General features: G+C 69.2%; 46 protein-coding genes (2 of these 46 running past the window's edge). 32 read left to right on the top strand and 14 right to left on the bottom strand.

What is annotated here, in order from left to right:
• Positions 1 to 3720, top strand: the final stretch of a protein-coding gene (locus QNA09_RS02520; protein ID WP_119699400.1) for a non-ribosomal peptide synthetase. Its footprint begins 4017 nt before the window's first position; only the last 3720 of its 7737 coding nucleotides appear in the window; the start codon falls outside the window, past its left edge; its stop codon occupies positions 3718 to 3720.
• A gap of 252 nt (positions 3721 to 3972) precedes the next feature.
• On the opposite strand, the gene QNA09_RS02525 is transcribed toward QNA09_RS02520, so the two are convergent.
• The 3 genes from QNA09_RS02525 to QNA09_RS02535 all read right to left on the bottom strand — a co-directional run bounded on the left by QNA09_RS02525 (position 3973) and on the right by QNA09_RS02535 (position 6315).
• Positions 3973 to 4437, bottom strand: a complete 465-nt coding sequence (locus QNA09_RS02525) for a GNAT family N-acetyltransferase (RefSeq protein ID WP_010593771.1) — start codon at positions 4435 to 4437, stop codon at positions 3973 to 3975.
• Between the two features lie 165 nt (positions 4438 to 4602).
• Positions 4603 to 5487 (bottom strand): dihydrodipicolinate synthase family protein, encoded by an 885-nt coding sequence (locus tag QNA09_RS02530; RefSeq protein WP_010593772.1) that lies wholly within the window; start codon positions 5485 to 5487, stop codon positions 4603 to 4605.
• A gap of 39 nt (positions 5488 to 5526) precedes the next feature.
• Positions 5527 to 6315 carry an aldolase gene (locus QNA09_RS02535; RefSeq protein ID WP_010593773.1) on the bottom strand — a complete coding sequence of 263 codons (789 nt, stop codon included), beginning with the start codon at positions 6313 to 6315 and terminating at the stop codon, positions 5527 to 5529.
• 157 nt (positions 6316 to 6472) lie between these two features.
• Between QNA09_RS02535 and QNA09_RS02540 the strand changes: the two genes are divergently transcribed.
• Positions 6473 to 7081 carry a helix-turn-helix domain-containing protein gene (locus QNA09_RS02540; RefSeq protein ID WP_048772684.1) on the top strand — a complete coding sequence of 203 codons (609 nt, stop codon included), beginning with the start codon at positions 6473 to 6475 and terminating at the stop codon, positions 7079 to 7081.
• A 336-nt stretch (positions 7082 to 7417) separates the two neighbouring features.
• Here QNA09_RS02540 and QNA09_RS02545 read toward each other — a convergent pair whose 3' ends face one another.
• On the bottom strand, positions 7418 to 8038 hold the full coding sequence (locus QNA09_RS02545) for a LysE family translocator (RefSeq protein WP_172603549.1): 621 nt from the start codon (positions 8036 to 8038) through the stop codon (positions 7418 to 7420).
• 370 nt (positions 8039 to 8408) lie between these two features.
• On the opposite strand from QNA09_RS02545, the gene QNA09_RS02550 reads away from it, so the two are divergent.
• The 11 genes from QNA09_RS02550 (at position 8409) to QNA09_RS02600 (ending at position 25461) form a co-directional block, all read left to right on the top strand.
• On the top strand, positions 8409 to 9425 hold the full coding sequence (locus tag QNA09_RS02550) for an ABC transporter substrate-binding protein (protein ID WP_010593776.1): 1017 nt from the start codon (positions 8409 to 8411) through the stop codon (positions 9423 to 9425).
• A gap of 76 nt (positions 9426 to 9501) precedes the next feature.
• Positions 9502 to 18888, top strand: a complete 9387-nt coding sequence (locus QNA09_RS02555; RefSeq protein WP_308072279.1) for a non-ribosomal peptide synthetase — start codon at positions 9502 to 9504, stop codon at positions 18886 to 18888.
• A 4-nt stretch (positions 18889 to 18892) separates the two neighbouring features.
• The gene (locus tag QNA09_RS02560) at positions 18893 to 19132 is read left to right on the top strand and encodes a phosphopantetheine-binding protein (protein WP_119699402.1); all 240 of its coding nucleotides are present in this window, start codon (positions 18893 to 18895) and stop codon (positions 19130 to 19132) included.
• A 7-nt stretch (positions 19133 to 19139) separates the two neighbouring features.
• On the top strand, positions 19140 to 20390 hold the full coding sequence (entS, locus tag QNA09_RS02565; protein ID WP_119699403.1) for an enterobactin transporter EntS: 1251 nt from the start codon (positions 19140 to 19142) through the stop codon (positions 20388 to 20390).
• 106 nt (positions 20391 to 20496) lie between these two features.
• Positions 20497 to 21060 carry a dihydrofolate reductase family protein gene (locus QNA09_RS02570; RefSeq protein WP_003936746.1) on the top strand — a complete coding sequence of 188 codons (564 nt, stop codon included), beginning with the start codon at positions 20497 to 20499 and terminating at the stop codon, positions 21058 to 21060.
• Between the two features lie 69 nt (positions 21061 to 21129).
• Positions 21130 to 21339 carry a hypothetical protein gene (locus QNA09_RS02575; protein WP_003936745.1) on the top strand — a complete coding sequence of 70 codons (210 nt, stop codon included), beginning with the start codon at positions 21130 to 21132 and terminating at the stop codon, positions 21337 to 21339.
• A complete protein-coding gene (locus tag QNA09_RS02580) occupies positions 21336 to 21989 on the top strand; it encodes a class I SAM-dependent methyltransferase (RefSeq protein WP_119699404.1) in 654 nt (217 codons plus the stop codon). Before QNA09_RS02575 ends, QNA09_RS02580 begins: the two co-directional genes overlap by 4 nt.
• A gap of 112 nt (positions 21990 to 22101) precedes the next feature.
• Positions 22102 to 22533, top strand: a complete 432-nt coding sequence (locus tag QNA09_RS02585) for an SRPBCC family protein (RefSeq protein WP_119699405.1) — start codon at positions 22102 to 22104, stop codon at positions 22531 to 22533.
• Positions 22530 to 22856 (top strand): helix-turn-helix transcriptional regulator, encoded by a 327-nt coding sequence (locus tag QNA09_RS02590; RefSeq protein WP_003936742.1) that lies wholly within the window; start codon positions 22530 to 22532, stop codon positions 22854 to 22856. The genes QNA09_RS02585 and QNA09_RS02590 overlap by 4 nt, the downstream gene beginning before the upstream one ends.
• 150 nt (positions 22857 to 23006) lie before the next feature.
• Positions 23007 to 24572, top strand: coding sequence for an alpha/beta hydrolase (locus QNA09_RS02595; protein WP_119699406.1), 1566 nt, complete (start codon positions 23007 to 23009; stop codon positions 24570 to 24572).
• Between the two features lie 184 nt (positions 24573 to 24756).
• Entirely contained in the window at positions 24757 to 25461 is a 705-nt protein-coding gene (locus QNA09_RS02600) for a GTP pyrophosphokinase family protein (protein ID WP_372471612.1), read from the top strand.
• Between the two features lie 564 nt (positions 25462 to 26025).
• Here the strand turns inward: QNA09_RS02600 and QNA09_RS02605 are convergent.
• The 4 genes from QNA09_RS02605 to QNA09_RS02620 are packed head-to-tail and all read right to left on the bottom strand — an operon-like array spanning position 26026 to position 31231.
• Entirely contained in the window at positions 26026 to 27471 is a 1446-nt protein-coding gene (locus tag QNA09_RS02605) for an aldehyde dehydrogenase (protein WP_119699407.1), read from the bottom strand.
• Positions 27472 to 27507: 36 nt separating this feature from the next.
• The gene (locus QNA09_RS02610) at positions 27508 to 28614 is read right to left on the bottom strand and encodes an NAD(P)-dependent alcohol dehydrogenase (RefSeq protein ID WP_119700269.1); all 1107 of its coding nucleotides are present in this window, start codon (positions 28612 to 28614) and stop codon (positions 27508 to 27510) included.
• Positions 28615 to 28674: 60 nt separating this feature from the next.
• On the bottom strand, positions 28675 to 29904 hold the full coding sequence (locus QNA09_RS02615; RefSeq protein WP_102031077.1) for an NAD(P)/FAD-dependent oxidoreductase: 1230 nt from the start codon (positions 29902 to 29904) through the stop codon (positions 28675 to 28677).
• 4 nt (positions 29905 to 29908) lie between these two features.
• A complete protein-coding gene (locus QNA09_RS02620; protein WP_102031076.1) occupies positions 29909 to 31231 on the bottom strand; it encodes a cytochrome P450 in 1323 nt (440 codons plus the stop codon).
• A gap of 351 nt (positions 31232 to 31582) precedes the next feature.
• On the opposite strand from QNA09_RS02620, the gene QNA09_RS02625 reads away from it, so the two are divergent.
• Positions 31583 to 31903, top strand: coding sequence for a 2Fe-2S iron-sulfur cluster-binding protein (locus tag QNA09_RS02625; RefSeq protein WP_102031075.1), 321 nt, complete (start codon positions 31583 to 31585; stop codon positions 31901 to 31903).
• Between the two features lie 72 nt (positions 31904 to 31975).
• On the opposite strand, the gene QNA09_RS02630 is transcribed toward QNA09_RS02625, so the two are convergent.
• The gene (locus QNA09_RS02630) at positions 31976 to 32923 is read right to left on the bottom strand and encodes a helix-turn-helix transcriptional regulator (protein WP_102031074.1); all 948 of its coding nucleotides are present in this window, start codon (positions 32921 to 32923) and stop codon (positions 31976 to 31978) included.
• Between the two features lie 28 nt (positions 32924 to 32951).
• A complete protein-coding gene (locus QNA09_RS02635; protein WP_102031073.1) occupies positions 32952 to 34082 on the bottom strand; it encodes a LuxR C-terminal-related transcriptional regulator in 1131 nt (376 codons plus the stop codon).
• A gap of 246 nt (positions 34083 to 34328) precedes the next feature.
• Between QNA09_RS02635 and QNA09_RS02640 the strand changes: the two genes are divergently transcribed.
• Both QNA09_RS02640 and QNA09_RS02645 read left to right on the top strand, forming a co-directional pair.
• Positions 34329 to 35108, top strand: a complete 780-nt coding sequence (locus tag QNA09_RS02640; RefSeq protein WP_102031072.1) for an enoyl-CoA hydratase/isomerase family protein — start codon at positions 34329 to 34331, stop codon at positions 35106 to 35108.
• 376 nt (positions 35109 to 35484) lie between these two features.
• Positions 35485 to 37188: an AMP-binding protein gene (locus tag QNA09_RS02645; RefSeq protein WP_119699408.1), complete on the top strand. Its 1704-nt coding sequence runs from the start codon at positions 35485 to 35487 to the stop codon at positions 37186 to 37188.
• Positions 37189 to 38205: 1017 nt separating this feature from the next.
• On the opposite strand, the gene QNA09_RS02650 is transcribed toward QNA09_RS02645, so the two are convergent.
• Positions 38206 to 38622, bottom strand: coding sequence for a MaoC family dehydratase (locus QNA09_RS02650; protein WP_102031069.1), 417 nt, complete (start codon positions 38620 to 38622; stop codon positions 38206 to 38208).
• On the bottom strand, positions 38619 to 39071 hold the full coding sequence (locus QNA09_RS02655; RefSeq protein ID WP_102031068.1) for a MaoC family dehydratase N-terminal domain-containing protein: 453 nt from the start codon (positions 39069 to 39071) through the stop codon (positions 38619 to 38621). Before QNA09_RS02655 ends, QNA09_RS02650 begins: the two co-directional genes overlap by 4 nt.
• A 65-nt stretch (positions 39072 to 39136) precedes the next feature.
• On the opposite strand from QNA09_RS02655, the gene QNA09_RS02660 reads away from it, so the two are divergent.
• Both QNA09_RS02660 and QNA09_RS02665 read left to right on the top strand, forming a co-directional pair.
• On the top strand, positions 39137 to 40312 hold the full coding sequence (locus QNA09_RS02660) for an acyl-CoA dehydrogenase family protein (protein ID WP_119699409.1): 1176 nt from the start codon (positions 39137 to 39139) through the stop codon (positions 40310 to 40312).
• 2 nt (positions 40313 to 40314) lie between these two features.
• On the top strand, positions 40315 to 42273 hold the full coding sequence (locus tag QNA09_RS02665) for an AMP-binding protein (protein WP_119699410.1): 1959 nt from the start codon (positions 40315 to 40317) through the stop codon (positions 42271 to 42273).
• A gap of 94 nt (positions 42274 to 42367) precedes the next feature.
• On the opposite strand, the gene QNA09_RS02670 is transcribed toward QNA09_RS02665, so the two are convergent.
• Positions 42368 to 43087: a FadR/GntR family transcriptional regulator gene (locus QNA09_RS02670; RefSeq protein ID WP_119699411.1), complete on the bottom strand. Its 720-nt coding sequence runs from the start codon at positions 43085 to 43087 to the stop codon at positions 42368 to 42370.
• 164 nt (positions 43088 to 43251) lie between these two features.
• Between QNA09_RS02670 and QNA09_RS02675 the strand changes: the two genes are divergently transcribed.
• The 14 genes from QNA09_RS02675 (at position 43252) to QNA09_RS02740 (ending at position 57412) form a co-directional block, all read left to right on the top strand.
• Positions 43252 to 44328 carry an acyl-CoA dehydrogenase family protein gene (locus QNA09_RS02675; protein WP_119699412.1) on the top strand — a complete coding sequence of 359 codons (1077 nt, stop codon included), beginning with the start codon at positions 43252 to 43254 and terminating at the stop codon, positions 44326 to 44328.
• A 73-nt stretch (positions 44329 to 44401) separates the two neighbouring features.
• Positions 44402 to 45568 (top strand): acyl-CoA dehydrogenase family protein, encoded by a 1167-nt coding sequence (locus QNA09_RS02680; protein ID WP_119699413.1) that lies wholly within the window; start codon positions 44402 to 44404, stop codon positions 45566 to 45568.
• Positions 45568 to 46317, top strand: coding sequence for an SDR family NAD(P)-dependent oxidoreductase (locus tag QNA09_RS02685; protein ID WP_119699414.1), 750 nt, complete (start codon positions 45568 to 45570; stop codon positions 46315 to 46317). Before QNA09_RS02680 ends, QNA09_RS02685 begins: the two co-directional genes overlap by 1 nt.
• Entirely contained in the window at positions 46317 to 47510 is a 1194-nt protein-coding gene (locus QNA09_RS02690) for a thiolase family protein (RefSeq protein WP_119699415.1), read from the top strand. Before QNA09_RS02685 ends, QNA09_RS02690 begins: the two co-directional genes overlap by 1 nt.
• Complete coding sequence (locus tag QNA09_RS02695; RefSeq protein ID WP_119699416.1) at positions 47510 to 48748, top strand: acetyl-CoA hydrolase/transferase family protein; 1239 nt, start codon at positions 47510 to 47512, stop codon at positions 48746 to 48748. The genes QNA09_RS02690 and QNA09_RS02695 overlap by 1 nt, the downstream gene beginning before the upstream one ends.
• Positions 48749 to 48778: 30 nt before the next feature.
• Positions 48779 to 49702: a hydroxymethylglutaryl-CoA lyase gene (locus QNA09_RS02700; protein ID WP_119699417.1), complete on the top strand. Its 924-nt coding sequence runs from the start codon at positions 48779 to 48781 to the stop codon at positions 49700 to 49702.
• Between the two features lie 55 nt (positions 49703 to 49757).
• Positions 49758 to 50516: an SDR family NAD(P)-dependent oxidoreductase gene (locus QNA09_RS02705; RefSeq protein WP_119699418.1), complete on the top strand. Its 759-nt coding sequence runs from the start codon at positions 49758 to 49760 to the stop codon at positions 50514 to 50516.
• Between the two features lie 111 nt (positions 50517 to 50627).
• Positions 50628 to 51485 carry a 1,4-dihydroxy-2-naphthoyl-CoA synthase gene (gene menB / locus QNA09_RS02710; RefSeq protein WP_119699419.1) on the top strand — a complete coding sequence of 286 codons (858 nt, stop codon included), beginning with the start codon at positions 50628 to 50630 and terminating at the stop codon, positions 51483 to 51485.
• 65 nt (positions 51486 to 51550) lie between these two features.
• Entirely contained in the window at positions 51551 to 52336 is a 786-nt protein-coding gene (locus QNA09_RS02715) for an enoyl-CoA hydratase/isomerase family protein (protein ID WP_119700270.1), read from the top strand.
• Between the two features lie 5 nt (positions 52337 to 52341).
• Positions 52342 to 53292, top strand: a complete 951-nt coding sequence (locus tag QNA09_RS02720; protein WP_119699420.1) for an EamA family transporter — start codon at positions 52342 to 52344, stop codon at positions 53290 to 53292.
• A gap of 86 nt (positions 53293 to 53378) precedes the next feature.
• Positions 53379 to 54569, top strand: coding sequence for a CaiB/BaiF CoA-transferase family protein (locus QNA09_RS02725; protein ID WP_119699421.1), 1191 nt, complete (start codon positions 53379 to 53381; stop codon positions 54567 to 54569).
• Positions 54570 to 54629: 60 nt separating this feature from the next.
• Complete coding sequence (locus QNA09_RS02730; protein ID WP_119699422.1) at positions 54630 to 55439, top strand: enoyl-CoA hydratase/isomerase family protein; 810 nt, start codon at positions 54630 to 54632, stop codon at positions 55437 to 55439.
• 5 nt (positions 55440 to 55444) lie between these two features.
• Positions 55445 to 56296, top strand: a complete 852-nt coding sequence (locus QNA09_RS02735; RefSeq protein WP_119700271.1) for an enoyl-CoA hydratase/isomerase family protein — start codon at positions 55445 to 55447, stop codon at positions 56294 to 56296.
• An 81-nt stretch (positions 56297 to 56377) separates the two neighbouring features.
• Positions 56378 to 57412, top strand: a complete 1035-nt coding sequence (locus tag QNA09_RS02740; protein ID WP_102031053.1) for a phosphotransferase family protein — start codon at positions 56378 to 56380, stop codon at positions 57410 to 57412.
• Positions 57413 to 57462: 50 nt separating this feature from the next.
• Here QNA09_RS02740 and QNA09_RS02745 read toward each other — a convergent pair whose 3' ends face one another.
• Positions 57463 to 57671, bottom strand: partial view of a PaaX family transcriptional regulator C-terminal domain-containing protein gene (locus QNA09_RS02745; RefSeq protein ID WP_102031052.1) — the final stretch only. 637 nt of this gene lie beyond the right edge of the window; 209 of the gene's 846 nt are visible here — the last part of the coding sequence; the start codon falls outside the window, past its right edge; its stop codon occupies positions 57463 to 57465.

Below are 57671 nucleotides of genomic sequence, written 5' to 3' on the forward strand. Positions count from 1 at the left end.
GAGCTGGACGGCCTCGTCGGGTTCTTCGTCAACATGGTGGTGCTGCGGACGGACCTGTCGGGTGACCCCACGCTCGCCGACCTGCTCGCCCGGGTCCGCAGCACCGATCTCGACGCCTACGCGCATCAGGACCTGCCGTTCGACCGTCTCGTCGAGGCCCTCGAGCCGGCTCGCAGCGCCGGCCGGCATCCGCTGTTCCAGGTGCTCGTGCAGCATCGCACCCCGCCCGTCGTCGACGCCTTCGCCGGTCTGGAACCGCGCGTGTCCACCGTCGACACCGGCGCCGCCCTGTTCGACCTGACCTTCGACGTGATCGAGGACGTGGACGGTGGCCTACGGGTGCGGGTGGAGTACGCGCGGGACCTGTTCGACCCGACCACGGCCGACGCGCTGGCGGGGCGCGTGGTGCGCGCCTTCGACGCCCTCGGGACGGATCCGCAGACCCGCCTGTCCGCGCTCGACCTGCTCTCCGACGACGAACGCGACCGCCTCCGCTCCGGCAGCCCGTACGTATGTATGGACGAGGTCGAGGACGTCGGGGCGGGCACCCTCGGCGACCTGTTCACCCGCCAGGCGCAGCGCACCCCGGAGGCGACCGCGCTCGTCACCGGCACCGAGACGCTGACCTTCGGGCAAGTGCACGCCCGCGCCGGCCGTCTGGCCCGCTACCTGATCGGCCGCGGCGTGGGACCGGAGACCGTGGTCGCGCTGATGCTGCCGCGCGGCACGGACGCGATCGTCGCGGCCCTCGCGGTGTGGCAGGCCGGCGGCGCCTACGTGCCGGTCGATCCCGGGTACCCGGTCGAGCGCGTCGAGCACATGCTCGCCGACTCCCGGCCCGTGCTCGTCTTCGACGAGGCCGCGCTCGCCGCGGTGGACCCCGCGCTGCCGGACACCCCGCTCGAGCCGGGCGAGCGTCTCGGCGCGGTCTCCGGCGACGGCGCCGCGTACATCGTCTACACCTCCGGTTCGACCGACCTCCCCAAGGGCGTCGTGGTGCCGCACCGGGGTGTGGTGAACCTGGTCGCGACGCAGCGCCGCCGGACCGTCGGCCGCGCGGAGGATCGGCCGCTGCGGGTGCTGCTCACCTACGCGCTGTCCTTCGATTCCTCGATCGATCCGTTGCTGTCCATGCTGGCCGGGCACACGCTGTACCTGCCGGACGCCGATCTGCTCGCCGACGCCGCCGCCACCGTGGACTACGTGCGCACCCACCGCATCGACGCCGTCGACTGCGTACCGTTGCTCATGACCGAACTGCTCGCCGCCGGGCTGTGCGAGCCTGCGGCGCCACACCGCCCGCGCCTGCTCGCGGTCGGCGGCGAGGCCGTGTCCGCGGACCTGTGGTCGACGCTCGGGTCGATCGACGGGGTGCGGGCGCTGAACATGTACGGCCCCACCGAATGCACGGTCGACGCCACCATTGCCGAGATCCGCGGAGTGCGCCCGCACATCGGGACGCCGATCGACGGTGCCCGGGTGTACGTGCTCGACGACCGCCTGTGCCTCGTGCCGACGGGCGTGGCCGGGGAGCTGTACGTCGGCGGGCCCGGCGTGACCCGCGGCTACCTGAACCGGCCCGGCCACAGCTCCACCCGGTACGTGGCCGATCCGTTCGGTGCCTCCGGAACCCGGCTCTACCGCACCGGCGATCGGGTGCGGTGGCTCGACGCGGGCGGCGACCGTCCGGTCCTCGAATATCTCGGCCGCAGCGACGATCAGGTCAAGATCCGCGGGTTCCGTATCGAGCTCGGCGAGATCGAGACCGTGCTGTCGGCGCATCCGTCGGTCGCGGGCTGTGTGGTCGTGGCACGCGAGGACGAACCGGGCCGGCGCCGGCTCGTCGGCTACGTCGTCGGCGATGCGACCGACCCGGAGGTGTTGCGGCAGCATATGTCCCGTCGCCTGCCCGAGCACATGGTGCCGGCCGCGGTCGTGGTGCTCGACGAGTTCCCGACCACCCCGAACGGCAAGGTCGATCGGCGGGCGCTGCCCGCTCCGGTCTTCGCGCCCGCCGGTGCGCCGCGCGCCCCGGCGAACGACCTCGAGCGGCGCCTGTGCGTGGTGGTGGCGGAGGTGCTGCACCTGGACGTGGTCGGGCCGGACGACGACTTCTTTTCCCTCGGCGGCGATTCCATCGTCTCGATCCAGCTCGTGTCGCGTGCTCGCGCGGCGGGACTGCGGTTCGCCGCGCGCGACGTCTTCGAACACCGCACCCCGGCGGGCCTGGCCCGGATCGTGCAGGTCGATCCGGTATCGGAGGCGACGGATCGGACCGCGGCCCTGGGTCTCGTCCCCGCGACCCCGATCGTGCACGACCTCCTCGACCGTGGCGGCCCCTACCGGAGATTCGCCCAGTCCCGGCTGCTGATCGCACCCCCCGGCCTCGACCTCGCCACCCTGGCCGGCGCGGTGGGCCGGGTGCTCGCGGGGCACGACGCGCTGCGTGCCGTCTTCGATCCGGTCGCACGGACCTTCGACGTCCGTGCCGCGGACGTCGTAGATCCGGCCGCGCTTGTCAGACGGGTGGACGTCCGGGGACTCGACGAGCGGGCGCGCTCGTCGGTGCTGTCCGAGGAGACCGACGTCGCGTGCGCCGCCCTCGATCCCGAGGCCGGCGCGATGATGCGGCTGGTCTTCTTCGACACCGGGCCGGACCGCCCGGGCCGGGTCCTGGTGGTGATACACCACCTGGTGGTCGACGGGGTCTCGTGGCGGATCCTGGTCCCGGACCTGGCCGCCGCGTGCGAGGGCGTCGAACCGGACGGCGGGGGAACACCGCTGCGGGCATGGGCGCGGGGACTGCTGGAGCAGGTCCCCGCGCGGCGCGGCGAACTGGCGTTGTGGCGCCGCGTCCTCGAACCCGCCGGGTGCGTGCGAATTGCCGGGCGGGACGTGGACCCGGTGCGTGACACGCTGGCCACGGTCGCGCGGGTGCAGGTGGAGGTCCCGGCGTCGGTGACCGAGGCGCTGCTGACCACCGTGCCGGAGCGGTTCCGCGCGGGTGTCGACGACGTGCTGCTGACCGCGTTGGCGCTGACCGTGCGCCGGGCGTGCGGCGGCGGGCCGGTCCCGGTGGACCGGGAGGGGCACGGACGTGAGGAGCAGGTGGTGCCCGGCGCCGACCTGTCCCGCACCGTCGGCTGGTTCACCACCCTGTATCCGGTCCGTCTCGACGTGTCGGCGGTGGACCTCGCCGAGGCCTTCGCCGGTGGGGCCGCCGCCGGTGCGGCGCTCAAGCTCGTCAAGGAGCAACTGCGGGAGATCCCGGACAGCGGAATCGGATTCGGCATGCTCCGTCACCTCGACCCCGACTCCGCGGCCGAGCTCGGGGCCGGACCGGCACCGGAGATCGGGTTCAACTACCTCGGCCGGCTGACCCTCGGCGACGGGACCGGCGCGCCGTGGACGGCGGCTCCGGAAGCCGGCGTGCTCGGTGGCGCCACCGACGAGGCGATGCCGGTGAGCCACGCGATCGAGGTCGGTGCCGTCACCGAGGAGACGCCGGCCGGGCCGGTGCTCCGCGCGACGTGGGGGTACGCCACCGGCGTCGTCACGGCGACCGTCGTCGCCGAGCTGGCACACGGCTGGGTCGCGGCGCTGCGTGCGCTCGCCGACCACGCCGCGCGCGACGACGCGGGCGGCTTCACGCCCTCCGATCTGACGCTGAGTGGTCTGGACCAGTCCGAGATCGACGAGTTCGCCCTGGAGTTCGGGTGAGTGTCTGTGCGCTGGGCCGGCAGGCGCGCCCGCAGGCCACCCCTGGCCGGCCCTGCGCACCTGTTCCTCACGATGCTGCGGTCGACCGACCCCGACACAGCCGGGCAGGACCGACCCCTACGCCGTCGTGCGCGAACTGCGACGCGCACTCGACCGTCGGGTCGGTACCTGCCCGGCCGGCCATCACTGCATCCTGACCGGACGAAGTCCTACCGCAGGACTCCTGGAAGGAACACGCTCATGGTGCAGTGATCACCTCGCCGAGGGCTCGGCTTCGTAGGTGACCCAGTTCGTTCGTGTGGCGAGGGTGTTGTAGAGCGCCTGGGCTCGATGGTTGTCCTCGGCGGTCACCCACTGCACCACGGCGCGGCCCTCGGCGGCGGCCATCTCGGTGAGACGCTCGATCAGTGCACGTCCGACCCCCCGGCCCCGGGCCGCGGGGTCGGTGAACAGATCGTCGAGGAAGAGACCGGTGGTACCGGTGTAGGGCGAGGAGAAACGACGGTGGTGTGCGAACCCGAGGATCTCGCCGTGCGCCTCCGCGACGAGCGCCTTGCATTCGTGTCGGGGATCCATGAACCATCCCCATGCACGGGAGACGATGTCCTCGGACTCGGGCAGCTTGTAGAACGTGCGGTACTCACGGAAGAGGACGCGCCAGCGGGTCTCGTCGGTGGGGGCGAGCGGTCGGACCGTCGGAGTGGTGGTCGTTGTCAATTCGGTTGCTCCTGTGGGTTTTCGAAGGTCTCGGGTGGAGCGGTGCCAGTGCGTAGTGTCCGCGGGCTCTGCGTCTGCGAAGTTCGATGCGGGATGCGCTGCGCTCGGCAGGCGGCAGCGTTCGGCCAGTGCTGCGTGTGAAATACGAGCGGTGGTGGTGTTCCGTCACCGGCAGGCGGCGATGAGCTCCTCGAGTCGGGCGGTTTCGGGTTCATCGAGGGGAAGCAGGGGCCGGCGCGGGGTTCCCGCCTCGACGCCGACGCTGCGCAGGCCCGCCTTGATCGTGGCCGGAAGCCCGCGGCTGACGATCATGTCGAGGAGCGGACGGAGCCGATCGAAGAGTTCGGCCGCCTCGTCCTCCCGGCCCGTGGTGATCGCGCGGTGGAACTCGACGATCCGGTGCGGGATCAGGCACGGCGCCGCGGTGCACCAGCCTGCGGCACCCGCCTGAAAGGCCCTCTGCGCCAGCGGGTTGCTGCCGTTGAAGAACGCAAGTGTGTTGCCGCTGAGTTCGTTCAGGCGGTGCATGCGCGCAATGTCACCGGTGGATTCCTTGACCATCGTGATGTTCTCGACCGTGGCGACGAGGTCGAACAGGAACTCCGCCGTCATGTCGATGCCGGTGGTAGCTGGGTTGTTGTAGACCATCACCGGGATTCCGATCGATTCGGCGAGGGTGGTGAAGTGCAACCGGACCTCTTCCTCGGTGAGGCGCCAGTACGAGGTGGGCAGCGCCATCACCGCCGTGGCGCCGAGGCGCTCGGCGATCTGCGCGCGACGGATCGTGCCGGCAGTGGTCAGGTCCGAGACTCCGACGACCGTCGGCACCCGGCCGTCGGTGTGCTCGATGGTTTCGGTTGCGACGGTGATCCACTCGTTGTGGTCGAGGTAGGCGCTCTCCCCGGTGCTGCCGAGGGGGGCGATCGCATCGACGCCTGCATCGATCATGCGGTCCAGCAGCAGGTGCAGGATGTCCACGTCGATCGTCTCGGGGTCTCGGCTGTCGAACGGTGTGACGGGGTATGCAACGATTCCGCTGATTGTGGTCAAGGTGCACTCCAAGAGAATTCGGATGGTGGGTGGCCGGGGTCAGTGGCAGTCGATCGCGTCCGGGTGGGAGCGCAGGGCCTTGCGTGCGTAGTAGCCGAAGTTGGCTTCGCTGCGGCGTGGGGTGAGGGTCCAGTCGTGGGCCTCACGCGCCAGCCGTGGGGGAAGAGGCTTGATCTCGCCGGCCGCCATCGCGAGCAGTTGCAGGCGGGCCGCCCGTTCGATCAGGTGCGCCAGCGAGCACGCCTCTTCGATGGTCGATCCGACGACGAGTTGCCCGTGGTGGGCGAGCAGGATCGCGCGCTTGTCACCGAGCGCGGCAGAGATGATCTCGCCCTCCTCGTTGCCGACGGGAACTCCCGGCCAGTCCGGCAGGAACGCACAGTCGTCGTAGAGCGGGGCGACGTCCATCTGCGAGACCTGCAGGGGGATCTCGAGCATGGACAATGCCGCCGCGTGCAGCGGATGCGTGTGGACGATGCAGTTCACATCCGGCCGTGCCCGGTAGATCCAGCTGTGGAACCTGTTGGCCGGGTTCGCCATGCCGCTGCCTTCGAGAACCTGAAGGTCCTCGTCGACGAGGAGCAGGTTGCTTTCGGTGATCTCGTCGAAGCCGAGACCGAGCCGCTGCGTGAGGAAGGTTCCCGGTGCCGTGCCGCGCGCGGAGATCTGGCCCGCCAGACCGGAGTCGTGTCCGGCATCGAACAGGGCCCGGCAGGTCAGGGCGATCTTCTGGCGGTCCGTCCACTCGGCCGCCGCGACCTCGGTGAGCATGGTCTTCTTGGCGGTCTCCATCAACTCGGCTTTGCCGAGATTCATCGTTGTCGCCATCCTCGGGGCTCCTTTCACCACGGACAAGTCGATGACACGTAGAGCACTATAGGACACAAAGTGTCCTATAGTGCAACCGGGTGACGTGGTCGGTAGGGTGGGCGTGTGCGGGGACGCCTGTCTTCGCGGGCGCAACCGAGAGGGAGGTGTGGACACGATGGCGGCGCTACTGCGGTCGCATCGACGCCGGGCGGGGTTGACCTTGGAGGCCCTCGCCGAGGGCACCGGGCTGACCAAGAGCTACCTGTCGAAGGTCGAGCGAGGGATCAGTACACCGTCGATCGCGGTGGCGCTGAAGATCGCGCGGGCCCTGGACGCCGATGTCAGTCAGCTGTTCTCCGACAGCCCCGACAACAGCATGATGACGGTCGAGCGGCGAGGTGAGCGCGCGCAGGTCGACGAGCGCGACGGGAGTGCGGTCTACGACGCCGTCGCCACCCGCATGATCGGTAAATCCATGCAGCCGTTCATTGTTCACCCGACGACGCAACCCGGATCCGACTACATGGAGCACCCGGGTGAAGAGTTCATCCTTGTCAAGGAGGGGACTGTCGAGGTGAGCATCCCCGATCAGGTGATCACCCTGGACGAGGGGGACAGCCTCTACTTCGACGCGAATACCCCCCATCGCGTCCGATCGGTGTCGCCGTCACGGGCCGTGCTGATTGTGGTCGTCCACGACCGGGACGGCGACAGTGCCGACGCCGGGCCGGCGTCGAAGTCCGCGCAGCGCTGCGCGCCCACAGCGCCGACGTCCAGCAGCTGAACGCCGCCTCTCCCGAGGGTGCCCCGACCCGAACCGTAGGCATACCGGCCCTCTGACTTCCGCCGATGTCCCCCGTCCTGGGCGGTGAGCCCCTCCGACAGGCCGGAGAACCCGCGCACAGCAGGGTCGTTCAAGCAGCCAACGGGTGACGTGATCCTCTCGGCCTCGTCGAAATGAGGGGTCGCGGGAATCTGGGGATACGCGCCCTGCGGTGAGCCCGTCGCGCAGATGCGGTTGCACGGGAGCAGTGCGCGAAGGTCGTGGGCGTGGCACCCTCCGATTGCTCGGGTGGAGGGGGTGGCCGGGCCGGTGCGCCCGACTCGAGGTCGCCCGGGGTCAGGCGAGTAGTTCTGTTGTGCCCGACCACAGCACGACCCCGGCGAGAATCGTCAGGACCGCGGAGGTGGTGCGGGCGAACGCGCGGGCATGGGACCGCAGCCAGTGGTCGACGACTTTCGCGGATGCGAACCAGGCGAGGGCACCGAACCACGCGGCTTCGGAGGCGATCAGCAACACCGCCACGGTGAGTTTGTCTGCTCCGGAGGCGTGCTGCGGTATCAGTGTGGCGAACACGGCCATGAAGAACACCACCGCTTTCGGGTTGGTGATGTTGGTGGCGACACCGAGCGCGAAGGACGTCGACGGGGATTGCGGCGATGCGCCCGTTGCGGTGTCGGTGAGGGGCCGCGCCCGGAGGGTCGCCACGGCCAGGTACAGCAGCAGCGCCGCCCCGAGGATCTGGACGGCGGCGAGCACCTTCGGTGGTCCGGCCGCCACACCCAGCATCGCTACGGTGACCCAGACCGCGATTCCGGTGGCGATCCCGAGGGCTGTGGCGATCCCGAGGCGGCGGGACCCCAGGACCGACTGTCGCAGCACCACAACAGCATCCGGTCCGGGGGAGACGACCCCGGCCAGCCAGACGCCCATCAGGGCCAGATAGCTACCGATGCTCACCGCGCCATCGTGCCATTTCTCCAGGATCGGGGCGGTGTCGCCCACCCGTCGGGTGCCGCACGGCGTCCACCTCGGGCCGCGCCGGCGCGAGGAGCATCTTCAGGAGGCGAGGGTGTCCACCGAGGCGGTGTTGCCTGCCTCGCCGAGGTCGGGGTTGCGGCAGGGTCGGCCTCCGCACCGGAGGGGCGGTGCGTGTGCGGCTGCGGTGGTGGCGACGCGGTGGCGGGGGAGCCGGCGGCTCGGACCGGCGCGACGCGTGAGGGGACGCCGTGGTCCGGAGACGTAGCGCTTGGCGCGCAGAGTAGGTTCGGTTAGCCTAACCAACTGAGTTCGGGCAGGTGCCCGGCGAACAGACATGTGGGAGTGAGCGATGCGGGTTGAGGGACTGGGCCGGGTGCGCCGCGCGGCGGCGATCGGCGCGGCGGCGATGCTGGCGATCGGCCTCGCGGGATGCGGCAGCGACAGCGGCACCGGTGAGGAGTCCGGCGCGAGCACCACGCGCACGTTCGAGGCGCAGAACGGGTCGATCGAGATCCCGGCCGATCCGCAGCGCATCGTCGCCTGCGGCTACGCGGTCCTGCCGCTGCTCCAGGCCGAGGCGAACCTGGCTGCGGCCTGCGAGTGGACCCGCGAGCTCGACAACATGGACGCCGAGACCGAGGCCGCGTACGAGGCCCTGCCCAAGGTGGCGCCGGACGGAGCCGTGAGCGAACTCGACTACGAGGCCGTGGCCGCCGCCGCACCCGACCTGATCATCATGGGCGTGCCCGCGCGCGTGCAGTCGCAGCTCGACACGGCCAAGCTCGAGGCGCTCGCTCCGGTGGTCTTCCTCGGCCTGACCGACCCCGGTGACTGGCGCATGCTCGGCGAGCAGTACGCCGACGCCGCCGGCGTCTCCGAGGAGTACGGCGAGTACAAGGAACAGTACGAGGCGCGTGCCGCCGAGATCGCCGACAAGTACCGCGGCACCCTCGGGAACCTGACCTTCGCCGGGGTCTGCAATGTGTGCGGCACCGAGCCGGGTGAGTTCTACCGCGAGTACGCCTCCTCGTACACCACCAACCTCTTCCAGGACCTCGACCTGCAATTCCCCGGTCAGCCCGCCGATCCCGAGGCCGTGCACGGCGAGTACCTCTCCGTCGAGGAGATCGGCCGGAACCTCGGGGACGTCGACGTCATCGTCTACGGCGTCGAGGGCGACGGGTCCGTCTCGCCCGAGCTGCAGGAGCTGATGGCCTCCCCGCTGTGGCAGGCCCTGCCCGCCGTGCAGGCTGGAAACCTGGTCCCGGTCCGGCACTCCCACGCCGCGACCTACGAGACCGCGCTGCTCGCACTCGATTCCATCGATCAGGCGCTCGCCGCGCTGCCCGCGAACCAGCAGCAGTAGCCCTCCCGGCACCCACGGCCCCCGCGTCCGGCGACCGGGGGCCGTGCTCGTCGCACACCCGCTCCGATAGGCAGCCATGACCCGCACCTCCGCGCTCGAAGACATCGTTCCCCTCTCGCCGCTGCAGCAGGGCCTGCTCTACCTCAGCACCGTCGCCGCGCCCGACGACGCCGCCCGTGCCGCCGGAGCCGTCGAACCGGACGCCTACACCGTGCAGTCCGTGCTGCGCCTGACCGGGCGGGTGGACGAGGACACCCTGCGAGCCTCCGCGCAGGCGCTGCTGGACCGGCACCCTGCCCTGCGCACGTGTTTCCGTCCCCGCAAGGACGGCCGCACCGCCGGGCTCGTCGTGCGCGGTGTCGAGGCGCTTTGGCGCAGTGTCGATCTCACCGGTTTCGCGGTCGACGAGTCCGAGCGACGTCTCGCGGATCTGCTCGACGAGGATCTGCGCGACTGGTTCGACCTCGCGCGGCCACCGCTGATCCGCTGGCTGTTCGTGCGATTCGGGCCCGACGACGTGCGGTTGGTGCTCACCGCCCACCACATCGTCGTCGACGGCTGGTCCACCCCGATCCTGGTGCGCGAACTCCTCGAGATCTACGCCGCCGGCGGCACCGCCGCCGGGCTGGCCCCGGTGCGGCCCTTCCGCGACTACCTCAGCTGGCTCGACCGGCAGGACCACGACGCCGCTCGCGCGCTGTGGCGCGAATCCCTCGACGGGCTCACCGAACCGAGCCTCGTCGCCCCGCCCGGCGCCACCCGCGCCACCACACCCACCGTCGCACTCGCCGTCGACGTGCCGGTCGAGCTGAACGACCGGCTCACCGGCCTCGCCCGCGACGCCGGCGTCACCCTCAACACCGTCCTGCAGACCGGCTGGGCGCTGCTGCTGTCCGGACTCCTCGGCCGCGACGACATCGTCTTCGGCGCCACCGTCTCCGGGCGACCGCCGGAACTGACCGGCGTCGAATCCATGGTCGGGCTGTTCATCAACACCGTGCCCGTGCGGGTGCGCCTGGATCCCCGCGCCACCGTCACCGAGTTGCTGCGACAGGTGCAGCTGGCGCAGTCCCGCACCGTCGACCATCAGTACCTCGGCCTCGCCGAGGTCCAGCGGGAGACCGGGCTCGGGGAGCTGTTCGACACCCTCACCGTCTTCGAGAGCTACCCCGTGGACCGGGACGCGCTCGACCGCGCCGAGCGCGCGGGCGGGGTCACGATCGCCGCCGTCGAGGGCCGCGACGCCACCAACTATCCGCTCGTGCTCACCGCGGGTGTCGCCGAGACCCTCGTCATGACCCTCGACTACCGGCCCGGTGTGTTCACCGCGGACGACGCCGCCGCCCTCGCCGACCGCCTCGTCCACATCCTCGACACTCTCGCCGCCGCGCCGGACCGCCCGGCCGCCGGGCTGGACCTGCTCACCGGCGCCGAGCGCGGTCGCGTCCTCGGCACGTGGTCCGTCGCACCGGCCGCTCCCGCGGATGGCACCGTCGCGGCGCTGCCCGCCCCGGGGGAGCCCGGCACCCTCGCGGTGGTGTGCGGCGCCGAGGAGCGCACCTTCGCGGAACTGGGAGCGAACTCGGCGCGGCTCGCGCGGCTGCTGATCGAGCTCGGTGTCGGACCCGACGTGCTCGTGGGCCTGGCCCTGCCGCGCTCCGCCGCGACCGTCGAGGCCATCCTCGCGGTGCTCGCCGCAGGCGGTGCCTACCTTCCGCTCGACCCGTCGTACCCGGCGGACCGGCTCGCCCACATGGTCGCCGACGCCCGTCCCGGCGTCGTGCTCACCACCGGCGCCGTCGCCGCGGAACTCGGAGCGACCCTCCCCGGCGGTGGTGCGCACGTCGTCGTGCTGGACGATCCGGACGTGCAGGCCCGGCTCACCGCACTGCCCGCCGCCGCGGTGACCGACGCCGACCGTCGCCGGCCGCTCCGCCCCGGCCACACCGCGTACGTCGTCTACACCTCCGGCTCCACCGGTCTCCCCAAGGGCGTCGTCGTCACCCACGCCAATCTCGCCGATTTCCTTGCCGCACAGAGAGAGACGATCATGCCGTCGGCATCGGGCACACGGCGGGTGCTGCTCACCTACCCTTTCGCCTTCGACTCGGCCGTCGCCGCCCTGACCTGGCTGCTGTCCGGGCACACCCTGCACGTGCTGCCCGACGAGCACCGCAGCGACACCGCATTCGTCGTCGACTACGTGCGCACCCACCGCATCGACCACGTCGACTGCGTGCCCGTGCTGATGAGTGGTCTGCTCGACGCCGGTCTGCTCGACGGGGACCGCCACCGGCCCGCCACGGTCACCGTCGGCGGCGAGGCCGTCGGGTCGGCGCTGTGGCAGCGACTGCGCGCCGCGGACGACGTCGAGGCCTACAACTGCTACGGCCCCACCGAATGCACCGTCGACGCCGCATACACCCGGATCGGCGGCGACACCGTCACCATCGGCGGTCCGACCCCCGGCACCCGGCTGTACGTGCTGGACCGGTGGCTGCGACCGGCGCCGCCCGGTGTGGCCGGGGAACTCTACGTCGCCGGCGGCGGTCTCGCCCGCGGCTACCTGGGACAGCCCGGCCGGACGGGGGAGCGGTTCGTCGCCGACCCGTTCACCGGGGACCGGATGTACCGCACCGGTGACATCGTGCGGTGGCTACCGGACCCGGTCGGCACCGTGCGGTGGCTACCGGACCCGGTCGACACCGTGCGGTGGCTACCGGACCCGATCGACACCGTGCGGTGGTCACCCGACCCGATCGACACCGTGCGGTGGTCACCCGACCCGGTCGCCACCGCGCGGGGCGCCCTCGAATACGTGGGCCGCGCCGACGACCAGGTCAAGATCCGTGGTTTCCGCGTCGAACTCGGCGAGGTCGAGGCCGCGCTGGGTGCCGTGCCGGGGGTGGATGCCGCGGTCGTCGTCGCCCACACCGACGCCCGCGCCGTGCGTCGCCTGGTCGGCTACGTCACCGGAACGGCGGATCCCGGGGCCGTGCGCGCCGCGGTCGCCGCCCGGCTGCCCGACTACCTGGTGCCCGCCGTGATCCTGCCGCTGCCGGTCCTGCCGACCACGGCGAACGGCAAGGTCGACCGGAAGGCCCTGCCGGAGCCGGACTTCGGTGCCCTCGCCGGATCCGGTGAGCCCCGCACCGACACGGAGGCGGCGTTGTGCTCCGCGTTCGCGGAGGTCCTCGGTCTCGACCGCGTCGGCATCGACGACGACTTCTTCACCCTCGGCGGCGATTCCATCGTCTCGATCCAGCTGGTGTCCCGCGCCCGCACCGCCGACGTGCGGATCACCGCGCGTCAGGTGTTCGAACTGCGCACCGTCGCCGCGCTCGCTGCGGCCTGCGACGCCGACACCGGGGACGAGCAGCCGGCGCGGCCCGTCGTCGCGGCCACCGGTCCGGTCCCGCTCACCCCGATCGTGCGCGAAACCCTCGACCACGGAGGGGATCTGCGGCGCTTCGCGCAGTCCCGCCTGCTCGTCGCCCCGGCCGGGCTCACCGAAGCGCACCTCGTCGCCGCCGTCGCCGCGCTGCTGCGCACCCACCCCATGCTGCGCTCACGGCTCACCGTGGCCGGCGACAATGCGGAATGGATAGTCCCCGAAGATGTTCCGGACCCCGAGAGCGTGGTGCGCCGCGTCGATGCGGCAGGCCTCGACGGCCCGCGGTGGCGGGCGCTGTTCGAGACCGAACGTGCTCGCGCCCTGGCGGAGCTCGACCCCGCGGCCGGACGGATGATCCGCGTGCTGTTCCTCGACGCCGGCCCCGGCGCCGCGGGCCGGGTGTTCGTCGTCGTGCACCACCTCGTCGTCGACGGTGTGTCGTGGCGGATCCTGGTTCCCGACCTCGCGGCCGCCGTCGATCAGGCGCGGCGGGGCACCGCGCCGGACCTCGAGCCGGCCGGCACCTCCTTCCGGGACTGGGCGCTCGGGCTCACGGCAGCCGCCGCGTCCGACCGCATCGCGCAGTCCCTGCCGCGCTGGCAGCAGATCGCCGGAACCGCGGAACCGCGGCTCGGTGCCCGCCCGCTGGATCCGGCGCGCGACACCGTCGCCACCACCCGGTCGCGCGAGGTGCGGGTCCCCGTGGCGGTCGCCGAGAAGGTGCTCACCACCGTGCCCGCCGCGTACCGGGCGGGCGTCGCGGATGTGCTGCTCACCGCCCTTGCGCTGGCCGTGACGTCGGTACGCGGCGGCGACGGGCTGCGCGTGCACCTCGAGGGCCACGGCCGCGCCGAGCACGTCGTGCCGGGCGCCGACCTGTCCCGCACCGTCGGCTGGTTCACCACCCTGTACCCCGCCGTGCTCGACGTGTCCGGCATCGATCCGCACGAGGCACTCGCCGGAACCGCCGCCACCGGGACCGCTCTCGCACAGGTCAAGGAGTCGCTGCGGGCACTGCCCGACGACGGCATCGGATTCGGGCTGCTGCGGCGGCTCGCCCCGGAGGGAACGCGGAACTTCCCCGGATACCGTTCTCCCGAAGTGATGTTCAACTACCTCGGCCGGATGACGCTGGGGGAGAACACCGGTCAGGAGTGGTCCACCGCACCGGAGGCGGGCGCGCTCGGCGGCGCCGTCGATCCCGGCACCCCGCTCGACCACGTCCTGGACGTCAACGCCGTCACCGAGGACGGCCCCGCCGGACCCGAGATCGTCTGCGAATTCACCGCGGCGGAGGTCCTCGACGAGGAAACCCTCACACTCGTCTCCCGTCGCTGGGTGGAGGCCCTGACCGCGCTGGCCCGGCACGCCGACGCCCCCGGCGCCGGCGGTCCCACCCCGTCGGATCTGACCTACCCCGGGCTGACCATTACGGAACTGGACTCGCTCACCGCCGAACTCGGCCCGATCGACGACATCGTGCCGCTGACGCCGTTGCAGCGCGGGATGTTCTTCCTCGCCGGTCTCGACGGCGGCACCGGGACCGACGTGTACTCGATGCAGACCGTCCTCGATCTGCGCGGTGATCTCGACCGGGACACCCTGCGGCGCAGCGCCGCCGCGTTGCTGCACCGGCACGCGAATCTGCGCACCGGGTTCCGCACCACTGCGGCGGGCGACCCGATCGGCGTCGTCCTCCGGGACCCGGGCCTGCGGTGGACGGACGTCGCCCTCACACCCACCCCCGGGACCACCCCCGCCCCCGTGGCCGAATGTCACATCGCGTCGGTCGGATCGACGCAATGTGACATTCGGCCGGTCGAGGAGCGCAGCGACGAGCTCGTCGCCGCCGACCGCGCCACCCGGTTCGACGTCGCGGCCGCGCCGCTGGTGCGGTTCACGCTCGTGTGCCTCGCGCCGGACCGGCACCGGTTGATCCTCGCCGCGCACCACCTGCTGCTCGACGGGTGGTCGTCGCCGCTGCTCGTGCAGGAACTGTTCACCCTGTACGGGGCGGGGGCCGATCCGGCGGCGCTGCCCACGGTCCGGCCGTTCACCGACTATCTCGCCTGGCTGGGCGCCCGCGACACCGACGACGGACTGCGCCGCTGGACCGAGGCGCTCGCCGGGGTCGAGGAACCCACGCTGCTCACCCCCGCCGGCTCGTCGCTCGACGCCACGCTGCCCGTCGAACTCCCCGTGCCGGTTCCGGCCGGACTGGCTGCGGGACTGCAGCGCCGCTGCCGCGAGCTCGGCGTCACCGTGAACACCGCGGTGCAGACCGCGTGGGCGGTCCTTCTCGGCGCCCGGCTCGACCGCACGGATGTGACCTTCGGTGCCGTCGTCTCCGGCCGCGTCCCGGACGTGCCCGGAATCGAGACGATGATCGGTCTGTTCATCAACACCGTGCCCGTGCGCGTCGCGCTGCGCCCCGGCGAACCCACTGACGATCTGCTCCGCCGCGTCCAGGACGAGCAGAACCGGCTCCTCGATCACCAGTACGTCGGACTCGCCGACATCCAGCGCGCCGTCGGCGTCGGAGAACTCTTCGACACCCTCGTCGTGTTCGAGAGCTACCCGATCGACACCGACGCCCTCGCCCGGGCGCAGCGTTCCGGCGGCCTCGACGTCACCGACGTCCGCGGCCACGACGCCACCAACTTCCCGCTTGTGCTCGTCGCCGGACTCGACGACGAGCTCGCCCTCACCCTCGAATACCAGCGGGCGCTGTTCACCGCCGACGACGCCGAGGGGATCGGCCGCCGGCTCGTGCATCTCCTCGAGCAGTTCGCCGGCGGCCGACCGCGGCGCGTCGCGCAGCTCGACATCCTCGGTCCGGCCGAAGGGGAACGGTGGCACGAGCTCTCGTCGACCGCTCCGGCATCGTCGAGCGGGCACGCCACCGTGCCCGACCTGCTCGCGGCGCAGATCGCCCGCACCCCGGACGCGACGGCCGTGGTGTGCGGGAACGAGCGCCTGACCTTCGCCGAGCTCGGCGCCGCCGCGGCGCGGCTGGCACGGCGGCTGATCGACGCAGGCGTCGGACCCGAGACACTGGTGGGTCTGGCCCTGCCTCGCTCGGCCGAGACGATGGTCGCGATCTGTGCCGTGCACGCCGCCGGCGGCGCCTACGTGCCGATGGACCCGTCGTATCCGGCCGAGCGCCTCGCCCACATGGTCGGCGACTCCCGGCCGCGGGTCGTGGTCACCGGCGGAGCCGTCGCGCACACGCTGCGACCGGTGCTCGGTGCAGTGCCGGTGTTCGATCTCGACGACGAGGCGGTCCGTGCCGACCTCGCGGTCCGTCCGGCCGCCCCCGTCACCGATCGCGAGCGAATCGCACCGCTGCGGCCCGAGCATCCGGTGTACGTCATCTACACCTCCGGCTCCACCGGACTTCCGAAGGGTGTGGCGGTCACGCACGCGAACCTGCTCGGCCTGTTCGACAGCCACCGCGCCGACCTGTACGTACCCACCGTGGCGGCGGCGGGCCGGCCGAGCGTGGGGGTCGGGCACGCGTGGTCGTTCGGGTTCGACGCCTCCTGGCAGCCGATGCTGTGGCTGCTCGACGGGCACGCCGTGCACGTGTTCGACGAGGACACCGTGCGTGACCCCGAGGCGATGGCCGGATACGTCGCCGAACACGCCCTCGACTTCCTCGAGGTCACCCCGTCGTTCCTCGACCGGATGGTCGCTGCCGGGCTGTTCGACGGCGAGCACCGCCCCGCCACGGTCGGATTCGGCGGTGAGGCCGTCAACCCGGCGCTGTGGCGGCGGCTGCGGGAACTGACCGACGGACGTGCGTTCAACCTCTACGGGCCCACCGAGTGCACCGTCGATTCGCTCGTCGGGCAGGTCACCGACGCCGAGACCCCGTGCCTGGGCCGGGCCGTACACGGCGCCGCCGCCTACGTCCTCGACCGGATGCTGCGCCCCGTGCCGGTCGGCGTCGCGGGGGAGCTGTACGTCGCCGGATCCGGCGTCGCCCGGGGCTACCTCGGCCGACCCGACCTGACCGGCACCCGCTTCCTGCCCGACCCGTTCGGTCCGCCCGGCGCCCGTATGTACCGCACCGGCGACGTCGTGCGCCGCGTCCCGGCGGGCGACGGCCGGGTCACCCTCGAATTCCTCGGCCGCGGCGACGACCAGGTCAAGATCCGCGGATTCCGGGTCGAGCTCGGCGAGGTCGAGGCGGCGCTGACCGCGGTGCGCGGGGTGCGCGACGCCGTCGCCGTCGCCCACACCGACGACCGCGGGGTGTGCCGCCTCGTCGGCTACGTCGTCCCCGACGGCGACGTGGACCCCGCCGCCGTGCGGGCCGTGCTCGCCGAGCGGGTCCCCGACTACCTGGTGCCGGCCGCGGTGCTCGTGCTGGCCGCATTCCCCGTCACCGCCAACGGCAAGGTGGACCGGAAGGCGCTGCCGGAGCCGGACTTCGGGGCGCTGGCCGGTTCGGGGGAGCCGCGCACCGCGCGGGAGGCCGCGCTGGCGGAGGTGGCCGCCGAGGTGCTCGGCCTCGACCGCGTCGGGATCGACGACGACTTCTTCGCCCTCGGCGGCGACTCGATCGTCTCGATCCAGTTCGTCTCCCGCGCTCGGGCCGCCGGGCTCCGGCTCACGGCCCGGCAGGTGTTCGAGCTGCGCACCGTCGCGGCGCTGGCGGCCGTCGACGAACCCGCCGTCCCGGCGACGGTGCCCGCGATCGCCGCGACGGGCGACGTGCCGATCACCCCGATCGTGTGGGAGGCCCTCGCGTGGGGTGGCGACCTCGCGCGGTTCTCGCAGGCCCGGCTGCTCGTCGCACCCGTCGGCCTCACCGTGGACGTGCTCGGAACGGCCGTCGCGGCGCTGCTCGACACCCATCCGATGCTGCGGTCCCGGTTCGTCGTCACCGACGGCGGGCCGCGCTGGACCGTCCCCGAGGACGCACCGGACATCGAGACACTGGTGCGCCGCGTCGAGGTCGGCGAGGTCGACGCCGAGCGGTGGGCGGACCGATTCGCTGCTGAACGTGAAACAGCCTACGGGGCACTCGATCCGGAATCCGGAGTGATGGTGCAGGTGATCTGGTTCGACTTCGGGCCGGACCGCCCCGGCCGCGTGTTCGTCGCCGTGCACCACCTGGTGATCGACGGCGTGTCGTGGCGGATCCTCGTCCCGGATCTCGCCGATGCCGTCGAACAGGCCGGACGCGGCGAGACCGTGGCGCTGACGCCGCCGGGCACGTCGTTCCGGGCGTGGGCGACCGGCCTCGCCGAGGCCGCGCGCTCCGAGCGGGTCAGGACCTCGCTGCCCGCATGGCAACCCGCGGTCGAACCACCGCTCGGTGCGCGGCCGCTGGACCCGGTCCGCGACACGGTCGCGGCGCTGCGCTCGACGCACGTGCGGGTCCCCGTGCCGGTCACCGAGGACGTTCTCGCCTCCGGGGCCGTGAACGACGCCCTGCTCGCGGCGCTCGCCGTGGCGGTGGCCTCGGTCCGCGGCGGCGACGTCGTGCGCGTCGAACTCGAGGGCCACGGACGCGAGGAGCAGATCGTGCCCGGGTCCGACGTCGCGCGCACCGTCGGATGGTTCACCTCGATGTTCCCGGTCGCGTTGAACCTGTCCGGCATCGACCCCGGGGACGCTCTGGCCGAAGCGGCTGCCGCACACGCGGTCCGCACGCGCGTCACGGAAGCCTTGAAGGCTGTGCCCGACAACGGTATCGGGTTCGGACTGCTGCACCGACTCGCCCCGGACCCGGCCTTCGACCGCTATCGGCGACCGCAGGTGGTGTTCAACTACCTCGGCCGGATGACGCTGGGGGAGGACACCGGTGCCCCGTGGTCCGGCGCACCCGAGGCCGTCGCGCTCGGCGGTTCCGTCGACCCGGCCACGCCGCTCGACCACGTCCTGCATGTCGACGCCGTCGTCGAGGACACCGCGGAAGGCCCCGTGCTCGACTGCGAATTCGCCGCGCCCGCCGAGGTGCTCGACGAGCACACCGTCGACCTCGTGGCCCGGCGCTGGGTCCAGGCCCTGACCGTCGCCGCCCGCATCCCCGAACCCGTTGCCATCGAAAAGGAGTGACCTCATGTCAGCACAGTCCGGCATCCTGGACCGCGAAACGATCCGCATCGATATCGCGCGTCTTCTCGAGATCGAGGCAGAAGAACTGGATCCCGCAGTCAGCCTCGTCGATCAGGGCCTCGACTCGGTGCGCCTGATGGCGCTCGTGGAACAGTGGCGCGGCGCCGGCGCGGACGTCGACTTCGTCTCCCTGGCCACCGAACCGCAGCTCGAGGCGTGGTACGACCTGCTCACCTCGCGGTGACCCGGCCGTGGCCCTGATCGACAAGCTGGTCCTCGACCTCGACCCGCTGCGCACCAGCCGCGAATTCCGCTACATCTTCACTGCCCGGGTCGTGTCGCTGTTCGGACTCGGCTTCCTCGTCGTGGCCGTGCCCCTGCAGGTGTATCGGCTCACCGGATCCACCGCGCAGGTCGCCGCGGTCTCGGCGGTGCTCGGCGTGACCACGTTCGCCGCCACCTTCGCCGGCGGGGTACTCGCCGATCGCTACGACCGGCGGCGGGTCATCGCGCTCGCGCGCGGCACGGCGGGTGTGGCGTTCGCGGTGCTCGCGGTCAACGCGTTCCTGCCCGATCCGAAGATGTGGGTCGTCTACGTGGCGGCGGTGATCGACGGGGTGTGCGGGGGCATCTCCGCGACGGCGCTCATGGCCGTCACACCCAGCCTGCTGCCCCGGGAGAAGATGGCCGCCGCCGGTGCTCTCATGGCGCTGACCGGCGACCTGGGCGCGATGATCGGGCCGGCGCTCGGCGGCGTCGTCATCGCCACCGGGGGAGTCGGGGTGGCCTACGCGCTGGCCGCGTTCACCACCGCGATCACGACCTTCTGCATCACCCGGCTGCCGGCGCTGCCGCCGACCCACGTCGCCGACGAGTCGCCACTGCGTTCGGTGGTGAGCGGCTTCCGCTACGCGGCGGCGAACCGCGTCCTCGGCGGCGTGCTCGTCTGCGGGTTCGTGACGATGCTGCTCGCCGGCTGGTCGGTGCTCGTCCCCGAGTACGCGACCGAGGTGCTCGGCGCGGGACCGTCGGTGGTGGGACTGCTCTACACCGCCCCGGCAGTCGGCGCGGTGATCGGCTCCCTCACCAGCGGCTGGACCGGCCGTCTCCGCCGGTCCGGACAGGCGGTCTTCGTGCTCATGGCCGTCTCCGCCGCGGGACTCGCCGGGGCGGGCCTCACCGCGACCGTCGCGGTGGCGCTGATCGGTCTGGCCGCGCACGGCTTCGGCGATGCGCTCACCGACATCGTCCGGTACGCGACGGTCCAGAAGCACACCTCCGACGAGTACCGGGGCCGCATCGCGGCGGTGTGGGCGGCGCAGGTCACCGCCGGCGCCTCCGTCGGCGCGGTGGTCGCCGGTGCGGTGGCGACGTCGGTGCCGATCTCTGCGGCGCTGCCTGCGTACGGCGCCGTCGGGCTGGTGGTCACCGCGCTGCTGTGGACCACCCTGCGGACGCTGCGCCGGCTCGACGAGGGCAGTAGCCTCGAGCGGGTCGTCTGAGTCCGTCCGGTCCGTGCCGCGATGAGTTCGGCGGAGCCGGCTGGTCTGTATCCGGGACAGCACACCCGTCCGCGCGGACGGGGCAGGCCGAAGAGGAGTGGATGTCATGGGCAAGGTCACCGTCACCGAGTTCGTCTCTGCGGACGGCATCATGGAGAACCCCGCGTGGACGTTCCCGTACTGGAACGACACGATCGCCGCATTCAAGGACGCCGAACTGAACGAGGCGGACGCGTTGCTCCTCGGCCGCACCACCTACCAGGAGTTCGCCGCGGTCTGGCCCGACCACCCCGGGGAGGATGATGCTTCCAAGGCCCAGATGAACGACATTCCCAAACACGTCGCCACGACCACGCTCACCGAACTGGAGTGGAACGCGAGCCGCATCGAGGGTGACGTCGCGCAGGGGATCCGCGCACTCAAGGCCGAGAAGAACCTGCTGGTCATGGGGAGCGGCAGCCTCGTCGAGTTCCTGCGCGGTCAGGGACTCGTCGACGAGTACCGGCTCGCCGTCTACCCCGTGCTGGTCGGCTCGGGCCGGCGCCTGTTCGACCCCGTCGAGGCGCAGGCGACCCTCGAGCTCCGCGACTGCAAGGTCCTCGACAACGGCGTCCTGCTGCTCGTCTACGACGTGGTGTCCGACACCGTTGCCGTTCCGGATTTCGACTGACGGCGTACCCGCAGCCGAGGCCCGGCTCGAGCCGTTGTTTCGAGGCTCGGAGGCGGGGAACCCGACAGCATGTCCGTCAACGAGCCGTTCATGCCGTTCAAGAGCGCATCCGGGGAAGAGATCGACGCTGCGGATCCGGGGCAGGGCGCCCCGGGAACCGACTCCGCGCCGCCCACCACTGCCGAGGACGCCCGGGCCGTGGATTCCGAACGCGGCGAACAGAATGATCGGCACTCCGAGTCCCCGTTCCGCACTCCCACGCCCCCGCGCGACGGATGACGACCGACGCTGCGCGGGCGCGGGACTACGACACCTGGTTCGACACCCCGTGGGGCGCCCACGCCTGGGTCGTGGAGCGCGCCGCGGTCGACGAGATCCTCCCCGAGGTGGCCGGCCGGAGCGTGATCGAAGTCGGCTGCGGGACCGGGCGGCTCGTGAGTCATCTCGCCCACCGTGGTGCCCGCGTGCTCGGTGTGGACCTCTCGGCGGGCATGCTGTCCGTCGCGGCCGGCCGGGCACCCGTCCGGCTCGTGCGCGCCGATGCCACTCGCCTGCCCGTGCCGGATGCCGTTGCCGACGCCGCCGTGACGATCGCGGCCCTCGAATTCACCGACGCCGCGGCGGTGCTCGCCGAGATGGCTCGCATCACTCGCCCGGGCGGGCGCATCGTCGCGCTCGCCCTCAATCCGACCAGTCCGTGGGGGTGGATCGATCGGCCCACCCGCCGAGCGCCGTACTCGGCCGCGCGCTTCGTCTCTCGGCGAGAGCTGCGCCGCCTGGGTGATCGACACGGCCGGGCCCGGGTGCGAAGCCGGTTGTTCACCGCAGCGCGGTTCGGGCATCGGCTCGAACCGGTTGCGGCCCTGGTGGGTCGGATCCTCCCCTGGTTCGGTGCCGTCCAGGTGCTGGTCGTCGACCGGGCGCACTGAGAGACGGTCGGGGTGGCGAAGGCCGGGATTTGTGCAACTCGGGGGTTGCAGCGTGGGGTGAAAGGTGCAACTCTGGAGTTGCACAAATCCTATCCCCGGACTGGAGGCGATCATGGCCCCGCTCGACATCACCCGCACCATCGACATCGCGGCCCCGGCCACCAAGGTGTGGGCCGCACTGACCGAACCCGAACTCATCGCGCAATGGTTCGGCGACAGAATCGAATTCGACGCAACACCCGGCGGCACGGGCGCGTTCGGCTGGACGGGACATGACCACGGTCCCTTCCGGGTACTGATCGAGCACGTGGACGAGCCGAAGACGCTCGTCTACCGCTGGGCGCGCGACGCGAACGTGGACCCGGTGCCGGGCAACTCCACGGTGGTGCGGTTCGACCTCGCGGAGATCGAGGGCGGCACCCGGCTGACCCTGGTGGAGACCGGCTTCGAGGAACTCGTCGATCCGCAGTCGGCCCACGACGGCAACGTCGACGGCTGGCGCGCCGAACTCGGCGACTTGGTGGAGTTCCTGGAATCCCGGTGAACGACGTGGCGAAGGGAGTTCCGGCGGTGCTCGCGGTACTGGCCGACGAAACCCGCTGGAACATCCTCACCGCGATCGGCGCCGAGGACCTGTCCGCGAGTGCGCTCGCGGAGCGGCTGCCGGTCAGCCGTCAGGCGATCGCGAAGCACCTGACCGTGCTGGCCGATGCCGGGCTCGTGGAGTCGTTCCGGATCGGGCGGGAGATCCGCTACCGGGCGGTCGGAGCCCGGCTCGGCGAACTGGCCGGCGAACTGGACTCGATCGGACGGCAGTGGGACCGTCGCCTCGAGGCGATCAAGCGCATCGCCGAGCGGCCCGACTGACCGCACGAGTGGGCCGCGCGGTGCCGTCGAGGGGGTGCCCATCGGCACCCTCGGGGTGGTGGTACCGATCGCCGCCGACGCCGACCCTGTAGTGGTCCGCGGAGGAATCTGCTTCCTCCGGTCGAGTACCACTGGAGGGCAGGTCGATTCATGGCGTCGAACGGTGAACGCGGGATCCGGCGACGAGTCCTGCAGTGGGTGACCGCAACGGGAGCGGCGACGGCCCTGACGGTGGGCGGGTTCTCGTCTCCGGTCGTCGCGACCGGCTTCGCTTCGACGACCGGTGAGATCCCGCCCGGCCTCGAACCGTTCTACACCCAGCAGGTCCGGTGGGAATCGTGCGACGGATACAGCACCGACGGATCGGACCTGGTCGGAGCCGGGCTCGAGTGCGCGCGGGTCACCGTGCCCATCGACTACGACAACCCCGAGGGCGACACGGCGCAGATCGCCCTGTCCCGCTCACGGGCGACGGGGGAGAAGATCGGATCGCTGCTCGTCAACCCGGGTGGGCCGGGGGCCTCCGGGCTCGGGACGGCCGTCGTCGCCGACGGCACCGAACTCGCCGAGCGGTTCGACGTCGTCGGATTCGATCCGCGCGGAATCGGGGCGTCGACACCGCAGATCGACTGCCTGACACCCGGGGAGACCGACGCCTGGCGGCAGGATCCCGTGGTGGACATGACCGCCGAGGGCATTGCCCGGGCCGAACAGAAGAGCCGGGAGTACGCGGCACGCTGCGCCGAACGCACCGGCGCCGACGTGCTGGCACACGTGGGCACCCGCGACGTGGTGCGGGACATGGACGTCATCCGGGCCGCGCTCGGCGACGCCGGTTTGAACTACCTCGGATACTCGTACGGGACCCGGCTCGGCTCGGCCTATGCGGAGGCGTTCCCCGGCAACGTGCGCGCGATGGTGCTCGACGGGGCGCTCGATCCACAGCAGGACCCCGTCGAGGAGGCGGTGCGGCAGGCCGCCGGCTTCCAGCAGGCATTCGACGCGTTCGCCGAGAACTGCGCGACCGGCGAGGACTGCCCCCTCGGTGCCGATCCCGCGGCCGCGGTCGAGCGGTTCCGCTCGCTGGTCGATCCCCTGATCGACCGTCCCGCGGCCACGGACGATCCGCGGGGACTGAGCTATCCGAACGCGATCACCGGTGTCATCGCCACCCTGTACTCGCCGCAGGGCTGGGAGTACCTGCGGACCGGACTCACCGAACTGGAGCAGGGCCGGGGCGACACGCTGCTGCTGCTGGCCGACATGTACGAGGGCCGGTTCGCCGACGGCTCGTACTCGAACTCCAGCGAGGCGATGGCAGCGGTGCGGTGCGTCGACGACGTCGCCTTGACCGACCCGGCAGTCGCCGGCGAACTCGACACCCGGTCCCGCGAAGCGGCACCGTTCCTCGACGACGGCCGCGGCACCGGCAACGCGCCGCTCGGTGCGTGCGCCTTCTGGCCGGTGCCGCCGTCGGGGGATCGGCACGCCGTGGACGCCGACGGCCTGCCCCCGATCGTCGTCGTCTCCACCACCGAGGATCCGGCCACGCCGTACCAAGCGGGTGTGGACCTGGCGAAGCAACTGGATGCGGTGCTCGTCACGTACCGCGGGACCCAGCACGGGGTGGTGCTGAGCGGCCAGTGGTGCATCGACCTTCCCGTCGCGCGCTACCTCGTCGATCTTGCTGTGCCGGAGGGAGATACGACATGTTGAGTGGGGCCGGATCCGATCCCTCGGGACGGACGGTCAGGGGGTGCGCCGGGGCAGCGACCATGCCGCTCCGGCGCGGTCGCTGCGCCCCGTACCCACGCTCGTCGTCGTGGCTGCGAGTCGTCGCCGGGCCGCGTCCCCGGCCGACCTGGCAGACTCGATCGGGAAGGCGACGAGGAGACAGACGGTGACGGAAACGGTGGACGGCGCTCACGACGTGCAGCTGAGGCAACCAGGACTCGAGTCGGCGCAGCTCCAGCTGGACCCACCGCAGATCGCGCTCCAACGGGAGTTCCGCCGTGTCCTGATGGTCTACAAGTTCGGGATCGACGAGATGATGACCAAGATCAACATCCTGCGGGAGGAGTTCGGCTTCACCCACGACCACAACCCGATCGAGCACGTCAAGTCGCGGCTGAAGACTCCCGAATCGGTCGTCGAGAAGGCCGTCCGCAAGAACCTGCCGCTCACCCTCGACGCGATCCGCGAGAACATCTACGACATCGCGGGCATCCGCATCACCTGCAGTTTCGTCTCCGACGTCTACCGGATCTTCGACCTGATCACCGGGCAGCACGACATCCGGGTCGTCCAGGTCAAGGACTACATCGCGCGCCCGAAGCCCAACGGATACCGGAGCCTGCACGCGATCGTCGAGGTCCCCGTCTTCATGTCCGACCGCGTGCACCCGGTGTTCGTCGAACTGCAGATCCGCACCGTCGCGATGGACTTCTGGGCCAGCCTCGAACACAAGATCTTCTACAAGTACGACAAGGCGGTGCCCGCCGGACTGCTCGACGAGCTGCGGGCGGCGGCCGCGACCGCCCGCGACCTCGACGTCCGGATGGAGGCCCTGCACGACCAGGTGCACGGTTCCCGCCAGTCGTTCTGAGCGACCTGCACGGCGAGCGAGTGTATCGCTCTGAAAGGACAGACGGTCTGCTGCGCCAGACCTACGCGATACGGTGGTTCGCGGAATTTCGGTCTCGGTAGCTCGCGCCGTCATCATCCGAGCGCCCGGTGAGCCGAGTTGCAGGGTCCGTGCTCGTGCCGTGCAGGCGAAGAACCGCGTACGACGTACCAGGTCGATACGGCTACCCCGGGTGTCGCGGATCGGATCCGCTGGACATTTCACCGTCGTTGGCTGCGCGAACTCGGATTCCGATGGATGCCTGGTGGATGGCCGAGTTTGCGTGTGCAAAGGCTTTTCAGACGTTGCCGGGTCCCTGCGTCGATCTTCGGGTGTGCGTCGAGGAGACACTGCAGTCGGTGGTAGAAGGCGGTGGGGACGAGACCGAACTCGAGAAGGACATGTTCGTCGCCGCCTCCGTAGGGTGCCCACTTCACCGCGAAGTCGAGCAAGTCGAGTTCATCCTTTGTCACTGTGTCTCCTTTCTCACACCTACCGCGGAAGCGCGGCTGTGTGCACGTGCACGCCGCCGCGCTTCCGCCGGGGTCATCGCACGTCGAGGTAGATGCTCTTGAGCTGTTGGTAGCTCGCCAGTCCTTCGGGCCCGAGTTCTCGCCCGAGTCCACTGTTCTTGATGCCACCGAAAGGGGCAGTCGGATCGTTGGCGTAGCCGTTGATGCCGACCGTGCCGCTGGCGATGTTGCGGGCGAAGCGTGCACCTCGTTCGGGGTCCGCGGTCCAGACCGAACCACCGAGGCCGTAGTCCGAGTGGTTGGCGATCGCGACGGCCTCGGCCTCGTCGGTGTAGGAGATGACCGACAGCACCGGGCCGAAGATCTCATCCTGCGCGATGGTGTGCCCCGTCTGGACGTCGGCGAAGATGGTGGGCTCGACGAACCAGCCGTGATCTGCCCCGGCGGGACGCTTGCCGCCGGTGGTGATCCGCCCGCCGTCCGACTTGCCCTTCTCGATGTAGCCCTCGACGCGGTCGCGTTGACGGGCCGAGACCAGCGGTCCCATCTGGGTCGTGTCGGAGAGCGGGTCTCCGACCGACAGGCTCTTCGCGAGATCTGTGATGGTGTCGACGATCTCGTCGTAGCGTGAACGCGGCGCCAGGACGCGGGTGCCGAGCCAGCAGATCTGGCCGTTGTTGAGCAGAGTCGCCGCATAGAAGGATTCGATGTTCGCGGCGAGGTCGGCGTCGTCGAGCACCACGGCGGCGGACTTGCCGCCGAGCTCGAGAGTGACGGGGCGGAGCAGTTCACCGCACGTGCGACCGATTGCCCGGCCGGCGGCGGTGGATCCGGTGAACGAGACCTTGTCGATGCCCGGGTGGGCCACCAGGTAGGCGCCGAGTTCACGTCCACCCGGGACGATGTTGAGCACACCTGCGGGAAGGCCCGCCGCGATCGCCGCTTCGGCCATCAGGAAGGCATCGAGCACGGTCTCCGGAGACGGCTTGAGGACCACGGTGCAGCCGGCGGCGAGCGCCGGAGCGAGCTTGAGGAACGTGATGGCCTGGGGGACGTTCCACGGCACGATCGCGCCCACCACGCCGATGGGGGAGCGAGTGACGAGGGTCGATCCGCCGAGCATGCCGGGACGGATCTCGTCCTCCTGTTTCGCCGCCATCTCGGAGTAGTAGCGGAGCAGGATAGGCGGGAAGCCGCCCTCGAACTGCCGGGCCAGGCTGATGGGCATGCCGTTCTGGCTGCTCACCCGGGTCGCGGTGTCCTCGGCGCGGGATTCGAGTTCGTCGGCGAAGCGGCCCAGCACCTCGGCGCGCCGGGCGGCGCTCCACGACGCCCAGCCGTCCGGGCCGGTGAACGCCGCGCGGGCGGCCTCGACCGCATCGTCGATGTCGGACTCGGTGCCGTCCGGCACCGAGCCGATCCGCTGTTCGGTGCTCGGCGAGATGACCGGGATCGTCGAATCGCCGGACGGCCGTACCCATCCGCCGCGGATGTAGAGATCGGTGTAGTCGATCGTCATCGGGGTGTCCTTCTCGAAAGTGGGTCGGTGGGGTGGTCAGTCCTGCACGAGCACGGGCTTGAGCACCTCGCCCCGGTGCTGGGCCTCGATCGCGTCGTTGATCTTCGCGAAGGGGAAGGTGGTGACGAGCTTGTCGAGCGGGAACCTGCCCGCCTTGTAGAGCTCGACCAGTTCGGGGATGAACTCGTCGGGGACACTGTCGCCCTCGATGATCCCGGTGATCGTGAGTCCCATGGCGAGGGAGTTGATGATGTTCAGCGGCACGGAGGCCGCCGGGTCGGCGGGTACGCCGATGAGACCGATCTTGCCGTGGAAGGTCATGGCGCCGACGAGCGACTCGATCACGGCCGGGACGCCGGAGGTGTCGATCGCGTAGTCGACACCGGCCGGGACGATGGCCCGGACCTGCTCGACGAGTGGACCGGCGGCAGGATCGACGACGTGGGTGGCGCCCAGTTCGAGGGCGAGTTCACGCCGGGATCGATGGGGTTCGACGGCAATGATGGTGGTGCAGCCCTGCACGACGGCGCCCATGACGGCGGCCAGGCCGACGGAGCCGGCGCCGGCGACGAGTACCGCAGATCCGGGCCGGCAGTTCAGGGAACGCATCACCGCGCCCGCCCCGGTCTGGATGCCGCAGCCGAGGGGAGCGAGGAGTTCGGCCGGGACGTCGTCGGGAACCTTCACGACGTTGCGCTCGAAGGCGAGGCTGTAGGTGGCGAAGGAGGACTGCCCGAAGAACAAGCCGGTGAGGCGCTCACCGTCGGTGGTGGACAGCGGTCCCGTGCCGTCCTCGCGCACCCCGTCGTACGCGAGGTGCATGAACTGGTGGCAGTACGAGGGTGCCCCCGTGGTGCACGACGGGCAGGTTCCACAGCTGTTGAAGGTGATGCCCACGCGGTCGCCGGGCGCGACCTTGGTGACGCCGGGGCCGATTTCCCGTACGACGCCGCATCCTTCGTGGCCGAGGACGGCGGGCAGCGCGGTCGGGAGGGCGCCGTCGCGGGCGGCGAGGTCCGTGTGGCAGATGCCGACGGCTTCGATCTCGACGAGGACCTCGCCGGCCCTCGGTCCCTCGATGGTGATCGGCTCGAGGGTGAATTCGGCGTGCGGCTCTCTCGCGACTGCTGCGAGTGCTTCCATCGTCACGTACTCCATGTCTTGTGGGCCGGCCCTGGGAGGGCCGGCGGAAATCGAAACGATCTACAGAACGGCTTCCCGCAACGAGGTCGCGGGATCGGCGAGCGCGGTGGGGTCGAGCTTGGTGCGGTTTCCGATAAAGCGTTTTCCGGCCATGAATTCTGCTGCGGCATTGACAGTTTCGACGGCGACGGGCACGCCGTCGCTGTCGAGGTGGAACAGGGCGAAGGCGGACTCGGACGGATCTCCGCGCAGCACTGCCCGGGTGTCGGGATCGACCATCCCGGCCATTTTCATTTTCAGGTCGAATTGATCCGACCAGAACCATGGCACCTCGTGGGGTGGCAGTGGTGCGCCCGTGATGACGGCTGCCGCCTGCTTCGCTTGTTCCACCGCGCTGGGAATGCTCTCCAGTCGCACCATCTTGCCCAGTGTGTCGTGCAGGCGGTAGGTCACGTCCCCGATGGCGAGAACATGTGGATCGCTGGTGCGCGCCGAACCGTCCACCACGATCCCGGTGAGGCATTCGATGCCCGCTTCCCTGGCCAGCGCATCGTTGGGGATCGCTCCGACGCCCACCAGCACCAGGTCACAAGCGATGTGGTTGCCGTCGGCGAGGGTGACTCCACCGACTCGACCGGCTGTCCCGGTGATCTCCCGGACCTCGGCCCCCGTCAGGATGTGAGTGCCGCGGTCGCGGTGGAACTCGGTGAGGGCGGCCGAAAGTTCCGGGCTGGCGACCCGTGCCAATACCCGATCCTCACGCTCGATGACCGTCACGTCACACCCGCGAGCGCGGGCCGATGCTGCGACCTCGAGTCCGACATACCCACCGCCGACGATGGCCAGTGAGGATCCGGTGTGGACCGCCTCGCGCAATTGTGTGGCGTCGGCGAGGGTGCGCAGGCTCAGGACACCGTCGAGGTCGCTTCCGGGGAGTGTCAGGGTCCGCGGTGCGGCCCCGGTCGCGAGGACCAGCGTCGTGTACTCGAGAGCTGCACCGGACGCCGTCGTCGCGGTCCGGGCGTCCCGGTCGATGTGTACGACCGGATCGTCCAGCCGGGTCTCGATGGCGTTGTCGGCGTAGAAGGTTTCCGGCTTGAGCCATTGCACGAACTCGTCGTCGGTGTACTTCTTCGACAGCGGTGGGCGGTGATACGGCGGATGCGCTTCCTCCCCGCACAGGACGATCCGGCCGGCGAACTTCTGTTGCCGCAGCATGCCGGCGAGGGTGCCGCCGGCATGCCCGGCCCCGACGATCACCACGGTGGGTGAGGGGTGTGACGTGAGCATCGTGTTACCCGGTGAACTCGATCTGGACGGGCATGTTCTTGAGCCCGCCCACGAAGTTCGTCTGGATCATCTTCGTGTCGTCCACCAGCGCGAGGGACTCGATGTGGGGGAGCAGTTCTTCGAACATGATGCGCAGTTCCAGTTTCGCCAGGTGCTGGCCGATGCACATGTGCGGACCGTAGCCGAAGGCGATGTGCTTGTTGGGCCGGCGGGTGATGTCGAAGCGATCGGGGTCGGGGATGACCTCCGCGTCGCGGTTGCCCGACTGGTACAGCAGCATGAAGCGGTCGCCCTTCTTGATGTCGCGGCCGCGCAGCGTGTAGTCCTGCGTCGCCTGACGCATGAAGTGCTTGACCGGCGAGGCCCAGCGCAGCGACTCGTTCACAAGGTGCGGAGCGAGCGCCAGGTCGGCCTTCACCTTGGCGAGCTGGTCCGGGTTGCGGCCGAGCTCGAGCATGCCGCCCGCGAGGGTGCTCGAGGTGGTGTCGTGGCCCGCGGTCGCGATGGCGATGAACCAACCGTAGGCCATCTCGTTCGGGTAGTACTCGCCGTCCTTGTCGCGGGCCGAGGAGATGATCGTGGCGAGGTCGTCTCGAGGATTGGCGCGGCGATCCTGGAGCAGCCGTTCGAAGTACGCGTAGAAGTCCTGGATCGTGGCCACCCACTGCTTGGCGGCGGCGTCCGGGGTGAGCGGTTCGACATCCTCACGGACGGCATCGGGGTCGGCCGTCCCGAAGAACTCTTGCGTCAGGGCCATCATGCGGGGTTCGTCTTCCTCGGGCACCCCGAACAGGCTCATGATGACGTGCAGCGGGTAGTGGAGGGCGAAGTCCTTGACGAAGTCGATCCGTCCGTCCGTCTCGAGGAGCCGGGTGACGGACGCCTTGGCAAGGTCACGGATGACGGTTTCCCACTTCGCGAGGTTGGTCGGCCGGAACCAGTCGATCGCGATGTCCTTGATCTCGGTGTGCTCCGGCGGATCGAGGTAGGTGAGGGTCTCGAGGATGCGGAGACTGCCGTTGTTGATGCTCTTGGTGAACTCGTCGCCGGCCTGGTTCGCCAGGATCGGGTTGACGGACCCCTTGTCGTCGCCGCCTGCGCTGGTGAAGATGTCGGGCTGGCGCTCGATTTCCATGATGTCGGCGTGCTTGCTCACCAGCCACAGCGGGTCGTATCCCTCGACCACGGCGCGGCCGAGCGGGTTGTTCTCACGCAGCCAGCGGTAGGCCTCGAACAACGCGTCGTTGTCCCGGTGCCCTTCGGGCAGCACGATCTGCCGGGCGACGGTGTCCGGGATCAGCTCCGTGACCTGCTCTGTAGTGCTCATCGATTTCCCCTTCGTGGTGCAGTGAGAGGTGGCGCCGTACGTCGTGGCGCTCACGCCGACTGGAGTGAGTTCAGCCTGTCAGCCGCAAGAGTGAGGGGCATCACACCATCGAACGAAACTTCTCCACCTAACGGGGGATGTGTGCCCGGTCACTCTGCTGTCCGGGGGGTGGTCCTGCTGCAACTTTCACCCTCTGTGAGGGGTGTTATCGGTCGATGTGGTGATGCGGGTGGCCAGTGACCGGCGACACAATTTCGGTCATGGAGAACGCGGCCGCACCTTCCTGGGGGCGACGTCCCGCACCCGAGACGGCCGCGCAGATGTTCACCGATCAACCTGAAGGAGATCGCCATGCCTACTGTCGTGTACCAGCTTCCGGACGGCTCGACGTCATCTGTCGACGTCCCTGCCGGCCAGAGCGTGATGGACGGATCGGTACGCAACAACCTTCCCGGCATCGTCGCCGAATGCGGGGGCAGCTGCTCGTGCGCGACCTGCCATGTGTACGTGGACGAGGACTCCGCTGCGGTGTTCGGGGAGCCGACGGCAGAGGAGCAGGACCTTCTCGAGTTTCTCGACGGCGTCCAACCGTGCTCTCGCCTCGCCTGCCAGCTGGTGTTGACCCCCGACGTGGAGACCGTCACAGTGACCGTTCCGGCTTCGGACGCCTGACGACGCGGCTCGGTGGGCCTGCCTTGTCGGGCCCGCCAGGCCGGGTCGGGTCACGGTGTCGGTGCCGGGGCGTCACCGGGGGGTGGACTGATATTTCGCGATCAGTTCGGCGCGGTTGGTAGCGCCCAGTTTTCGGAGGATGCGTTTCACATGCGACTTGACCGTGTCGACGGTGATGACCAGTTCGGTGGCGATCGCGGCGTTCGACGCACCGGTGAGAATCAGCCGAACGACGTCCGCTTCGCGCTCGGTGAGCGGATCGAGCACGCGTCGGTCCGCGGTGTCGTGTTCCGTGGAGGGCGGCGCGTTGTCGGCCGCGCCGCGTGGGGGCAGCGCGTCGAAGTCGATGGTGCTGCTCCACCGTCGGGCGCTGTCGCGGAGAAGAAGGTCCTGGCGTTCGCGACGCGATTCGAGGCCGACCCGCTCGAAGCAACCGCCGAGCATTCGGGCGAACACGCTCAGCGCGTGGCGTCGTGGGCCGTCCAACATTGCAGCGACGTGCACGAGCGCAGTCGTGTTCCCGTCGACGACGATGGGAACGATAGAGAAACCATTGTTGCCCATGGCTTCCCGAATCGACTCGGGAACCACGTCGTTCACCGTGACCGTGTTCGTCGCGAGCGCATGCGCTTCGGGAGAGCCCGACACGAGGTCGAACCCCGGGGGCAGCGACGGCGACGTGTCGGGGTCGGTGCTGAAGGAGATCACGGGAACGATTCGATCTCCCTCGAGCCGAGACAGGAGGACCTTCCGCGCAGAGCAGAGTTCGGCGACACGCTCGCACGCGCGTCGCATGAGTTCCTCACTCGAGGCGGCATCGTCCAGGGCGTGGACGGCACGATCGATGGCTGACGCAAGTGCGCCGATCTCGGCGGTCCGTTTCTCCGCGAGGGTCTTTCTGCGATCGAGAAGATCGACGAGGCGCCGGCCGAGTTCGGCTGCGCGCTCGGGGGTGGCGGTGCGCATGTCGGTGAGGATGTCCGCGATGGCGCGATCGAACGCGGCGTCCCCGGTGTTCATGTCCGGATGTGTATGCGCTTCGGGTACGTCAGGCGCCACCGGTCACCGTCTTGGCGTTGGCGTACAGCGCTGCCACCTCGGCGCGCGTCGATACCCCGAGCTTCTTGAAGATCCGCTGGACATGACTCTTGACGGTGCCGTCGGAAATGCAGAGCCGCCGGGAGATTGCCGCATTGGTCGCCCCGGTGGCCATGAGGGTGAGCACTTCGCGCTCACGGGTGGTCAGCGACTGCGCGCGCGGAACGCCCGGGTCCTGCGGCCCCCTCTCCAGGGCCGCTACGTCGGAGCGGGACAGGTCACGGGTCCCGAGTTCCGGCATCGTGACGGGTGCCTGTTCGAGGTGCCGCAGGGCCCGGGTGAGACGTTGGATCTCGGCCTCGACGTGCTCGTTGCGCGTATGGATCTGCTGCCGCAGGTCGGCGCGTTCCTTCGACGAGGCGCACGCGGCGGCGAGCGCGCCGACGATGTGGACGTCGGTGTCGGACAGTCCGTCGCTCTGCCGGTCGACGTGGATCATCGCCACTGCGCGGGAGCCGACGACGACGGGAACGGCGATGTACCCCGCCGGGCGCGACAGGTCGATCAGGGGGCGGTACGTGTGCCGATAGGTGTCGGCCGCATCCACTGCGTACGGTCGGCGGCGCCGAACCAGTTCGGCTTCCCGCGGGGCTTCCCGCAGGGAGATTTCCCGGCCGTCGATGGCCTCGAGAAGTGGGTGGAAATCCCCTGTCAGCTCCGGATGCACGGCGAGCGCGATGGGTGACCAGATGGAACCGCGGACGACGGAGAACATCGCCTTGGCGTATCCGAGGTTCGTGCACAGTTCCTGTGTCACGGTCCGTGCGATCTGGTCGGCTCCGGCGTCGATGGTGCGCACCGCGTGTTGGAGCGCCTCGAACTGCTCGGTGTGTACGCGCAGGCGACGCGAGATGGCGTCATGTTCGGCGGCGTCGAGTCGCATTACGAGTTCGGCGAGCCGCACCGCCTGCTCGGGGGAGTCGGCGCCCTCCCGGAGTGTGCGGGCTGCGAATGCGCGGATCGCTGTCGGGTCGGGTTCGCCACTGGCCAGGCGAATCAGGTTCGGCTCGCTTCCGAGTAGTTCCTGCAGTTCTGCAAGTGCCTGCTCGGCAAGCTCGAACGAACTCGTCGAAATGACCACTCACTACTCCTTGCGCCGCGGCGGCCACACGGACGGCGGCGGCGTCGCGCCTCCCTGTGACACATCCCACAGTATAGAGAGGTGCATCGCCAGGACGTCCGGCCGCCGTCTGTGGCTTACCTCCAATGTATATGGTCAGTCCAATCTCGTCACCCCCTTGGTGGAAATCGCCGCGCTCGGCTCTTGTCTCGACTCGGATGCGACGCTAGGGTCGAATGGTAAGACCAATTTGGAAGGATGGGTGGTATGGCTCACCCCGTGCGATACGACGTCGACGAGCACGTCGCGGTCCTCACTCTCGACCGCCCGGAAACCCGCAACGCTTTGTCCGACGACCTGTTGGACGAACTCCTGGCCGCGCTCGAGCGCGCGCGGGACGACAGCGACGTGCGGGTGGTCGTGCTGGCCTCGTCGCACGAGAAGATCTTCTCGGCGGGTGGCGACCTGAAGGCGTTCGCGAGCGACACCCCGACGATCGTCAAGTATGCGGGTCTGGACCGCTTCCCGCGGCTGTACCGCCTCATCGGTGGTCTCGGCAAGCCGGTGATCTGTGCGGCCGGTGGCGACGTGCTCGCGGGCGCGTTCGGGCTCGCGCTCGCCTGCGACTTCGTACTGGCGAAGGAGTCGGCGCACTTCGGGTGTCCGGAGATCAACGTCGGTGTCTTCCCGTTCATGATCTCCGCGCTCATCTACCGGAACGTCGGCCGGCTCAAGGCCAATGAGCTGATGATGTATGGGGAGAAGCTCACCGCCGCAGAGGCTCGCGAACTGGGACTGGTGAATCGCGTGTTTCCGGACGGCGACTTCGATGCGGAGGTGTGTGCGTGGGCGCGCCGACTGGCCGGAAAGTCACCGCTGCTGATGCGCCTGGGCAAGGATGCCATCGACAACACTCGTGACATGTCGCTGCCGGACGCACTTGCGACGCTGCAGTCTCAACTAGCCCTGGCATTCACCACGGAGGATCTCGTCGAAGGTGTCACGGCTTTCCGTGAAAAACGTTCGCCGGTGTGGAAAATGCGATGAGGATTCCACGGCTGGCTCCTGGGGCTCCGTCGTCGACGGGGACCGGCTGCATGTTCGGTGACGGGATCGAGGGATGGGCCACCGGATGGCCGAGCGGGGATGTGCTCGCTGGAGGAGGCTCGGCGGCCGGGGCTGTCGGGTGGTAGCGGCATCGCGGTCGATGCCGGGCTCCGGAAATCTCCTGCTGCGGACGGCATGCGACATCGTTTGAGCAGTGCGTCACCGATGACGAACATCTCTGGGCCCCTTCGTTTACCGATCGGCCGGCGGGTGCGACGAGCGCTCGCGAATGTCGTCGAAGATGCTTGCTACTTCGGTCTAACCATTCTAATCTTTACGTAAACGTGTGGCAGAGCAAGAAGGACGGAATCCTCCCATGACGCGCGAACGAAGCCTCGGCCGATACACCCCCCAGCAGATAGAGGAGTTCTATGCCAGTGGCCAATGGGCCGACGAGAACTTCACCGAGCTTCTGCGGACACGTGCCGAGAGCAGTCCCGACAAGATCTTCGTCACCGACGGCGCGCAGGAGCTGACCTTCTCGCAGCTCTACGACAAGTCGCAGCGACTGGCGCTCGGCCTCCACCGAACAGGGCTCCGGGCCGGCGACCGTGTCGCCGTTCAACTGCCCAATTGGGGGGAGTTCGTCGTCGTTGCAGCTGCGCTCGCGCGGCTGGGCGTGGTGACGGTGCCGATCATGCCGATCTACCGGACGGATGAGGTGTCCCACGTTGTCGCCGACGCCTCGATCCGGATGGCAATCGCCCCGGCACAGTTCAAGGGCTTCGACTATGTGGCGATGTTCGACGGTATCCGGCGATCGTCGCAGACGCTGGAGACGATCATCGCGGTGCGCGCTTCGGCCGAGCACCGTCGGACACTGGCCGAGCGGGGCATCGAGGTGCTCGAGAACCTGGTCGTGGACGCCGAACCTGAGGCCATCGACACGGAACTCGACTTTCGTGCCCATCCCGACGATCCGTTCGTCATCGTGTACACCTCCGGAACCACCTCACGTCCCAAGGGCTGCCTGCACACCTTCAACACCTACGCGTCGGGCGCGCGTGCACTGAAGACGGCCTTCGGGCACACCGAGGCGGATGTCCAATTCGGGCCGTCCCCGATCACCCACACCACAGGGCTCGTCACCAGTGTGCTCATCCCTCTGCTCAGCGGTGCGGCGACCCACATCATGGCGGAGTGGGACCCCGGGCGCGGGTTGGCCGAGATCAAGAAGTTCGGATGTACGGCCGCGGTCACGGCCACCACGTTCCTGCAGACCTTGTTGGCTGCGGCCGACGCGGATCCGGACGCCGATCTCTCCTCCCTCCGGGTGTGGGTGTGCGCCGGCTCCCCGATTCCAGCGGCCGTGGTCGAGAAGGCGAAGTCCGACCTGCCCACCACCGCCATCCTGTCGTTGTACGGGAGGAGTGAGAATCTCACCACGACGACCTGCACCATCGAGGACGATCCGAGCCGGGCTGTCACCTCCGACGGTGCCGCGCTGCCGGGTGCAGAGGTCAAGGTTGTGGGCGAGGACGGCCTCGAGGTGGCCCGGGGGAGTGAGGGTGACATCGCCTATCGCGGGCCCTCGCATATGATCGAGTATCTGAACCGGCCCGAGGACACCGCGGAACTGTTTACCCCCGAGGGATTCTCGAGGTCCGGCGATCTCGGAGTCATGGATGCCGACGGATTCGTCCGGGTTACCGGCAGAACCAAAGACATCGTGATCCGCGGCGGCATGAACATCAGTGTGCGTGAGGTCGAGGACAAGTTGGCCGATCATCCCGGCATCCTCGCTCTGGCTGTGGTGGGGATGCCCGACGAGCGACTCGGGGAGAAGGTGTGCTGCTACGTGGTGCCCAAGGAGGAGCAGAATGCTCCTACTCTGGACCATCTCCGCAACTATCTGCTGGAGCGGGGAGTTGCGATCCAGAAGACACCTGAACGCGTCGAGGTGGTCCCCGAGTTGCCCATGACCGCAACCGGGAAGATTCAGAAACACCTCCTCCGCAAGCGCATCGCGGCAGAGTTGGCTGCCGGCTCTCCGGAACGGGCACGCGTCGACCTGGGATGATCCGGTCTCGTCCACGTGTCGAGGTGCCGTTCGGGTGAGCCGAGGCGGAGATGTCGTCGAAATCCGCACTCGGTGACGAGAGTGCATCTTGAAAGCCCGGGCAGTCGGTGCCCGGTGCACGTGAAGCGTGAGAAGCAGGTGAACTCCTGGTAGGCCGAAGAGTGCGTACGTCACGACCCGACCGGGAGTTCACCTGCGCTCATCGCGTCGTGCCCGTCCTGCCTGATCCCGCCGCGGCGCCCGGGTGCGGTGTACCCGCCGTCACCGTTACCCGGTGGCGTTGCGCGCCGCCGATGCCCCGCCGGGCATGGGCGAACGGGACCGAGACGCGCTGTCTTCGTTCGGTACTCGCTATAATCGCTACGTGGTGCGGGTGTGATCGCGTGGCGGTGGCTGCAGGTGGAATTGCCCGCCGGCGACGACGGTGTACGCGATCGTCGCTTGCTGCGTGCGGGCCGGGGCGGGGCTGCGGATCCACGACGTCCTGGAAGGGTGGATCCGGGCCACCGACGGCCGTGCGCCCCCTCTGACGGCGACGATCCGCGACTCACAGTCGGTGCCGGGCGCGGACACCGTGCCCGGTGACAGCCGCGCCTACGACACCGGGACCGGACCGACCGCCGTACACGACACCTCACCCTGGCACGAACAGGCTGCTGTCGGCGGTGATGTCCACTCCTGCAGGATCCGGGACCGGGACGGCGCACACCGAGGATGGGGCACGCTGCGGGACCGGTTCTCGGGCATCGAGTCTCGGGTGCGCCGACGGCGGCCGTGCGGGACGGCTCGTGCGACGGGCGATAAGCGGGCACACACCGCCACTGCGTTCCCGACCACGAGACCCACCCCGGCCGTCACGACGCGGCAGGGCACGTCGCCGCGCTCATCCCGCTCTCGCGTCGACTCGTCCGTACCCGCCTTCCGAGAATGTTCGGCATCCCGGGAGGACAGGGGGTTGATTCGTGCTCGCCGAGTGATCGCCGAATACGCGGCCTCGGAATCCGGGTCAGCGAGCTGTCAGACTTCGGCGACGACAACCGTCGCCGAACCGGTGACGACCGGCCCCTTCGCTCCGGAGACGACCAGGTCGAGCTCGGCCCGCGCCTCCCCGTCGATCTCGGTGATCGCTGTGATCGTCCCACCGACGGTCAGGGTGTCGCCCAGAAAGACCGGGGCGACGAATCGAACGCCGAAGGAACGCACGTGCTCGACACCGAATGTGTCGGAGAGCCAGCCGGCCAGTATCCCGGCCTGCATCTGGCCCATCGCGATGACGCCCGGAAACCCCGACGTCGCAACGAACTCCGGATCGTGGTGCAAAGGATTGAAGTCGCCTCCGGCGCCGGCGAATCGCACGATGTCCGTCTGAGTGATCGGGCCGACCACGCGCATGTCGGTGACCGTGCCGATGGGGGCCTTCACGGGTGCTCTCATCGTTGTTCTCCTCGCTCGATCAGCACTTCCTCCAGTCGCACCACCGGATCACCGTCGGCATCGACGTACTCGGTCTCCAGCGTCACGACGCGCATCGATCCGCCGCGCTTACCCTCGCGCTGCACGTCGTCGACGATGCGCCGGGTGCCGACGACATGGTCGCCGGCACTCAGTGGTCGCAGATATGTCCATTTCACCGAGCCGACAACCACTCGCTCGAGCGCCAGGCCGAGCATCTCGACAAACTTGCGCTGCTCGCGCTGATGCCCGGCGACGACCGTGTGGGTGAGGGTCGCGGGCACCTCGGTGAATCCGGCTGCCTGGGCGGCATTCCGGTCCGTGTGGACGGGATCGGTGGTGAATGTCGCGCGGGCGAACTCGCGGATCTTGCCGCGCTCGACGTCGTACTCGGCTCGGTCCACCTCGCCGGAGTGGAGCGGTTCTGTCATCAGGGCCCTCCTCTTTTGGCCTGACCTATAGTATCATTTGGCCTAAATACGTGAGGAGGGGTTCTATGGAGCTCGCTGATTCCCCGGACGAAGCCCGGTTCCGCGCAGAAGTCCGAGAATGGGCCGAAAAGGCAGTCGCGACACTGCCCTGGCCGGAACCGGTGGATCTGGTCGACAAGGTCCCGTTCTGGCGGCAATGGCAGCGGTTGCTCTTCGATGCCGGCTACGGAGGAATGTCGTGGCCGAAGGAGTACGGCGGCCAGGCCGCCGACCCCATCCGCAAAGCGATCTTCACCGAGGAAATGGATCGCGTGGGTGCGCCGGAGCGACTCAACACGATCGGTGAGGACTTCGCCGGACCCACCATCATCGACTTCGGCACCCCAGCTCAGAAGGAACGGTTCCTCCGCCCGATCCTCACCGGTGAAGAAATCTGGTGCCAGTTGTTCTCCGAACCGGAGGCCGGGTCCGACCTCGCGTCACTGCGCACCAAGGCCACGAAGGTCGACGGCGGATGGAAGATCAACGGGCAGAAGATCTGGACCAGCCGAGCGCACATCGCAGCTCATGCCATCCTGCTCGCGCGCACGGGTGGGGGACCACGCCACAAGGGCATCACCTTCTTCCTGGTTCCCATGGACAGCGAGGGAATCACGGTTCGCCCGCTCGCCCACATGCTCGGTGAGGCCGAATTCAACGAGGTCTTCCTCGACGACGTGTTCCTCCCCGACGACCTCGTCGTCGGCGACGTCGACGGCGGGTGGAAGGTGGCCATGGGCACGCTCGCCTACGAGCGAGTGGCGATCGCCACCGGCCGGGTCAACACCAAACGCGCCGTCGACGACATCGTCGATGACATCGCAGAGATGACCGACGAGTCGGGCCGCCCGCTCGGCGCGGATCCGGTGATCCGGCAGAAAGTCGCGGACCTCTACGGACGCGCGCTCGTGCACTATCTCATCGGCCAGCGCGTGATCACTGCGGCGGCGAACGACGGCCCACCCGGCCCGGTGACATCGATCGGCAAGTTGTTCTTCTGCCCGCTCGTCGAAGAACTGGCGGATTTCCGGCTGTCCCTCGAGCCCGCCGGCGGCCAGTTCGCACTGGAGGACGAGCAGCAGCGAACGTCACGCTGGCTTCGGCTGGCGTATCAGGCGCGCGGCACCGCCATTGCGGGTGGTTCGACCTTCATCCAGCGCAACATCGTCGCCGAGCGCATGCTCGAGATGCCGAGGAGCTGACCATGTCCGACTACATGTGGGTCCCCACCGCCGACTACGTCGACAACGCCAACGTCACCCGGCTCGCCCGCGCCCACGGCCTCGGCGGCCTGGACGAGTTGCGTGCCCGTTCCGTCGCCGACGTGCGGTGGTACTGGGATGCGGTGGTCCGTGATCTGGAATTGCCGTTCCAGGTGCCGTATCGCGACGTGCTCGACACCGCACGCGGCATCGAGCACCCCGACTGGTTCGTCGGCGGAAGGACGAACGTCGTCGACGCCTGCCTGCAGCGCTGGATCACCGATCCGGTGGCGGCCGACCGGCTCGCCGTCGTGCACGAGGCTGAAGACGGAACTGTCCGCACCTTGACGTATCGCGAACTGGGGGCGGAGGTGGAGCGTGCGGCCGCCGGACTGCGGGAGCTGGGGGTGAGTCGAGGCGACGCCGTCGCCTTGTTCCTGCCCATGGTTCCCGAGGCGGTCGTGTCGGTGTACGCGGTCGCCCGGCTCGGTGCGGTTCTGGTGCCGCTGTTCTCGGGGTTTGCTCCCAGTGCGATCGCGTCCCGTATTCAGGATGCGGATGCGAAAGTGGTGGTCGTCGCGGACGGCACCGTCCGCCGGGGCAAGTCGGTCGCGATGAAGCCGGCCCTCGCCGAGGCCCTGAAGACCTGCCCCACGGTGGAGTCGGTGGTCGTGGTCGACAACCTCGGTGCCGGAACGGTGTCGGGTGAGCACGAGATTTCGTGGGCCGGGTTGCTCGCGAGCGGTGGCGTGGTCCCAATCGAGGCGATGGACGCTTCCGAGCCGTTCGCGTTGGCTTATACGTCCGGCACGACAGGTAAGCCCAAGGGGGCGGTCCACACTCACGCCGGGTTCCTGGTGAAGACGGCGAGCGAAGTGGCGTACTCGTTCGATCTGAAGCCGGGCGGGGTGTTCTGCTGGATCACCGACATGGGCTGGATCATGGGTCCGTTGTCGATCGTCGGCACGCATGCCAACGGTGGGACGTTGCTGCTGTACGAGGGTTCACCGGACGTACCGGACCGGGACCGGCTGTGGCAGCTGACCGAACGGCATCGGGTGACGATGCTCGGTGTTTCTCCGACCCTCATCCGGACGCTGCGCGGGCAGGGAAGCGAGATCGCCGCGCGGTACGACCTGTCCTCGGTGCACACGATCGGGTCGACGGGCGAGCCGTGGAACCCGGACTCGTACGAGTGGCTCGCACGGGAGGTGTTCGGTGGCCGTGTCCCGATCATCAACTTCTCCGGCGGTACCGAGGTCGGGGGATCGTTTCTCGCGCCGTATCCGGTGGAGCCGATCCGCAGTTGCTCGTTGGGCGGTCCGTCGCTGGGGATGGATGTGGACGTCGTCGACGACGCCGGGCGTCCGTTGCGCGGTGAACAGGGTGAGCTCGTGTGCCGGCAGCCGTGGCCGTCGATGACCCGCGGGGTGTGGAAGGACGAGGAGCGCTACCTCGAAGCGTACTGGTCGACCTTCCCCGGTATGTGGCGGCACGGGGACTATGCGCTTGTCGACAGTGACGGGCAGTGGTACATCCGGGGTCGGTCCGACGACGTCATGAACGTGGCCGGCAAGCGCCTGGCCCCGGCGGAGGTCGAGGCGGTCCTGACCGCGCACCCGGCCGTGTCGGAGGCCGCCGCGGTCGGTGTCCCGGACCCGAAGAAGGGGGAAACGGTCTGGGCGTTCTGGGTGCCCCGCGCGGACGCGGACGGGGCGGACATTTCGGGTGAGCTGGCGGCCAGTGTGGCCGCGGAGCTGGGTAAGCCGTTCGCGCCCAGCGTGGTTCACCGGGTGTCGCGTCTGCCGAAGACGCGGTCGGCGAAGATCCTGCGCCGCGCGGTGCGGGCGGCGGCGTTGGGCACCGATCCGGGTGACCTGTCCGGTGCCGAGAACCCGGAGGCGGTGGAGGAGATCCGCGCCGTGGTGACCGGTACCGAGGTGGGTGCCCTACGGGCGTAGGCAAATGCGATGGCCGCCCATGCCGAAGCGGTATGGGCGGCCATCGTTTTCGTTCGGGAAGAGGGACTCTCTCAGTCCTGGACCGAGGCGTGGCTCAGGGCTCCTGGTCCAGTGGAATGTCGGTGCGTTCTTCGAACTCCCGGATCGACTCGGCGTACGAGTGGACGTGCCGGCTCATGCGACGGACCGCGGCGTCGGGGTCGCGGTCTCGGATCGCTTTGGTGACCGAGCGATGGGCCTTGACGGTGATCTCGCGGACCTTCTCGTCGATGAAGCCCTCGTTCTCGGTGGCGGCGTAGATGGCGCGGGACAGCGAGATCATCAGCCCCGACAGCAGTTCGTTGTGGCTCGCGCTGGCGACGGCGATGTGCCAGTCGACGTTGGCCTGGAGGAACGCGTCGAGCTTGTCGCCGGCGGCCGCGATGTCCTTGTTCGCGGCGTCGAGGCGGGCGAGGTCTTCGTCGGTTCGATGGCGGGCAGCCAGTTGTGCGCAGAACGGTTCGATTGCCTCGCGCGTTTCGAGTAGCGCGCCCAGTCGGATCTGGCGTCCTCGAATGAGCAGCGCCACGGTGTCGGCCATCGACTTCTCGCCGGGCCGCTGGACGAAGGCACCCCCGGCGCGTCCCGCCTTGATGCGTACCAGGCCTTGTACCTCGAGGATGCGCAGGGCTTCGCGGACCGTGGTGCGGCTCATCTTCGTCTGGACGACGAGTTCGCGTTCCGGGGGTAGCGGGGTCCCTTCGGTGTATTCCCCGCTGAGGATGCGTTCGCGCAGCTCGTTGGCGAGGACATCCGAGGCCTTGGGAACCTCCATCGGAGTCAGCTGGATGGAGGAACGTCCGTTCCGGGTGGTGCTCGGTGCGGCTGGTGACATGACTCCCCGCCTCTCTGGTCTAACGGTCAGACCTAATATACCATCGAATTCTCGCTGCATTCATCCTGCAGGGTATTCCCCGACTCATCGAGAGGACCAGTTCCATGCGTTGGGAGCTGTCAGAAGAGCAAGAAATGTTCACCGAAGCCCTCGGGGGCTGGCTCGAGCGGTATGCGGCACCCGCGAACGTCCGCAAGTGGGACGAATCGGGTGACCCCGCAGAATTCGAGCGCAGGTTCGTGGAGGAAGGGTGGTTCTCGGCCGGCCTGCCAGAGGAGATGGGCGGCCAGGGCGGCGGTCTGCTCGAACTCGCGCTGACCGCCGAGGCTCTGGGGCGGCACGCCGCGCCGGCGAGCGCATGGACCGCGTCGGTGCTTGCGGCCCCCCTGCTGCCCCCTGATGTCGTCGACGAGCTGCTCGGAAACGGTGAATTCGCGGCCCTGGCAGTCGATTCCGGACGTCCCCTCGGACTCCGCGACGCCGTGCGCGCCGACGAGCGAGGGGCGCTGACCGGTCGCGTGTCCGCCGTGCTCGGCGCCGAACGGGCCGCCCGCCTCGTCGTGCCCGCCGACGACGGCGACGGAACAGCCCTCTACCTCGTTCGGGTCGCAGACCCGGGCGTCACGGTCACGTCGCGACGTTTCCTCGATCCGTCCCGGGGCGCGGCCGACGTCCGGTTCGACAACGTCGTCGCGCAGCGCCTCGACGTCGACGCGCCGGCCGCGCTGGCCGACGCGGGGTTGCGCGCGGCCGTGCTCGTCTCGGCGGACGCGCTCGGCGCGATGGAGCGGATGCTCCGGTTGGCGGTGGACTACAGCCGCACGCGCCAGCAGTTCGGTGTGCCGATCGGTTCGTTCCAGGCGGTCAAGCACGCCGCCGCCACGATTCTCGTGTCCGTGGAGGCTGCTCGGTCGATCGCCTACTATGCCGCGGCCTCGGTGGATCTCGGTCTCGAGGAGGGTGCGATGCATGCTGCGATCGCGAAGGCGCAGGTGACCCGTAGTGCGGTCCAGGCCGCGGACAGTGCGCTCGTGATGCACGGTGCCATCGGCTACACGTGGGAGCACGACCTGCAGCTGTTCTACAAGCGCGCCAAGCTCGACGAGAAGCTGTTCGGGAGCCCGGAGGTGTGGAACGAGCGTCTCGCTCGGGAGCTGCCTCTGCTGCCGGCGGCCGGGTGACCCACCGTTGACTAAATGGTCTGTCCTTTAGTAACTTAATGCCAAACGGTAGCGACGACGACGGGACTGTGTTGTGGACTTCGATCTGACCGAGGATCAGGCAACGATCCGAGATGCGGTACGAGAACTCGCCGGCAAGTTCGACGAGCAGTACTGGGTGGACAAGGATGCCGCCCACGAATTCCCCACGGAGTTCTACGACGCGTTCGCCAAGGGCGGCTGGCTGGGCATCACCACCCCCGAGGAGTACGGCGGACACGGCCTGGGCATCACCGAGGCCTCGATCCTGCTGCAGGAAGTAGCCGCGTCGGGCGCCGGCATGAACGGCGCGAGCTCGATGCACCTGTCGATCTTCGGCATGCACCCGGTGATCGTGCACGGCTCCGAGGAACTCAAGCAGCGCACCCTGCCGCGGATTGTCAATGGAGACCTGCACGTGTGCTTCGGGGTCACCGAGCCCGGCGCGGGCCTGGACACCACCAAGATCACCACCTTCGCGCGGCGCGACGGCGACAAGTACATCGTCAACGGACGCAAGGTGTGGATCTCGAAGGCGATGGAGTCGGAGAAGATCCTCCTGCTCACCCGCACCACCAAGTTCGAGGACGTGACGAAGAAGACCGACGGTCTCACGCTCTTCCTCACCGACCTGGACCGCTCGAAGGTCGAGATCCGCCCCATCAAGAAGATGGGCCGCAACGCCGTCACCTCCAACGAGTTGTTCATCGACGGCCTCGAGATCCCCGTCGAGGATCGGGTCGGCGAGGAGGGCAAGGGCTTCAAGTACATCCTCGACGGGCTCAACCCGGAACGGATGCTCGTCGCCTCCGAGGCCCTCGGCATCGGCCGTGCCGCCCTGCACCGCGCCACCCAGTACGCCACCGACCGTGAGGTGTTCGGCCGCCCGATCGGCATGAACCAGGGCATCCAGTTCCCCCTCGCGGACTCCCTCGCCCACCTCGACGCCGCCGAGCTCGTCCTGCGCAAGGCGACCTGGCTCTACGACAACGGCCGCCCCTGCGCCCGGGAGGCCAACATGGCCAAGTACCTGTGCGCCGACGCCGGCTTCCAGGCCGCCGACCGCGCCCTGCAGACCCACGGCGGCATGGGCTACTCGGAGGAATACCACGTCGCGCGCTACTTCCGTGAGGCGCGCCTGACGCGCATCGCGCCGCTGAGCCAGGAAATGGTTCTCAACTACCTCGGCGAGCACGTGCTCGGCCTTCCCAGGAGCTACTGATGTTCGAACTCACCGGAAGATCCGCCCTCGTGACCGGCGCGGGCAGCGGAATCGGCGCCTCCGTGGCGCACGCATACGCCGCCGCCGGCGCCGCCGTCCTCGTCACCGATGTCGACGAGGACGCGGCCGCCGCCGTCGCCGCGGAGATCACCGCCGCCGGCGGTACCGCCAAGGCCGCTGTGCTCGACGTCCGCAACACCGCCCAGGCCGCCGCGGCGGCGGAACAGGCCGCCGCCCTCGGCGGCGGCGTCGTCCACATCCTGGTCAACAACGCCGGGGCCATCGCACCGGCGATGTTCGCGAATCTCGAGGAAGACGACTTCCGCCGCATCGTCGACATCCACCTCGTCGGCAGCTACGTGTGCAGCAAGGCCGTACTGCCCTACCTGCCGGAGGACGGCACCGGGCGCATCATCAACGTCACCTCCGCCGCCGGCCTGCAGGGCACGATCGGCCAGGCCAACTACGGGGCGGCCAAGGCGGGCATCATCGGCCTGACCAAGTCGCTGGCCCGCGAGCTCGCCCGCAAGCAGGTCACCGTCAATGCCATTGCGCCCCTTGCGGCCACACCGATGACCGAGAACATTCGCAGCAACGACAAGCTCGCGGCGAAAACCCTCGAGCGTGTCGCGCTGAGGCGCTGGGCCGAGCCGAACGAGATCTCGGCCAGCTTCGTGTTCTTCGCCTCCGACGGCGCCTCGTACATCACGGGCCAGGTGCTGCCCGTCGACGGTGGAACGGTGATCTGATGACCAACACGACCAACCCGTTCCGGCGCTCCGCGCGCGAAGTGATCATCGCCGAAGCGGCCCGCACCCCGATGGGCCGATCCCACGCCGAGCGCGGATGGTTCCGCGATACGCATCCGAACGAGATGCTCGGCGCGGTCTACACGGATCTGATCCGCCGCAGCGGTCTGAAGCCGGCCGCGGTGGAGGATCTTGTCGTCGGTTGCACCGCGCCCTTCGGGGAGCAGTCCCGCAACATCGGCCGCAACGCATGGCTGCAGGCCGGATACCCGCCCGAGGTGCCGGCCGTCGTCCTCGACCGCCGTTGCGGCTCCGCACAGACCGCGGTCGAGATGGGTGCCGCCCTTGTCGGGTCCGGCACGCACGACCTGGTCGTCGCCGGCGGCGTCGAGCACATGGGCCACGTGCCGATCAACTCCCCGGCCAAGATCTCCGAGCTCTACGGCGATCCGTGGCCGGCCGAGCTGCGCGAGAAGTACGACTTCGTGCACCAGGGCGAGAGCGCCGAGCTCATCGCCGACCGGTGGGGCATCACCCGGCAGGAGATGGACGAATTCGCCGTCCGCTCGCACCGTCTGGCGACCGAGGCCATCGAGGCCGGGCGGTTCGACGAAGAGATGATCCCCCTCGAGCTCGCCGGCGAGCTCCGCAGAACCGACCAGACCGTCCGGCCCGGCACGAGCCTGGAGACTCTGGCCGGTCTGAAGACCGCGTTCCGGGAGAACGGCCGGATCACCGCCGGCAGTTCGTCGCCGATCTCGGACGGCGCGGCCGGTGTCCTGCTCGCCTCCCGGGACGCGGTCGAGACCCACGGTCTGCGCGCCCGCGCCCGGATCCTCGACCAGACCACGGTCGGAGTCGATCCCATCATCATGCTCACCGGCCCGATCCCGGCAACCCAGAAGCTGCTCGACCGCAACGGGATGACGATCGACGACATCGACCTCTTCGAGATCAACGAGGCGTTCAGTTCTGTGGTTCTGGCCTGGGAGCGCGAGCTCAAGCCCGACATGGACCGGGTCAACGTCAACGGTGGCGCCATTGCGCTCGGACACCCGGTCGGCGCCACCGGCGCCCGCCTCATCGCGACGATCGTCGCCGAACTCGAACGTCGCGACGCCGAGACAGGGCTGGTCACCATGTGCTGCGGCGGCGGACTCGGAACCGCCACCCTGATCCAACGGATCGACTGATGATCGACCTCACGCCCCACGTCCGGGCCGGCGACGGAATCTGGTGGAGCCAGACGAGCGCGGAACCCACCCCGCTCGTCCACGCCCTGCTCGACCAGCTCCCGTCGATCGGCGCGGTCCGGGCGTTCGTGGGACTGACCTGGGACCGCCGGCTCACCGATCAGACCCCGGACGAGTTGTCCGTCGTCTCCTACGGCGGGCTCGGGGAACTACGCCGGCTCAGCCGACGGGACCGGCTCGAGGTCGTGCCCTGCCACTACGGGGCATTGCCCCGACTGTTCGCCGAGCACCGCCTGCCGTGCGACGTCGGGTTCGTGCAGGTCGCCCCGCCCGACGCCGACGGCAACTGCTCGCTCGGCGTCGGCGTCGACTACATTGCCGACGCCCTCGCGCACACCCCCATCCTGATCGCCGAGATCAATCAGCGCATGCCGAGCACCCACGGTGCACCGGTGATCCCGCTGTCGCGGTTCGCGGCGGTCGTCGAGACCGACCGGCCGCTGCTCGAAGCGCCCGACCGTGAGCCCGCCGCCGTCGAGACGGCGATCGCCCGGCACGTCGCGGGCCTCGTCGAGGACGGAGACACCATCCAGATCGGCGTAGGGACGCTGCCCTCGGCGGTGCTGGCGGCCCTGGAAGGACATCGGGACCTCGGCCTGCACTCCGGGATGATCTCCGATGCGGTGCTGCGGCTGATCGACAAGGGCGTGCTGACCGGTGCGCGCAAACAGATCGACATCGGACGCCACGTCACCGGAGCGGCGCTGGGCACGGCGACCCTGTACGAGCGATTGCCGCACCTGCCGGTGGAGTTCCGTCCCGCCAGCTATACCCATGCGCCGCAGGTGCTTTCGCAGCTGACCTCGCTCGTGTCGATCAACTCGGCGATCGAGGTGGACCTCACCGGGCAGGTGGGGGCGGAGCAGGCCGGAGCCGCCTATGTCGGCGCGGTCGGCGGGCAGGTGGACTTCTCCCGGGCCGCGGCCCTGACCGGTGGCCGCTCGGTCATCGCGCTGCGGTCCACCGCGCGCGGCCGCTCGTCGATCAAACCGGCCCTCGAGTTCGGGTCCGTCACCACGGCGCGCACCGACGTGGACTACCTCGTCACCGAGCACGGCGTCGCCGAACTGCGGGGCTGTTCGCTCACGGAACGGGCCCGACGAATGATCGCGGTCGCAGCCCCGGAGCATCGCGAGCACCTGGACATCGCACTGACCGAGCACGACCTTGCTTCGTAGCGGAGCGAGCGGAAACGAGGAGTGAACGCCATGACGCGTCCCCAGCGGGTACAGATCCGAGAAGTCGGTCCGCGCGACGGCTTCCAGAACGAGCCGGAGACCATCCCCACCGACGACAAGGTGCGGCTGATCAACGCCCTCGGCCGCGCCGGGTTGAAGCGGATCGAGGTCGCCAGTTTCGTGCGGCCCGACGTCATCCCGCAGCTGTCGGACGGGGTGGAGGTGCTCAGCCGCATCGACGTGCCCGACGATGTGAAGCTGATGGTCCTCGTGCCGAACAGCAAGGGCCTGGACAATGCGCTGAAGGTACGCGACACCTTCCACGAGGTCGCGATCTTCGTCAGCGCGTCCGAGACCCACAACAAGAAAAATGTCAACCGCACCGTCGACGAAACCATGGCGGACAACGACGTCATGGCTCGCCGGATCGTCGCCGAGGGCCTGCACTGCGCCGCGGTCATCGCGACGTCGTTCGGATGTCCCTTCGAGGGCAAGGTGGAGTTGAAGCGGGTGCTGGACCTGGCGGAGAGATTCGCCGAATCCGGAGCCACGGAGATCGGCTTCGGTGACACCACCGGCATGTGCAATCCGGCCTATGCCTCGCAGTTCTTCGCCGCGGCCATCGAACGTCTGCCCGGCATCGAGGTCACCGCGCACTTCCACAACACCCGCGGTCAGGGCCTCGCGAATGCGTTCGCCGCGCTCGAGGCGGGATGCGCGAGCTTCGAGTCGAGTTTCGGGGAACTGGGCGGCTGTCCCGTCCCGGTGGGGTCGACGGGCAACATCGCCACCGAGGATTTGGTGGGCATGTTCCACGAAATGGGTGTGGAGACCGGCCTCGACCTCGGCCGGGTCATCGACGCCGCTCGCGAGGCCCAGCAGGTGCTGGGCCGCAAGCTCACCAGCCACTCGATCGTGGCCGGCCCGATCCAGTGGGCCGCGGGCGTGCGCTGACGCCCTCGTCCCCGGTACGACTTCGACATCAGAACCAACAATACGGAGTGAAATCATGAGCAATCGAGTCGCATTCGTCACCGGCGGCGCGCAGGGCATCGGCAAGGGAATCTCCGATGCGCTGGGGGCCGCGGGCTTCCGCGTCGCGGTCGCCGACCTCAACCTCGAGGCCGCCGAGGAGACCGCGGGCGCCATCCGCGAGGCCGGAGGCCAGGCAATGGCCGTCCCGGTCGACGTGACGGACACCGAGTCCGTGCAGGCGGCGGTCAAGCAGGTGGCCGAGCAGTTCGGTCCCGTCGAGATCGTCGTCAACAACGCCGGGTGGGATGACTTCATGCCGTTCGTGAAGACCGACGAGGCGTTCTGGGACCGGATTCTCGAGATCAACTTCAAGGGGCAACTGCGGGTCATTCAGGCGACCCTGCCGGGCATGGTCGAGCGGGGCTGGGGGCGCGTCATCAACATCGGTTCGGACGCCGGGCGCGTCGGCTCGTCGCTCGAAGCGGTGTACTCCGGTGCCAAGGGCGGCATCATCGCGTTCACCAAGACCCTCGCTCGTGAGGTCGCCACGAAGGGCGTCACCGCCAACACGGTGTGCCCCGGACCGACGGACACCCCGGCCCTGCGCAAGTTCGCCGACAACTCCGGTCAGGAAGCCGACAAGGTGATCGCCGGTATGACCCGCGCGGTGCCGATGAAGCGGCTCGGCAAGGCCACCGACATCGGCGCCGCCGTGGCGTTCTTCGCCTCCGACGAGGCGGAGTTCGTCACCGGCCAGACCCTGTCCGTCAGTGGTGGTCTCACGATGGCGTGACGGTCCTTGGTCGCTTCTCTCCCCGACAGCGCGGTTCGGAACCCATCCGGCCGCGCTGTCGTGCGTTGCGGTCCGTTAACGGTCGTTTGCAAAAGAGCCTATGATCGAGATGTGACGAACTATTGCAATACAACGGATTTCGTGGAATGGGCCTCGGTCGGCGAGTACGAGGACGTCCGATACGAGCACAGCGGCGACGGGATCGCAAAGATCACGATCTGCCGTCCCGAGGTACGCAACGCGTTCCGGCCGCAGACGTTGATGGAGATCTCCGACGCGTTGGTCGATGCCCGGGAGGATTCGTCGATCGGTGCCATCGTGCTGACCGGGGAAGGGTCCGAGGCGTTCTGCTCGGGAGGTGACCAGCGGGTACGCGGCGACACCGGCTACCTCACCGAGCCGGGCAAGGCCGGCGGTGTCGGGCGCTTCCATGTCACCGATCTGCAGATCCAGATCCGCCGACTGCCGAAGCCGGTGGTGGCCATGGTCGCCGGGTATGCGATCGGGGGTGGGCACATCCTGCACCTGGTGTGCGATCTGACGATCGCGGCGGACAACGCCCGCTTCGGGCAGGTCGGTCCCAAGGTCGGTTCCTTCGACGGCGGGTACGGCGCGGGTCTGCTCGCGGAGTTGGTCGGGGTGAAGAAGGCCAAGGAGATCTGGTTCTTGTGCCGCCAGTACGACGCGCGGCAGGCCTTGGAGATGGGGCTGGTCAACACCGTGGTACCGCTGGCCGACCTCGAGCGCGAAACCGTCCAGTGGTGCCGCGAGATGCTCGAACTCTCCCCGTTCGCGCTGCGCCTGATGAAGGCGAGCTTCAATGCGGCGGAGGACGGGATGGCCGGCATCCAGCAGCTCGCCCACGATGCGAATCTGCTGTTCTATTCCACGGACGAGGCCCGGGAGGGGCGTGAGGCGTTCAAGGCGAAGCGGCGGCCGGAGTTCGAGAAGTTCCCCCGGCGGCCCTGACCCTTCCTTTTCGGTCCAACAATTAGTATGGTTGAAGCATTGCTGGCACGAACAGGATGGTGTGCATGTCGGAAACCGCTACGCCCGCAGTCGCATGGAGTGACGTCGCCGCCGGCGTCATGACGGTCACGCTCCAGCGCCGACCCGCGAATGCCCTGGGTCTGCCGATCATCGATGGTCTGAACGCGGCGCTCGATGCCGCCGATGCCGACGGCTCGGTGAAGGTAATCGTCGTCCACTCGGACATTCCCGGCTTCTTCGCCGCCGGGGCGGACATCAAGCACATGTCGTCCGTGGACGCGGAGTCGTTCACCGCCTACGGCGATCGGCTTCGCGGGGCACTCGACCGGCTCGCGTCGGCCGACCGGATCACGATCGCCGCGGTGGACGGCCTCGCGCTCGGGGGCGGTCTCGAACTCGCGATGGCCTGCACCCTGCGCGTCGGCGGTGCGGACGCGAAATTCGGGCTCCCCGAGGTCAAACTCGGCCTCATCCCCGGGGCCGGTGGTACCCAACGTCTCCCGCGGCTCGTGGGCCGGGGCCGCGCGCTCGACATCATGCTGACCGCCCGCCAGGTCCCCGCCGACGAGGCCCACGCGATCGGACTGATCGACCGGCTCGTCGAGGCCGGCGGCGCGACCGACGCGGCGCTCGCCCTCGCGGCCGAGCTGTGCACGATGTCGCTGCCCGCGCAGCGCGCCGTCATCCGGACCGTCGACGCCTCCTTCGACACTCCACTCGACGAGGGCTTCGCCTTCGAGGTCGCCCAGGAGCAGGACCTGTTCGAGAGCGGGGAGGCGAAGGAAGGCATCACCGCGTTCCTCGAAAAGCGCGTCCCGCGCTTCGCCTGAGCGCCGTGCCGGCCGGGCCCGCCGGGCGCGGAGCGGTCGCGCTCGCTCTGTCGCTGGTCTACCTCATCTGGGGCTCGATCTACCTCGCGATCCGCCTGGTGATCGAGGAAGTGCCACCTCTCGGCTCGATGGGTGCGCGATTTTTTCTCGCCGCCCTGCTGATGGCCGTGTTCCTCGCCGTGCGTGGTGGCTGGAGGCGGTTTCGCGTCACCCGGCGGGAGGCCGGTGGTGCCGCGTTCCTCGGGGTGTTGCTGCTCGCGTGTGGAAACGGCTTGACGTCGGTCGGCCAGTTGCACGGCGTGCCCTCCGGTGTGACGGCGCTTCTCGTGGCGATGGTGCCCGTGTGGATCTGCATCTACCGTGCCGTGTCCGGCGACCGCCCGCGAGCTCTCGAACTGGCCGGCGTCGGGGTGGGCCTCGTCGGCCTGGCCGTGCTGATGCTCCCGACCGGTAGCGAGCGTTCGAGCCTTCCGCTGATCGGTGTGGCGGTCATCGTGCTGTCGAGCCTGTCGTGGTCGTTCGGCTCCTGGATCAAGCCGAGACTCTGGCTGCCGCAGGACGTGTACGTGGGCGCGACGTATCAACTCATGGCGGCCGGTGCGGTAATGATCCTGGCGTCGGCCGTAACCCGCGAGCGCTTCGCCGGCGAGATCGGGCTGCGGGCCTGGGGCGCGTTCGGCTACCTCGTTGTCTTCGGGTCGGTCGTCGGATTCACCGCATACGCGTGGCTGCTACACCATGCACCGCTTGCCCTGGTGGCTACCCATACGTACGTGAACCCGGTGGTGGCCGTCGCTCTCGGGTCCGCCGTTCTTTCCGAGCCGGTCACTCCTGTGCTGGTCGTCGGTGGTGCCGTGGTCCTGATGTCCGTCGTGTTGGTGGTCAGTGCGCAGGCTCGGGCCCGACCGGGGCGCGCTGCCGACCGCTCGGCGGAGACGAGCATGATCCGCGACTGAACCGGAGCAGTTGCAGGGTGCTCAGGAGCCTTCCCTGAATCCCTCGAAGGTATTATTATCAGACCAAATTTTGGAAAGGTGCAGCAATGGCGCAGGGCGGCACGAAACGCTCGTTCACAGGTCCGCTGTCGGGTCTGAAGGTGGTCGAGATCGGCTCGATCGGACCGGGACCCTTCTGCGCCATGCTGCTGGCCGATCTCGGCGCCGACGTGGTGCGGATCGACCGTGCCACCGGCGCGGGGTTGGTCGGGCCGAATGCAGATTTCCGGACCGAACTGCTGCACCGGGGACGTCGTTCACTCGCTGTCGATCTCAAGCACCCGGACGGAGCGGAGGTGGTGCTGTCGCTCGTAGCGGACGCCGACGTCCTGATCGAGGGCTTCCGCCCCGGCGTCACCGAGCGGCTCGGGATCGGACCGGACGACTGCGCCCAGCGTAATCCGCGGCTGATCTACGGCCGCATGACGGGCTTCGGACAGGACGGCCCTCTCGCGCAGCACGTCGGTCACGACATCAACTACGTGGCCCTCAGTGGAGTCCTCTCGCTGATCGGACGCCACGGTCAGCCGCCCACCCCACCGCTCAGCCTGGTCGGTGACTTCGGCGGTGGCGGAATGCTTCTCGCTCTGGGAGTGCTGTCTGCGCTCTACGAGAGACAACGCTCGGACCTTGGGCAGGTGATCGACGCCTCGATGGTGGAGGGGGCCGCCCTCCTTGCAACGCCGTTCTTCGGCTTCACGCAGAGCGGGTCGTGGAACCATGAACGCGGCACGAACCTCGTCGACAGCGGCGCACCCTTCTACGACGCCTACGAAACCGCCGACGGCAAATGGCTCTCGGTCGGCGCCCTCGAACCGCACTTCTACGCAGACCTCGTAGCCCTGCTGGGCCTGCCCGACGATCTGCCGGATCAGAACGACCGCGCGCAATGGCCGCAGATGAAGAAGGTGTTCGCCGACGCAGTCCGGGGCCGCACCCTCGCGGAGTGGCTCGACGCGGCCGAAGGACACACCCCGTGCATCGCGCCCGTTCTCGACGTCGACGAGGCGCCGTCGTATCCCCACCATGTCGCCCGCGGGACCTTCGTCGAGGTCGACGGACTCGTCCAACCGGCCCCCGCGCCCCGGTTCAGCCGCTCGGCGGCGGCCGTGGACCGCCGTCCGCCGAGCCCGGGGGAACACACCACCGAGATCCTGAGCGACTGGGGAATCGACCCCGACCGCACCGACCGATGGCTGCGTTCCGGCGCGGTACGACACGCCCCCGTCGAAGCCTGACCGATCCCACGAACTCACGGCGCCCACCTGGAACCGCCGGACCGAAGAAGGAGTGAACCCGTGACCGAGTCCACGACATGGGAAACGTTCACGCTCGAGCGACCCAAACCCGGGATCGCCGTCGTGACGTTGAACCGTCCCGAACGAATGAACTCGATGACGAACACGATGTTCGTCGAACTCGAGAAAGTGGCGTTGCAGCTCGATCGTGAGGACGACCTGCGGGTGCTGATCCTCACCGGAGCAGGCAAGGCGTTCTGTGGCGGGTTCGATCTCGACGATGCCGAAGACCTGGCGTCGTTGACGCCGATGGGAATGCTCGATCAGCAGGAGCTGGCGGCGCGCGCGCTCTCGGCGATCCGCAGCATCCGCGTACCGGTGATCGCAGCGGTCAACGGCGCGGCGGCCGGGGGAGGACTGTCCCTGTCCCTTGCTGCCGACATCCGGATCGGTTCGCCGGCCGCGCGGTTCAACGCGGCGTTCGTGCGAATCGGCCTTTCGGCCGGGGACCTGGGCGCCTCCTGGCACCTGACCCGGTTGATCGGCCCGGCGCGGGCCGCCGAGTTCGCGTACACCGGCCGATTCATCGACGCCGTCGAGGCGGAGTCGCTCGGGATGCTGAACGCGGTGGTTCCCGCCGACTCGCTGCTCGACGAGGCGCTCGCGATGGCACGCCTGATCTGCGCGAACTCGCCTGCCGGCGTGCAGCTGTCGAAACGCGCACTGCACGCGAACATGGAGGTGTCGTCCTACGCCGCGGCGCTCGAACTGGAGAACCGCGGCCAGGCGCTGCTCACCCGCGGTGAGGACATGCCCGAAGCGCTGGCCGCATTCAAGGACAAGCGCAGCCCGAAGTTCACGGGCCGGTGATCGACATGACGCAGATGGATACGCGGGAAAATACGTCCGTGCTGAGCAACTACGAGCCACCCCGGCTGGAGACCCTCACTCTCGAGGTGCTCGAGGGCAAGATCGCCGTTCTCACGATCAACCGCCCCGACCGCATGAACTCGATGGTCGTGAAGATGTTCGAAGAGTTCAACACCGCCGCCTACGCATTGCGTGACACCGATGCGCGGGCGCTGATCATCCGCGGTGCGGGGGATCGGGTGTTCTGCGCCGGGTTCGACCTGGACGAGATCAGTGTGATCACCGAAATGGGTGTGCGGGAATTCCTGAAGTTCCAGGAGACCGCGACCGGGGGTCTTGCTGCGCTGCGGCATCTTCCGTTCCCGGTAATTGCGGCGGTCCACGGCGCTGCCTCCGGCGGCGGCATGTCGCTCGCCCTCGCCGCCGACATCCGGCTGGTCGCCCCGACCGCGAAGTTCAACGCGGCCTTCGTCAAGGTGGGGTTGTCCGTCGGGGAACTCGGCACCTCCTGGCAACTGACCCGCCTTGTCGGGCCGGGCCGGGCAGCGGAGATCGCGTACACGGCGCGCTTCGTCGGCGCCGAGGAGGCGGTCCGGATCGGGCTGGCGAACCGGGTGGTGCCGAGCGAGGCCCTCTTCGACGAGGCCGTCGCCCTGGCCGAGACGATCGCGACGAATTCGCCCGGCGGGATCCGGATGTCGAAGCGCGCGTTGCAGCGTAACCAGGAGGTGACCTCGTACGCGGCGGCGCTCGAGTTGGAGAACCGGGGGCAGGCGCTACTGACCCGATGCGCCGACATGCCGGAAGCGCTGACCGCATTCAAGGAGAAGCGAGCTCCGCGCTTCACCGGGACGTAGAGGCCGACGAACAACCGACTGCATGCAGCGACCGGGGCCGGGCGGCGCGCGCCGGCGGCACAATCTGATGGAGGCGAGCAAATGACCTGGGAATGGACTCCCGACACCCTCGGCGCCCTGGAACGATTCCTGCGTGAGCGAGGCATCACCGACGGGCCGCTGACAGCGTCACGTATCGGTGACGGGCATTCCAATCTGACGTACCTGGTGTCCGACGGGGTGCGCCGGGTGATTGTCCGCCGCCCGCCGCCGCCCCCGGTTCCGCCGGGTGCTCACGACATGCTGCGGGAGGCTCGGCTCGTCGGTGCACTCGCCGGCAGCGGCGTGCCGGTGGCGGCCGTGCTCGCCGTCGGTCAGACCGGCGACGTGCTCGACGTGCCGTTCTACGTGATGGACTACGTCGCCGGCCCGGTGGTCACCACCGCGACCCCGGCGGCACTGAGTGCGCCGGCCGACCGTCGCCGGATCGGTGAGGCGCTGATCGACACCCTCGCCGCTCTGCACGCGGTCGACTGGTGGGCCGCCGGCCTCGGGGACCTCGGCCGGCCGGAGGGCTTCAACGAGCGTCATCTGCGCCGCATGGGCCGACTGGTGGCGGCCGACGATGGGACACCGCCGCCGGAGTTCGCGGAGATCGACGCGTGGCTCGCCGCCCACGTTCCCGCCGAGTCCGGTGCGGCGATCATCCACAACGACTACCGCATCGGCAACGTCATTCTCGCCCCCACATCGCCGGGACGTATTGCGGCGGTGCTGGACTGGGAACTCGCGACGATCGGCGACCCACTGTTCGATCTCGGCTACTTCCTCGCGTCGTATCCCGTCGAAGGCCAGGACCGCACGCCGACCGAAGACCTCGGTGTCGCCGTCCTCGAGGAGGGCTACCCGACCCGCGACGAACTTGCCCAGCGATATGCGGCTGCCACCGGCGCCGATCTGTCGAACCTGAACTGGTACACCGCCTTGGCTTTGTGGAAGCTGGCGGTGTTGTACGAGTACGGCCGGCGGCGGGCCGTTGCCGGCGTGGGGGATCAGTACTACCGCGACGGCGCCCTGGTGCGGGCCTTTCTCGATGCCGCTCACCGGGCGGCGGGCTTGACGGCGGCCGGCGTCTGATCGGGTCGGGACCTGCCGGGACTTGACCCCGGGCACCGACCCGGTGGCCCCTACTCGACGCCCGCGATGTCACGCCAGCGAGCGTGTGCGGCCGGGGTCCACTCGGTACGCAGGTCGCGCAGTCGCTTCGCCGCCTGCAATCCGGCCCAGTCCGGCAGCAGGACCTCGGGCAGTCGGGGATCGAGGTAGGGCATCCGACGCAGGGAATCGGCCAGCTGCAGGTGGGTGATGAGCAACTCGTCGTCGGAGGCGAATTCGC

The sequence above is a fragment of the Rhodococcus sp. AH-ZY2 genome (assembly GCF_030916465.1).
Lineage (GTDB): Bacteria > Actinomycetota > Actinomycetes > Mycobacteriales > Mycobacteriaceae > Rhodococcus > Rhodococcus ruber.

Coding starts and splice junctions, on each gene's coding strand:
- QNA09_RS02595 (WP_119699406.1), top strand. CDS start 23,007: ATGGCGTCGAACGGTGAACGCGGGATCCGGCGACGAGTCCTGCAGTGG.
- QNA09_RS02700 (WP_119699417.1), top strand. CDS start 48,779: ATGACGCGTCCCCAGCGGGTACAGATCCGAGAAGTCGGTCCGCGCGAC.
- QNA09_RS02605 (WP_119699407.1), bottom strand. CDS start 27,471: ATGACGATCGACTACACCGATCTCTACATCCGCGGCGGATGGGTACGG.
- QNA09_RS02690 (WP_119699415.1), top strand. CDS start 46,317: ATGACCAACACGACCAACCCGTTCCGGCGCTCCGCGCGCGAAGTGATC.
- QNA09_RS02670 (WP_119699411.1), bottom strand. CDS start 43,087: ATGGAGGTTCCCAAGGCCTCGGATGTCCTCGCCAACGAGCTGCGCGAA.
- QNA09_RS02555 (WP_308072279.1), top strand. CDS start 9,502: ATGACCCGCACCTCCGCGCTCGAAGACATCGTTCCCCTCTCGCCGCTG.
- QNA09_RS02585 (WP_119699405.1), top strand. CDS start 22,102: ATGGCCCCGCTCGACATCACCCGCACCATCGACATCGCGGCCCCGGCC.
- QNA09_RS02685 (WP_119699414.1), top strand. CDS start 45,568: ATGTTCGAACTCACCGGAAGATCCGCCCTCGTGACCGGCGCGGGCAGC.
- QNA09_RS02655 (WP_102031068.1), bottom strand. CDS start 39,071: ATGACAGAACCGCTCCACTCCGGCGAGGTGGACCGAGCCGAGTACGAC.
- QNA09_RS02735 (WP_119700271.1), top strand. CDS start 55,445: ATGACGCAGATGGATACGCGGGAAAATACGTCCGTGCTGAGCAACTAC.
- QNA09_RS02695 (WP_119699416.1), top strand. CDS start 47,510: ATGATCGACCTCACGCCCCACGTCCGGGCCGGCGACGGAATCTGGTGG.
- QNA09_RS02610 (WP_119700269.1), bottom strand. CDS start 28,614: ATGGAAGCACTCGCAGCAGTCGCGAGAGAGCCGCACGCCGAATTCACC.
- QNA09_RS02580 (WP_119699404.1), top strand. CDS start 21,336: ATGACGACCGACGCTGCGCGGGCGCGGGACTACGACACCTGGTTCGAC.
- QNA09_RS02665 (WP_119699410.1), top strand. CDS start 40,315: ATGTCCGACTACATGTGGGTCCCCACCGCCGACTACGTCGACAACGCC.
- QNA09_RS02640 (WP_102031072.1), top strand. CDS start 34,329: ATGGCTCACCCCGTGCGATACGACGTCGACGAGCACGTCGCGGTCCTC.
- QNA09_RS02535 (WP_010593773.1), bottom strand. CDS start 6,315: ATGGCGACAACGATGAATCTCGGCAAAGCCGAGTTGATGGAGACCGCC.
- QNA09_RS02630 (WP_102031074.1), bottom strand. CDS start 32,923: ATGAACACCGGGGACGCCGCGTTCGATCGCGCCATCGCGGACATCCTC.
- QNA09_RS02715 (WP_119700270.1), top strand. CDS start 51,551: ATGTCGGAAACCGCTACGCCCGCAGTCGCATGGAGTGACGTCGCCGCC.
- QNA09_RS02560 (WP_119699402.1), top strand. CDS start 18,893: ATGTCAGCACAGTCCGGCATCCTGGACCGCGAAACGATCCGCATCGAT.
- QNA09_RS02705 (WP_119699418.1), top strand. CDS start 49,758: ATGAGCAATCGAGTCGCATTCGTCACCGGCGGCGCGCAGGGCATCGGC.
- QNA09_RS02540 (WP_048772684.1), top strand. CDS start 6,473: ATGGCGGCGCTACTGCGGTCGCATCGACGCCGGGCGGGGTTGACCTTG.
- QNA09_RS02740 (WP_102031053.1), top strand. CDS start 56,378: ATGACCTGGGAATGGACTCCCGACACCCTCGGCGCCCTGGAACGATTC.
- QNA09_RS02615 (WP_102031077.1), bottom strand. CDS start 29,904: ATGCTCACGTCACACCCCTCACCCACCGTGGTGATCGTCGGGGCCGGG.
- QNA09_RS02660 (WP_119699409.1), top strand. CDS start 39,137: ATGGAGCTCGCTGATTCCCCGGACGAAGCCCGGTTCCGCGCAGAAGTC.
- QNA09_RS02570 (WP_003936746.1), top strand. CDS start 20,497: ATGGGCAAGGTCACCGTCACCGAGTTCGTCTCTGCGGACGGCATCATG.
- QNA09_RS02625 (WP_102031075.1), top strand. CDS start 31,583: ATGCCTACTGTCGTGTACCAGCTTCCGGACGGCTCGACGTCATCTGTC.
- QNA09_RS02620 (WP_102031076.1), bottom strand. CDS start 31,231: ATGAGCACTACAGAGCAGGTCACGGAGCTGATCCCGGACACCGTCGCC.
- QNA09_RS02550 (WP_010593776.1), top strand. CDS start 8,409: ATGCGGGTTGAGGGACTGGGCCGGGTGCGCCGCGCGGCGGCGATCGGC.
- QNA09_RS02725 (WP_119699421.1), top strand. CDS start 53,379: ATGGCGCAGGGCGGCACGAAACGCTCGTTCACAGGTCCGCTGTCGGGT.
- QNA09_RS02575 (WP_003936745.1), top strand. CDS start 21,130: ATGTCCGTCAACGAGCCGTTCATGCCGTTCAAGAGCGCATCCGGGGAA.
- QNA09_RS02650 (WP_102031069.1), bottom strand. CDS start 38,622: ATGAGAGCACCCGTGAAGGCCCCCATCGGCACGGTCACCGACATGCGC.
- QNA09_RS02645 (WP_119699408.1), top strand. CDS start 35,485: ATGACGCGCGAACGAAGCCTCGGCCGATACACCCCCCAGCAGATAGAG.
- QNA09_RS02675 (WP_119699412.1), top strand. CDS start 43,252: ATGCGTTGGGAGCTGTCAGAAGAGCAAGAAATGTTCACCGAAGCCCTC.